This window comes from Variovorax sp. ISS6 (assembly GCF_056523145.1).
On record NZ_JAWRZC010000001.1, the window covers coordinates 940,970 to 995,412 of the forward strand.

Annotated in this window: 53 protein-coding genes and 2 pseudogenes (2 of these 55 running past the window's edge); 21 read left to right on the forward strand and 34 right to left on the reverse strand. The window is 70.8% G+C overall.

Going from position 1 to position 54,443, the window contains the following annotated elements:
• The 7 genes from AC1HIL_RS04345 to AC1HIL_RS04375 form a co-directional block, all read right to left on the reverse strand.
• Positions 1-166, reverse strand: partial view of a branched-chain amino acid ABC transporter permease gene (locus AC1HIL_RS04345; protein WP_057595311.1) — the start only. The gene continues 827 nt to the left of window position 1, outside the view; the window shows 166 of its 993 coding nt (coding positions 1-166); the start codon lies at positions 164-166; its stop codon lies off the left edge, out of view.
• Positions 167-192: 26 nt separating this feature from the next.
• Positions 193-1,065: a branched-chain amino acid ABC transporter permease gene (locus AC1HIL_RS04350; protein WP_057595310.1), complete on the reverse strand. Its 873-nt coding sequence runs from the start codon at positions 1,063-1,065 to the stop codon at positions 193-195.
• 148 nt (positions 1,066-1,213) lie between these two features.
• Entirely contained in the window at positions 1,214-2,389 is a 1,176-nt protein-coding gene (locus AC1HIL_RS04355; protein WP_057595309.1) for an ABC transporter substrate-binding protein, read from the reverse strand.
• A complete protein-coding gene (locus AC1HIL_RS04360; protein WP_479671230.1) occupies positions 2,386-3,192 on the reverse strand; it encodes an alpha/beta fold hydrolase in 807 nt (268 codons plus the stop codon). The genes AC1HIL_RS04355 and AC1HIL_RS04360 overlap by 4 nt, the downstream gene beginning before the upstream one ends.
• Positions 3,189-4,736 carry a benzoate-CoA ligase family protein gene (locus tag AC1HIL_RS04365; RefSeq protein WP_479671231.1) on the reverse strand — a complete coding sequence of 516 codons (1,548 nt, stop codon included), beginning with the start codon at positions 4,734-4,736 and terminating at the stop codon, positions 3,189-3,191. Before AC1HIL_RS04365 ends, AC1HIL_RS04360 begins: the two co-directional genes overlap by 4 nt.
• A gap of 62 nt (positions 4,737-4,798) precedes the next feature.
• Entirely contained in the window at positions 4,799-6,349 is a 1,551-nt protein-coding gene (locus AC1HIL_RS04370; RefSeq protein ID WP_479671232.1) for a 3,4-dehydroadipyl-CoA semialdehyde dehydrogenase, read from the reverse strand.
• A complete protein-coding gene (locus tag AC1HIL_RS04375) occupies positions 6,346-6,846 on the reverse strand; it encodes a DUF4863 family protein (protein WP_057595305.1) in 501 nt (166 codons plus the stop codon). The genes AC1HIL_RS04370 and AC1HIL_RS04375 overlap by 4 nt, the downstream gene beginning before the upstream one ends.
• A gap of 162 nt (positions 6,847-7,008) precedes the next feature.
• On the opposite strand from AC1HIL_RS04375, the gene AC1HIL_RS04380 reads away from it, so the two are divergent.
• From AC1HIL_RS04380 to AC1HIL_RS04400, 5 genes are all read left to right on the forward strand, one after another.
• Positions 7,009-7,944, forward strand: a complete 936-nt coding sequence (locus tag AC1HIL_RS04380; protein ID WP_057595304.1) for a helix-turn-helix transcriptional regulator — start codon at positions 7,009-7,011, stop codon at positions 7,942-7,944.
• 189 nt (positions 7,945-8,133) lie between these two features.
• Positions 8,134-9,810, forward strand: a complete 1,677-nt coding sequence (boxC, locus tag AC1HIL_RS04385) for a 2,3-epoxybenzoyl-CoA dihydrolase (protein ID WP_261212220.1) — start codon at positions 8,134-8,136, stop codon at positions 9,808-9,810.
• Between the two features lie 31 nt (positions 9,811-9,841).
• The gene (gene boxB / locus AC1HIL_RS04390) at positions 9,842-11,269 is read left to right on the forward strand and encodes a benzoyl-CoA 2,3-epoxidase subunit BoxB (protein ID WP_057595302.1); all 1,428 of its coding nucleotides are present in this window, start codon (positions 9,842-9,844) and stop codon (positions 11,267-11,269) included.
• A 50-nt stretch (positions 11,270-11,319) separates the two neighbouring features.
• On the forward strand, positions 11,320-12,603 hold the full coding sequence (gene boxA, locus AC1HIL_RS04395; RefSeq protein WP_261212222.1) for a benzoyl-CoA 2,3-epoxidase subunit BoxA: 1,284 nt from the start codon (positions 11,320-11,322) through the stop codon (positions 12,601-12,603).
• A gap of 31 nt (positions 12,604-12,634) precedes the next feature.
• The gene (locus AC1HIL_RS04400; RefSeq protein WP_057595301.1) at positions 12,635-13,084 is read left to right on the forward strand and encodes a MaoC family dehydratase; all 450 of its coding nucleotides are present in this window, start codon (positions 12,635-12,637) and stop codon (positions 13,082-13,084) included.
• Between the two features lie 65 nt (positions 13,085-13,149).
• On the opposite strand, the gene AC1HIL_RS04405 is transcribed toward AC1HIL_RS04400, so the two are convergent.
• The 3 genes and pseudogenes from AC1HIL_RS04405 to AC1HIL_RS04415 form a co-directional block, all read right to left on the reverse strand.
• A complete protein-coding gene (locus AC1HIL_RS04405; protein ID WP_261212225.1) occupies positions 13,150-13,800 on the reverse strand; it encodes an adhesin in 651 nt (216 codons plus the stop codon).
• A gap of 196 nt (positions 13,801-13,996) precedes the next feature.
• Positions 13,997-15,010 (reverse strand): annotated as a pseudogene (locus AC1HIL_RS04410) (alpha/beta hydrolase family protein).
• 136 nt (positions 15,011-15,146) lie between these two features.
• A complete protein-coding gene (locus tag AC1HIL_RS04415) occupies positions 15,147-16,328 on the reverse strand; it encodes an AraC family transcriptional regulator (protein WP_479671233.1) in 1,182 nt (393 codons plus the stop codon).
• Positions 16,329-16,392: 64 nt separating this feature from the next.
• Here AC1HIL_RS04415 and AC1HIL_RS04420 point away from each other — a divergent pair, with 64 nt between their 5' ends.
• From AC1HIL_RS04420 to AC1HIL_RS04430, 3 genes are all read left to right on the forward strand, one after another.
• Positions 16,393-17,067 carry a 4'-phosphopantetheinyl transferase family protein gene (locus tag AC1HIL_RS04420; RefSeq protein WP_479671234.1) on the forward strand — a complete coding sequence of 225 codons (675 nt, stop codon included), beginning with the start codon at positions 16,393-16,395 and terminating at the stop codon, positions 17,065-17,067.
• A gap of 91 nt (positions 17,068-17,158) precedes the next feature.
• Positions 17,159-17,617: an Rrf2 family transcriptional regulator gene (locus tag AC1HIL_RS04425; RefSeq protein ID WP_057592339.1), complete on the forward strand. Its 459-nt coding sequence runs from the start codon at positions 17,159-17,161 to the stop codon at positions 17,615-17,617.
• Positions 17,610-18,554: an NAD(P)/FAD-dependent oxidoreductase gene (locus tag AC1HIL_RS04430; RefSeq protein WP_296738569.1), complete on the forward strand. Its 945-nt coding sequence runs from the start codon at positions 17,610-17,612 to the stop codon at positions 18,552-18,554. The genes AC1HIL_RS04425 and AC1HIL_RS04430 overlap by 8 nt, the downstream gene beginning before the upstream one ends.
• A gap of 15 nt (positions 18,555-18,569) precedes the next feature.
• Here the strand turns inward: AC1HIL_RS04430 and fahA are convergent, their stop codons facing one another.
• The 7 genes from fahA to AC1HIL_RS04465 are packed head-to-tail and all read right to left on the reverse strand — an operon-like array spanning position 18,570 to position 24,875.
• Positions 18,570-19,904 (reverse strand): fumarylacetoacetase, encoded by a 1,335-nt coding sequence (gene fahA, locus AC1HIL_RS04435; RefSeq protein ID WP_479671235.1) that lies wholly within the window; start codon positions 19,902-19,904, stop codon positions 18,570-18,572.
• 13 nt (positions 19,905-19,917) lie between these two features.
• A complete protein-coding gene (locus AC1HIL_RS04440; protein ID WP_057592342.1) occupies positions 19,918-20,724 on the reverse strand; it encodes a cyclase family protein in 807 nt (268 codons plus the stop codon).
• 58 nt (positions 20,725-20,782) lie between these two features.
• On the reverse strand, positions 20,783-21,568 hold the full coding sequence (locus tag AC1HIL_RS04445) for an ABC transporter permease (RefSeq protein ID WP_479671236.1): 786 nt from the start codon (positions 21,566-21,568) through the stop codon (positions 20,783-20,785).
• Positions 21,565-22,335 carry an ABC transporter permease gene (locus tag AC1HIL_RS04450; protein WP_057592343.1) on the reverse strand — a complete coding sequence of 257 codons (771 nt, stop codon included), beginning with the start codon at positions 22,333-22,335 and terminating at the stop codon, positions 21,565-21,567. Before AC1HIL_RS04450 ends, AC1HIL_RS04445 begins: the two co-directional genes overlap by 4 nt.
• Complete coding sequence (locus AC1HIL_RS04455; RefSeq protein WP_261212241.1) at positions 22,328-23,185, reverse strand: ABC transporter ATP-binding protein; 858 nt, start codon at positions 23,183-23,185, stop codon at positions 22,328-22,330. Before AC1HIL_RS04455 ends, AC1HIL_RS04450 begins: the two co-directional genes overlap by 8 nt.
• Positions 23,182-24,126: an ABC transporter substrate-binding protein gene (locus AC1HIL_RS04460; RefSeq protein WP_057592345.1), complete on the reverse strand. Its 945-nt coding sequence runs from the start codon at positions 24,124-24,126 to the stop codon at positions 23,182-23,184. Before AC1HIL_RS04460 ends, AC1HIL_RS04455 begins: the two co-directional genes overlap by 4 nt.
• On the reverse strand, positions 24,123-24,875 hold the full coding sequence (locus AC1HIL_RS04465) for a TetR/AcrR family transcriptional regulator (RefSeq protein ID WP_057592346.1): 753 nt from the start codon (positions 24,873-24,875) through the stop codon (positions 24,123-24,125). Before AC1HIL_RS04465 ends, AC1HIL_RS04460 begins: the two co-directional genes overlap by 4 nt.
• Before the next feature lie 100 nt (positions 24,876-24,975).
• On the opposite strand from AC1HIL_RS04465, the gene AC1HIL_RS04470 reads away from it, so the two are divergent.
• Positions 24,976-26,970: an acetoacetate--CoA ligase gene (locus tag AC1HIL_RS04470; protein WP_479671237.1), complete on the forward strand. Its 1,995-nt coding sequence runs from the start codon at positions 24,976-24,978 to the stop codon at positions 26,968-26,970.
• 7 nt (positions 26,971-26,977) lie between these two features.
• Positions 26,978-27,433, forward strand: coding sequence for a YbaY family lipoprotein (locus AC1HIL_RS04475; RefSeq protein ID WP_479671238.1), 456 nt, complete (start codon positions 26,978-26,980; stop codon positions 27,431-27,433).
• A 3-nt stretch (positions 27,434-27,436) separates the two neighbouring features.
• Here AC1HIL_RS04475 and AC1HIL_RS04480 read toward each other — a convergent pair whose 3' ends face one another.
• The 3 genes from AC1HIL_RS04480 to AC1HIL_RS04490 form a co-directional block, all read right to left on the reverse strand.
• Complete coding sequence (locus AC1HIL_RS04480; protein WP_479671239.1) at positions 27,437-29,404, reverse strand: adenylate/guanylate cyclase domain-containing protein; 1,968 nt, start codon at positions 29,402-29,404, stop codon at positions 27,437-27,439.
• 188 nt (positions 29,405-29,592) lie between these two features.
• Positions 29,593-30,303 carry a 2OG-Fe(II) oxygenase gene (locus AC1HIL_RS04485; RefSeq protein WP_261212249.1) on the reverse strand — a complete coding sequence of 237 codons (711 nt, stop codon included), beginning with the start codon at positions 30,301-30,303 and terminating at the stop codon, positions 29,593-29,595.
• Positions 30,304-30,421: 118 nt separating this feature from the next.
• Positions 30,422-31,324, reverse strand: coding sequence for a LysR substrate-binding domain-containing protein (locus tag AC1HIL_RS04490; RefSeq protein ID WP_261212251.1), 903 nt, complete (start codon positions 31,322-31,324; stop codon positions 30,422-30,424).
• A 176-nt stretch (positions 31,325-31,500) separates the two neighbouring features.
• Between AC1HIL_RS04490 and AC1HIL_RS04495 the strand changes: the two genes are divergently transcribed.
• The 3 genes from AC1HIL_RS04495 to AC1HIL_RS04505 all read left to right on the forward strand — a co-directional run bounded on the left by AC1HIL_RS04495 (position 31,501) and on the right by AC1HIL_RS04505 (position 34,538).
• On the forward strand, positions 31,501-32,700 hold the full coding sequence (locus AC1HIL_RS04495; RefSeq protein WP_296732768.1) for an acyl-CoA dehydrogenase: 1,200 nt from the start codon (positions 31,501-31,503) through the stop codon (positions 32,698-32,700).
• A 151-nt stretch (positions 32,701-32,851) separates the two neighbouring features.
• Positions 32,852-34,084 (forward strand): CaiB/BaiF CoA transferase family protein, encoded by a 1,233-nt coding sequence (locus AC1HIL_RS04500; RefSeq protein ID WP_479671240.1) that lies wholly within the window; start codon positions 32,852-32,854, stop codon positions 34,082-34,084.
• Between the two features lie 13 nt (positions 34,085-34,097).
• Positions 34,098-34,538, forward strand: a complete 441-nt coding sequence (locus tag AC1HIL_RS04505) for a VOC family protein (protein WP_057592356.1) — start codon at positions 34,098-34,100, stop codon at positions 34,536-34,538.
• Here AC1HIL_RS04505 and AC1HIL_RS04510 read toward each other — a convergent pair.
• Positions 34,535-34,990: a CopD family protein gene (locus AC1HIL_RS04510; RefSeq protein ID WP_093343774.1), complete on the reverse strand. Its 456-nt coding sequence runs from the start codon at positions 34,988-34,990 to the stop codon at positions 34,535-34,537. The two genes, AC1HIL_RS04505 and AC1HIL_RS04510, sit on opposite strands and share 4 nt — an antisense overlap.
• Positions 34,991-35,045: 55 nt before the next feature.
• A complete protein-coding gene (locus tag AC1HIL_RS04515) occupies positions 35,046-36,014 on the reverse strand; it encodes a LysR family transcriptional regulator (RefSeq protein WP_479671241.1) in 969 nt (322 codons plus the stop codon).
• 137 nt (positions 36,015-36,151) lie between these two features.
• Between AC1HIL_RS04515 and AC1HIL_RS04520 the strand changes: the two genes are divergently transcribed.
• From AC1HIL_RS04520 to AC1HIL_RS04530, 3 genes are read left to right on the forward strand one after another with little or no spacing between them, the layout of a single operon-like run.
• Positions 36,152-37,489, forward strand: a complete 1,338-nt coding sequence (locus AC1HIL_RS04520) for a DUF3100 domain-containing protein (protein ID WP_479671242.1) — start codon at positions 36,152-36,154, stop codon at positions 37,487-37,489.
• Positions 37,490-37,509: 20 nt separating this feature from the next.
• Positions 37,510-38,679: a M20 aminoacylase family protein gene (locus tag AC1HIL_RS04525; protein ID WP_261212255.1), complete on the forward strand. Its 1,170-nt coding sequence runs from the start codon at positions 37,510-37,512 to the stop codon at positions 38,677-38,679.
• Between the two features lie 4 nt (positions 38,680-38,683).
• Positions 38,684-40,063, forward strand: a complete 1,380-nt coding sequence (locus AC1HIL_RS04530) for an L-serine ammonia-lyase (RefSeq protein ID WP_479672469.1) — start codon at positions 38,684-38,686, stop codon at positions 40,061-40,063.
• A 7-nt stretch (positions 40,064-40,070) separates the two neighbouring features.
• Here the strand turns inward: AC1HIL_RS04530 and AC1HIL_RS04535 are convergent, their stop codons facing one another.
• The 3 genes and pseudogenes from AC1HIL_RS04535 to AC1HIL_RS04545 all read right to left on the reverse strand — a co-directional run bounded on the left by AC1HIL_RS04535 (position 40,071) and on the right by AC1HIL_RS04545 (position 41,805).
• Entirely contained in the window at positions 40,071-40,670 is a 600-nt protein-coding gene (locus tag AC1HIL_RS04535) for a VOC family protein (RefSeq protein WP_479671243.1), read from the reverse strand.
• Positions 40,667-40,828, reverse strand: a pseudogene (locus AC1HIL_RS04540) (fumarylacetoacetate hydrolase family protein); the annotation flags it as partial. The gene AC1HIL_RS04535 and the pseudogene AC1HIL_RS04540, both read right to left, overlap by 4 nt.
• Entirely contained in the window at positions 40,810-41,805 is a 996-nt protein-coding gene (locus AC1HIL_RS04545; RefSeq protein ID WP_479671244.1) for a fumarylacetoacetate hydrolase family protein, read from the reverse strand. The gene AC1HIL_RS04545 and the pseudogene AC1HIL_RS04540, both read right to left, overlap by 19 nt.
• Before the next feature lie 105 nt (positions 41,806-41,910).
• Here AC1HIL_RS04545 and AC1HIL_RS04550 point away from each other — a divergent pair, with 105 nt between their 5' ends.
• The 4 genes from AC1HIL_RS04550 to AC1HIL_RS04565 all read left to right on the forward strand — a co-directional run bounded on the left by AC1HIL_RS04550 (position 41,911) and on the right by AC1HIL_RS04565 (position 44,807).
• A complete protein-coding gene (locus AC1HIL_RS04550; RefSeq protein ID WP_422099553.1) occupies positions 41,911-42,828 on the forward strand; it encodes a LysR substrate-binding domain-containing protein in 918 nt (305 codons plus the stop codon).
• A gap of 60 nt (positions 42,829-42,888) precedes the next feature.
• Positions 42,889-43,728: an isocitrate lyase/PEP mutase family protein gene (locus tag AC1HIL_RS04555; protein WP_479671245.1), complete on the forward strand. Its 840-nt coding sequence runs from the start codon at positions 42,889-42,891 to the stop codon at positions 43,726-43,728.
• A 5-nt stretch (positions 43,729-43,733) separates the two neighbouring features.
• A complete protein-coding gene (locus tag AC1HIL_RS04560) occupies positions 43,734-44,321 on the forward strand; it encodes a uracil-DNA glycosylase family protein (RefSeq protein WP_479671246.1) in 588 nt (195 codons plus the stop codon).
• 84 nt (positions 44,322-44,405) lie between these two features.
• On the forward strand, positions 44,406-44,807 hold the full coding sequence (locus tag AC1HIL_RS04565; RefSeq protein ID WP_479671247.1) for a RidA family protein: 402 nt from the start codon (positions 44,406-44,408) through the stop codon (positions 44,805-44,807).
• Positions 44,808-44,814: 7 nt separating this feature from the next.
• Here the strand turns inward: AC1HIL_RS04565 and AC1HIL_RS04570 are convergent, their stop codons facing one another.
• Together AC1HIL_RS04570 and AC1HIL_RS04575 are read right to left on the reverse strand one after the other, a co-directional pair.
• Positions 44,815-46,524 (reverse strand): hypothetical protein, encoded by a 1,710-nt coding sequence (locus tag AC1HIL_RS04570; RefSeq protein WP_479671248.1) that lies wholly within the window; start codon positions 46,522-46,524, stop codon positions 44,815-44,817.
• A 54-nt stretch (positions 46,525-46,578) separates the two neighbouring features.
• The gene (locus AC1HIL_RS04575; protein ID WP_057598545.1) at positions 46,579-46,800 is read right to left on the reverse strand and encodes a DUF1127 domain-containing protein; all 222 of its coding nucleotides are present in this window, start codon (positions 46,798-46,800) and stop codon (positions 46,579-46,581) included.
• A 110-nt stretch (positions 46,801-46,910) separates the two neighbouring features.
• Here AC1HIL_RS04575 and AC1HIL_RS04580 point away from each other — a divergent pair, with 110 nt between their 5' ends.
• Complete coding sequence (locus AC1HIL_RS04580) at positions 46,911-47,801, forward strand: LysR family transcriptional regulator (RefSeq protein ID WP_479671249.1); 891 nt, start codon at positions 46,911-46,913, stop codon at positions 47,799-47,801.
• A gap of 6 nt (positions 47,802-47,807) precedes the next feature.
• Here AC1HIL_RS04580 and AC1HIL_RS04585 read toward each other — a convergent pair whose 3' ends face one another.
• The 7 genes from AC1HIL_RS04585 to urtD form a co-directional block, all read right to left on the reverse strand.
• Positions 47,808-48,452, reverse strand: coding sequence for an ANTAR domain-containing response regulator (locus tag AC1HIL_RS04585; RefSeq protein WP_082321639.1), 645 nt, complete (start codon positions 48,450-48,452; stop codon positions 47,808-47,810).
• 309 nt (positions 48,453-48,761) lie between these two features.
• On the reverse strand, positions 48,762-49,916 hold the full coding sequence (locus AC1HIL_RS04590) for an ABC transporter substrate-binding protein (RefSeq protein ID WP_057592369.1): 1,155 nt from the start codon (positions 49,914-49,916) through the stop codon (positions 48,762-48,764).
• A 96-nt stretch (positions 49,917-50,012) separates the two neighbouring features.
• Positions 50,013-51,665 carry a nitric oxide reductase activation protein NorD gene (locus tag AC1HIL_RS04595; RefSeq protein WP_479671250.1) on the reverse strand — a complete coding sequence of 551 codons (1,653 nt, stop codon included), beginning with the start codon at positions 51,663-51,665 and terminating at the stop codon, positions 50,013-50,015.
• A complete protein-coding gene (locus tag AC1HIL_RS04600; protein ID WP_057592371.1) occupies positions 51,662-52,480 on the reverse strand; it encodes a CbbQ/NirQ/NorQ/GpvN family protein in 819 nt (272 codons plus the stop codon). The genes AC1HIL_RS04595 and AC1HIL_RS04600 overlap by 4 nt, the downstream gene beginning before the upstream one ends.
• A gap of 19 nt (positions 52,481-52,499) precedes the next feature.
• Complete coding sequence (locus AC1HIL_RS04605) at positions 52,500-53,537, reverse strand: aliphatic amidase (RefSeq protein WP_209540343.1); 1,038 nt, start codon at positions 53,535-53,537, stop codon at positions 52,500-52,502.
• 39 nt (positions 53,538-53,576) lie between these two features.
• Positions 53,577-54,266, reverse strand: coding sequence for an urea ABC transporter ATP-binding subunit UrtE (gene urtE, locus AC1HIL_RS04610; RefSeq protein ID WP_209540344.1), 690 nt, complete (start codon positions 54,264-54,266; stop codon positions 53,577-53,579).
• 13 nt (positions 54,267-54,279) lie between these two features.
• Positions 54,280-54,443: the end of an urea ABC transporter ATP-binding protein UrtD gene (gene urtD / locus AC1HIL_RS04615; protein WP_261212072.1), read on the reverse strand. The gene runs 619 nt beyond the window's last position; 164 of the gene's 783 nt are visible here — the last part of the coding sequence; its start codon lies beyond the right edge, outside the window; it ends in the stop codon at positions 54,280-54,282.

The following is a 54,443-nucleotide window of genomic DNA, read 5'->3' on the forward strand; positions in this document are numbered from 1 at the left end:
GCGCGAAGATCGACAGGATCATCACCTTGACGATGAAGTCCGAGGCGTAGTTGCCCAGCAGCGGGCCGGCGATGCCGATGGCCAGCGCGCAGGCCAGCGGCAGTGCCGCGCCGCCGAACGAGCCGGCGTTCCGGGCGAGTGAAGAAGAGGGCGTGGAGGCAATCATGCGCGTGGAGGTCCTGGGGATCGAACTCATGGACGCCGTCCCATCAGCCCCTCGGGCTTCCAGATCAGCACGATCGCCATCAGCAGGTAGATGCCGATGCCGCTCAAGTCGGCGAAGAACACCTTGCCGAAGGTGTCGACGAAGCCCACCAGCAGCGAGGCGACGAGCGCGCCGGTGATCGAGCCGATGCCGCCGATCACGACCAGCACGAAGCAGATGATCAGCACGCTCGCGCCCATGTTGGGATAGACCGAGGACATCGGCGCGGCGATCATGCCGGCCAGCGCCGCGAGCGCCACGCCGGCCGCGAAGACGATGCGGTAGAGCCGCTTCACGTCGATGCCCAGGCCGCGCACCATGTCGCGGTTGCTCGCGCCGGCGCGGATCATCATGCCCAGGCGCGTGCGGTTGACCACCCAGTACAGCGCCAGCGCCAGCACGATGCAGGCGGCCGAGGCGAACAGGCGATACCAGGGATAGCTCATCACGCTGCCCAGCGCGAAGCTGCCGTCGAGCCAGGCCGGCACCTTCACGCCGTGCACGTCGTTGCCCACCAGGATCGAGCGCAGTTCCTCGAACACCAGGATCAGGCCGTAGGTCATGAGCACCTGCTGGAGGTGGTCGCGCTGGTAGAGGTAGCTGAAGAAGGCCCACTCGAGCAGGTAGCCGAAGATGGCGGCGAGCACCACGCCGGCCGCCAGCATCAGGAGGAACTGGTCGCCGAACAGCGGCGCCAGCGAGAACGCCATGTAGGCGCCGATCATGTAGAAGCTGCCGTGCGCGAGGTTGATCACGCCCATGATCCCGAAGATCAGCGTCAGGCCCGAGGCCACGAGAAAGAGCAGCAGTCCGTACTGAACCGAGTTCAGGCACTGGACGAGGAAGGTGCCGAAGTCCACGTTAGGTCATCCGGGTTGGGCTGGAGAAGCAGGCGCGAAGCGCCGCGATGTTCGGGAGACACCGCGGATCCGGCTTGGCCGGTCCGCAGGTGTCGCCCCCTCGAGGGGGGAGTCGAGCTGCACGAAGTGAGCGAGGGACGGGGGTGGGTTACATCCTGCAGCCGCGCGCGGGGTCGGCCAGCCCCTTGATCGCCGTGCTCACCAGCTTGTTCTCCTTGCCGTCCACCTTGCGCAGATAGATGTCCTGCACCGGGTTGTGCGACTTGCTGACCGTGAACGCGCCGCGCGGGCTGTCGATCTTCGCCTTCTCGACCGCGGCCGCGAAGTCGGCCTTCTTCGTGATGTCGCCCTTGGTGGCCGCGAGGCCCACGCCCAGCATCTGCGCGGCGTCGTAGCCCTGCACCGCGTACACGTCGGGCTGCAGCTTGAAGGTCTTGGCGTAGGCGGTGCGGAAGGCGTTGTCGCGCGGCGTGTTCAGGCCGTCGGCATAGTGCAGCGTGGTGAGCATGCCCTGCGCCGATTCGCCCTGCGCCTCGAGCGTGCCGTCGGTGAGGAAGCCCGGGCCGTACAGCGGGATGGTCTTGTTCAGGCCCGCGGCCTGGTAGTCCTTGACGAACTTCACCGCACCGCCGCCCGCGAAGAAGGCATACACGGCATCGGGCTTGGCCGCCGCGATCTCGGTCAGCAGCGCCTGGAACTCCACGTTCGGGAACGGCAGCGTGAGCTGCTTGTCGACCTTGCCGCCGGCCTTCTCGAAGCCTTCCTTGAAGCCGTTGACCGACTCCTCGCCGGCCGCGTACTTCCAGGTGATGGTCATGACCTTCTTCTTGCCCTGCTGCTTGGCCGCCACCTCGCCCATGGCGTAGGCCGGCTGCCAGTTGCTGAACGAGCTGCGGAAGATGTTGGGCGCGCACATCGGGCCGGTGACGGCGTCGGCGCCGGCATTGGGCACGATCAGCACGGTGCCGCTCTCCTTGGCGGCCTTGGCCATGGCCATCGCCACGCCCGAGTGCACGGTGCCCACGATCACGTCGACGTTGTCGCGCTTGATCAGCTTGTTGACGTTGTCGGTGGCCTTGGCGGGATCGGACTCGTCGTCGACCTTGAAGTACTCGATCTCGCGGCCCGCGAGCTTGCCGCCCTGCTCGTCGACGTAGAGCTTGAAGCCGTTCTCGATCGCCACGCCGAGCGCGGTGTAGGTGCCGCTGTAGGGCAGCATCAGGCCGACCTTGAGCTTGCCCGTGCCCTGGGCCGAGGCGGCCGTGCACAGCGCGGCGAAGGACAGCGCGGTCAGCGCGAGGCGGGTGGTGTGGCGAATGGTCATGAGGTTTGTCTCCTGTTTTTGGTGATGAACGAAGTGGCCGCGACGATGACACGATCCGGCTGATCGCGATGCGGGGAATGCCCGCATTCGGGGATCTCGAGCAGCTCGCAGCCGGGCACGCGCGCGGCGATGCCGCGGATCTGCGCGAGGCTGCCGTACTCGTCGCCGAGCCCCTGCACGGCGAGCACGGGGCAGCGGATCGTGTCGAGCTCGGCCTCGATGTTCCAGTCGCGGAACGGCGGATGCAGCCAGATGCGGTTCCAGCCCCAGAAGGCCGAGTCGGCGCTGTCGTGGTAGCGGCCGAGCTTCCGGGGCAGGTCGGTGCCGAGGTAGGCGGTGCGCGCGAGCTCGATGTTCGCCACCGTCACGTCTTCCACGAAGATGTGCGGCGCGAGCACGACCAGCCCCGCGACCCGATCGGGGAAGCGCGCGGCGTACAGCAGCGAGATCGAGCCGCCGTCGCTGTGGCCGAACAGCCAGGGCTTTTCGCCGTCGAGCGCGAGCGCGCTGAACAGCGCGGGGAGCACCTCGTGCGCCTGGCGGTGCATGAAGTCCACGTCCCAGATCTCGTCCTCGGCGCGCGGCGTGGAGCGGCCGTAGCCGGGGCGCGAGAACACCAGGCCGCGCACGCCGGCGGCTTCGCACAGGCGCGCGGGGAAGTCCTTCCACATCGCGACCGAGCCGAGGCCTTCGTGCAGGAACACGAGCAGCGGCGCGTCGGCGCGCTCGGGCGCGATCCACTGGCACTCGATGCGCACCGCGCGGCCGCGCCAGTCGATGGTGGCGAAGTCGGGAAAGCTCATGCCTGCTTCTCGCGCTCGCGCAGCCGGAAGCGCTGGATCTTGCCGGTGGCGGTCTTCGGCAGCTCTGCCACGAACTCGAGGAAGCGCGGGTACTTGTAGGGCGCGAGGCGTTCCTTCACGAAGGCCTTGAGCTCGTCCTCGGTGGTGGCACCGCCGTCCTTGAGCACCACGAAGGCCTTGGTCTTCGTGAGGCCCTCGCCGTCCTCCTTGCCGATCACCGCGGCCTCGAGCACGGCCGGGTGCTGCATCAGCGTGGCCTCGACCTCGAAGGGCGAGACGTAGATGCCGCTGACCTTGAGCATGTCGTCGCTGCGGCCCGCATAGGTGAAGTAGCCGTCGGCGTCGCGCGTGTACTTGTCGCCGCTCTTGGTCCAGCCGCCCTGGAAGGTCTCGCGCGACTTCTCGCGGTTGGTCCAGTACATCAGCGCCGAGCTCGGGCCGCGGATGTAGAGGTCGCCGACCTCGCCGTCGGGCACCGCGCGGCCGTCCTCGCCGCGCAGCTCGACCTCGTAGCCCTCGACCGGCTTGCCCGTGGTGCCGTAACGCACGTCGTCGGGCCGGTTCGAGATGAAGATGTGCAGCATCTCGGTGGAGCCGATGCCGTCGATGATGTCGCAACCGAAGTGCGTCTTGAAGCGCTGCGCGATCTCGCCGGGCAGCGCTTCGCCGGCCGACGAGCACATGCGCAGCGCCACCGCCTCGCGCGCCGGCAGCTTGGGCGAGGCGAGCATGCCCGCGAAGCCGGTGGGCGCGCCGAAGAAGACGGTGGGCTTGTGCTCCACCCAGCGGCGGAAGGTGGCGTCGGGGGTAGGCCGTTCGGCCATCAGCACCACGGTGGCACCGACCGACAGCGGGAAGGTCAGCGCATTGCCCAGGCCGTAGGCGAAATACATCTTGGCGGCCGAGAAGCAGACGTCGTTCTCGCTCAGGCCCAGCACCGGCTTGCCGTAGAGCTCCGCGGTCCACCAGAGGTTGGCCTGCGTGTGAACCGTGCCCTTGGGCTTGCCGGTGGAGCCCGAGGAGTAGAGCCAGAAGCCCGGATCGTCGGAGGCCGTGAGCGCGGGCGCGGCCAGCGGCTCGGCGGCGGCGAGCGCGGCCTCGAAGTCCCGCGCGCCCTCGGGCAGCGCGCCCGCCGGTTGCGACACCAGCAGCGTGTGCAGCTCGTGGCCGCCGCGCGCCATCGCTTCCTGCAGCACCGGCAGCAGTGCGCCCGACACCAGCGCGGCCTGCGCGCGGCTGTGGTCGAGCATGTAGGCGTAGTCCTCGGGCGTGAGCAGCGTGTTGACGGCCACCGGCACGATGCCGGCGTAGAGGCAGCCGAGGAAGCTCACGGGCCAGTCGTTGCCGTCGAGCATCAAGAGCAGCACGCGTTCCTCGCGGCGCACGCCCGCGGCCTTGAGCGCCGCGGCCAGGCGGCGCGCGCGGTCCTCGAGCTGGCCGTAGCTCAGCGTGCCGCGGTCGTCGATGTAGGCGGTGCGCGCGGCGCGTTTGCGGTTGAGCGCGAACAGGTGCTCGGCGAAGTTGAAGCGGGGTGGCAGGCTCATCGTGTGTCTCCTTGGGGCCTCAGTGGGGGGCGCTGCGGCTCTGTATCTATATGAAGGGGCGGCTACAGCCCCAGGGCGGCGAGCACGCCGTTGCCCGCCTGCACCGCGCTGCGGCGGTGGTAGAAGTCCAGCGCGCGCAGGCCGCCGAGTTCGGCGCCGCCGCCCGCGCGGCCCGGGCCGCCGTGCAGCGACATCGGCATCACGTTGCCGTGGCCGGTCTGGGCCTGCGCCACCTCGGGCGTGATCACGTGCACGCGGCCATGGCTGGCCGCGAGTTCGACCGCCGCCTGAGCGAGCGCGGTTTCGTCGGCGCCGTAGAGCGAGGTCACGAGCGAGCCCTGGCCGCGGTGGGCGAGGGCGAAGGCATGGGCCGTGTCGCGGTAGGGCAGCAGCGTGGCGACCGGGCCGAAGACCTCGATGTCGTGCACCTGCCGCGCCGCGTCGGCGTCGCGCGCGCCCAGCAGCACTGGGCCGATGCAGGCAGCCACGGCGGGGTCGGCGTCGACCAGCGGGCGATCGCGGCCGTCGTGCAGCACCTGGGTCTGCGCGGCGAGCGCATCGAGGCCCTCGCGCACCGCGGCGAGCTGCGCGCGGCTCACCAGCGAGCCCATGCGCACGCCCTCGTTGCGCGGGTTGCCCACGCTCACGCCCGCGAGCTTGGCGGCTATCGCCTCGGCGGCGGCGTCGTAGAGCTCGGCCGGCACGAGGATGCGGCGGATCGCGGTGCACTTCTGGCCCGCCTTCACCGTCATCTCGCGCACCACCTCTCGCACCAGCAGGTTGAAGGCCTCGCTGCCGGGCGCGGCGCCGGGCAGCAGCAGCGCGCTGTTGAGGCTGTCGGCCTCGATGTTCACGCGCACCGAGCGCCGCGCCACGGCGTCGTGCGAGCGGATCAGCGCGGCGGTATCGGCCGAGCCGGTGAACGAGACCACGTCGAAGGGCTGGAGCTGGTCCATCAGGCCGGCCGAGCTGCCGCAGATCACCGACAGCGCGCCCGCGGGCAGCACGCCCGCGTCGACCACGTCCTTGACCATGCGCTGCGTGAGCCAGGCGGTGGCGGTGGCCGGCTTCACGATCACCGGCACGCCCGAGAGCAGCGCGGGCGCGGCCTTCTCCCACAGGCCCCATGAGGGGAAGTTGAAGGCGTTGATGAACAGCGCCACGCCATGCGTGGGCACCTGCAGGTGCTGCGACTGGAACAGCGGTTCCTTGCCGAGCCTGGCGGCCTCGCCGTCGCGTAAAGCGCGCACGTCGCCGAGCGCGTCGCCCCATTTCGCGTACTGGCCCAGCGTGAAGATCGCGCCGTCGATGTCGACGGCCGAGTCGTTCTTCACCGTGCCCGAGTTCGCGGTCGCGATCTCGTAATAGGCATCGCGGTTCGCCTGCAGCACCTTGACGATGGCGGCCAGCAGGCCGGCGCGCTGGCGGTAGCCAAGGGCGCGCAGCGCCTGGCCGCCCTGTTCGCGGGCGAACGAAAAGGCCCCGGGCAGGTCCAGCCCGGTGGCGTCGACGCGCACGAGCTCGGTGCCGAGCACCGGGTCGAAGAGGGGCGTGCCGGCGCCCGAGCCGCTTTGCCAGCGGCCGGCGACGTGATTGGCGAGGAGTTCGGTCATACGGTGAACTTGATCTGCCCTTCGGGCAAGAGGTAGAGAACGAGCGCGCGGCCTTGCGCGACGGTCGGGCGATGCGCGCTGCCGGGGCCGTAGACGCACCAGCCCGCGGGGCGGCCGTCGAAGGTGGCGCCGGGGCTGTCGTCCAGCGGCATGATCAGGTCGATCTCGCCCTGGGGATGGGTGTGGTGCGGGCCGGCGATGTCCTGCATGTCGACCACGTCGACCGAGAAGCGGTGCAGCGCGTCCTCGGCCTTGAAGACGCGGCCGTACTTGATGCCGCCGCCTTCGCGCTCGCACAGCCAGCCTTCGGCCACGCCCTGGCGGCAGGCGGCGCCGAGCCGCGCGAAGCTGGGGCTGCCGGCGCCATGGTTCGCGTTGAGCCAGCGGTCGAGCTCGGCGTCGAGCGGTCGGCCGGCGATCTCGGCGGTCAGGCCGGCGATCAGTTGGTGGAAGGCTTCCTTGCCGCTGGGGCTGGCAGGGTGGCTGCTGTCGGACATCGTGGGCCTCGAACTTTGGTATTGCCTTGCAGGAATGCTGCACGTGCAGTATCTTGCGTGTGGCCGAACAATAAGCATCGAGACAATCAGTGTCAAGCAATATAGTGCATCTATGGTGTTTACCCTGAGCGCGCACAATGCCGGCGAAACAAGAGGAATGGCATGAATGAGCATGTAGACGCGGTGCTGGCCACCGCGCCGGAAGGCGCCGCCCCCGCCGCGCCCGGGGAGGTGAAGAACCCGCTGCTGGTCGCGCTCGGCGAGCGCGTGCGCAACCTGCGCGCGCAGCGCGGGCTCACGCGCAAGGCGGTGGCGATCGCGGCCGAGGTGTCGGAGCGCCATCTCGCCAACCTCGAGTACGGCATCGGCAACGCCTCGATCCTGGTGCTGCAGCAGGTGGCGGGCGCGCTGCACTGCTCGCTGGCCGAGCTGGTCGGCGACGTGACCACCAGCTCGCCCGAGTGGCTGTTGATCCGCGAGCTGCTCGAGCACCGCAGCGAGGCCGACCTGCGCCGCGTGCGCGTGGCGCTCGGCGAACTGCTGGGCACGGCCTCGGTCGACCCGGCGCGGCACCGGCGCATCGCGCTCGTGGGCCTGCGCGGCGCGGGCAAGTCCACCCTGGGCCAGATGCTGGCCGACGACCTCGAGGTGCCGTTCGTCGAGCTGAGCCGCGAGATCGAGAAGCTCGCCGGCTGCAGCGTGCGCGAGATCCACGACCTCTACGGCACCAATGCCTACCGCCGCTACGAGCGCCGCGCGCTCGAGGAGGCGATCCAGATCTACAGCGAGGTGGTGATCGCCACGCCGGGCGGCATCGTCTCCGACCCCGCCACCTTCAACGAGCTGCTCGCGCACTGCACCACCGTCTGGCTGCAGGCCGCGCCCGAGGAGCACATGGGCCGCGTGGCCGCCCAGGGCGACACCCGCCCGATGGCCGCCAGCCGCGAGGCCATGGACGACCTGCGCCGCATCCTCAACGGCCGCGCCGCCTTCTATTCGAAGGCCGACCTCACGGTCGACACCAGCCGCCAGACCCTGCCGCAGAGCTTCCAGAGCCTGCGCGCCGCGGCCCGCCAGGCGATGGGCCTGAAGGCCTGACCCGGCCGGCGCCACCGCGCGCCGGAACGGGCTTCGGTCACATCCTCGAAAAAAAACGCATCAGGCATTGACGTGCCCGTAAACATGCAGCATGATGCATGTCATCGCCGCAGGAAAGTGCATTATTATTCGTGCATCGACCTTGTCCCGCGGCCTTTCAAGCCCACGGAAGACCCAGGAGACCCCGCCATGACCGAAACCACCGCATCCACCGCCGCCCCGCGCGTCGACTACCGCATCGAGCCTTCCCAGTACCGCCACTGGTCGATCGGCTTCGACGGCGAGATCGCGCGCCTCACGCTCGACATCGCAGAGGACGGCGGCATCCGCCCCGGCTACAAGCTCAAGCTCAACAGCTACGACCTCGGTGTCGACATCGAGCTCAACGACGCGCTCAACCGCATCCGCTTCGAGCACCCCGAGGTGCGCAGCGTGATCGTGACCAGCGGCAAGGACCGCATCTTCTGCTCGGGCGCCAACATCTTCATGCTCGGCGTCTCCAGCCACGCCTGGAAGGTGAACTTCTGCAAGTTCACCAACGAGACCCGCAACGGCATGGAAGACACCTCGAAGCACTCGGGCCTGAAGTTCCTCGCGGCCGTGAACGGCGCCTGCGCCGGCGGCGGCTACGAACTGGCGCTGGCCTGCGACGAGATCCTGCTGGTCGACGACCGCTCCTCCTCCGTCTCGCTGCCCGAGGTGCCGCTGCTCGGCGTGCTGCCCGGCACCGGCGGCCTGACCCGCGTGACCGACAAGCGCCACGTGCGCCACGACCTGGCCGACATCTTCTGCACCAGCGTCGAAGGCGTGCGCGGCCAGCGTGCCGTCGAATGGCGCCTGGTCGACGCGGTCGCCAAGCCCGCGCAGTTCGCCGCCGCCGTGCAGGAACGCGCCTCGCAGCTCGCGGCCGGCAGCGACCGTCCCGCCGGCGCCAAGGGCGTGGCCCTCACGCGCCTCGAGCGCACCGACAGCGCCGACGGCATCGCCTACTCGCACGTGAACGTGCAGATCGACCGCAGCAAGCGCACCGCCTCCATCACGGTGAAGGCGCCGAGCGGCGCGCAGCCGGCCGACATCGCCGCCATCGAGGCCGCGGGCGCCGCCTGGTGGCCGCTGGCCGTGTGCCGCGAGCTCGACGACGCGATCCTCAACCTGCGCACCAACGAACTCGACATCGGCACCTGGCTGCTGAAGACCGAGGGCGACGCCCAGGCCGTGCTGGCCTCGGACGCCGTGATGCTCGCGAACAAGGATCACTGGCTGGTGCGCGAGACCCTCGGCGCGCTGCGCCGCACGCTGGCGCGCCTCGACGTGTCCTCGCGCAGCCTGTTCGCGCTGGTCGAGGCCGGTTCCTGCTTCGCCGGCACGCTGGCCGAGCTGGCTTTCGCGGCCGACCGCACCTACATGCTCGCGCTGCCCGACGACGCCGAGCGCGCGCCCAGGCTGGTGCTCGACGAATTCAACTTCGGCTTCTTCCCGATGGTCAACGACCAGAGCCGCCTGCAGCGCCGCTTCTACGAAGAGGCCGCGCCGCTCGAGGCCGCGCGCGCGGCCGCCGGCAAGCCGCTCGATGCCGACGAGGCGCTCAAGCTCGGCCTGGTCACGGCCGCGCCCGACGACATCGACTGGGACGACGAGATCCGCATCGCGATCGAGGAACGCGCCGCCATGTCGCCCGACTCGCTGACCGGCCTCGAGGCCAACCTGCGCTTCGCGAGCAAGGAGAACATGATCACCCGCGTCTTCGGCCGCCTCTCGGCCTGGCAGAACTGGATCTTCAACCGCCCCAACGCCGTCGGCGAGAAGGGCGCGCTCAAGGTCTACGGCACCGGCGAGAAGGCCGGCTTCGATCTCAACCGCGTCTGAACCTGCAGCCCGTACAACCCAAGGAACAACGATGAGCACGATCAACTACAGCGAGAAGATCCCCAACAACGTCAACCTCGGCGAAGACCGCACGCTGCAGCGCGCGCTCGAAGGCTGGCAGCCCAACTTCATCAACTGGTGGGACGACGTCGGCCCCGAGGGCTCGATCAACCACGAGGTCTACCTGCGCACGGCCGTGAGCGTCGACCCGCAGGGCTGGGCCCAGTTCGGCCACGTGAAGATGCGCGACTACCGCTGGGGCATCTTCCTGAATCCGGGCGACGCCAACCGCGAGATCCACTTCGGCGACCACAAGGGCGAGAAGGCCTGGCAGGACGTGCCCGGCGAGCACCGCGCCAACCTGCGCCGCATCATCGTGACGCAGGGCGACACCGAGCCCGCCTCGGTCGAGCAGCAGCGCCACCTGGGCCTGACCGCGCCCTCGATGTACGACCTGCGCAACCTGTTCCAGATCAACGTGGAAGAAGGCCGCCACCTGTGGGCGATGGTCTACCTGCTGCACAAGCATTTCGGCCGCGACGGCCGCGAGGAAGCCGAGGCGCTGCTGCAGCGCACCTCGGGCGACGAGAACAACCCGCGCATCCTCGGTGCCTTCAACGAACGCACGCCCGACTGGCTCGCGTTCTTCATGTTCACCTACTTCACCGACCGCGACGGCAAGTTCCAGCTCTCCGCGCTGGCCGAGAGCGCCTTCGACCCGCTGGCGCGCACCACCAAGTTCATGCTGACCGAGGAAGCGCACCACATGTTCGTGGGCGAGAGCGGCGTGTCGCGCGTGATCGCGCGCACCGCGCAGGTCATGAACGAGCTGAAGACCGACGACCCGCAGAAAGTGCGCGCGGCCGGTGCCATCGACCTCGGCACCATCCAGCGCTACCTGAACTTCCACTACAGCGTGACCATCGACCTGTTCGGTGCCGATCAGTCGAGCAACGCCGCCATCTTCTACAGCTCGGGCCTCAAGGGCCGCTACGAGGAAGGCAAGCGCACCGACGACCACGTGCTCAAGGGCCAGACCTACAAGGTGCTCGAGGTCAAGGACGGCCAGCTCGTCGAGAAGGACGTGCCGATGCTCAACGCGCTCAACGAGGTGCTGCGCGACGACTTCATCAAGGACTCGGTGGCCGGCGTCGGCCGCTGGAACAAGGTGCTCGAGAAGGCCGGCATTCCCACCCGCCTGGTCGTGCCGCACAAGGCCTTCAACCGCCAGATCGGCGCGCTCGCCGGCATCAAGATGTCGCCCGAGGGCCGCGTGGTGAACGACATGGAATGGGCCGCCAAGCGCGACGAATGGCTGCCGAGCGCCGAAGACTTCGCTTTCGTGGCATCGTTGATGGGCCGCGTCGTCGAGCCGGGCAAGTTCGCGGGCTGGATCGCGCCGCCGGTGATGGGCATCAACCGCCAGCCGGTGGACTTCGAGTACGTCCGCTTCGGCTGAAAGCCTGGATATGAATCCCTCGTCCCCACGGCGAGGGGATGGAGAACAACATGGACATGGCCGTTGAAGCCGGGGTCATCAAGCAGCACTTGATCGACCCCGAGATCTGCATCCGCTGCAACACCTGCGAGGCCACCTGCCCCGTCAACGCGATCACGCACGACGACAACAACTACGTCGTGCGCGCCGACGTCTGCAACGGCTGCATGGCCTGCATCTCGCCGTGCCCCACGGGCTCGATCGACAACTGGCGCACCATGCCCGTGGTGCGCGCCTATTCGATCGAGGAGCAGCTCGGCTGGGAATCGCTGCCGGCCGAACTCACGCCCGAGGAGCTCGAGGCCGCGGGCGTGACGGCCGACGCGGCCGATGCCGCGGAGGTGGCCGAAGCGGCACCGGCGCAGGCCGCGACCGCCGAAGCGGCCGAACCGGTCTTCCACTCGGCCCAGTACGGCGCCACCGTGCCGCCCTGGTCGGCCGCGCACGCCTACACCAACCTGTTCCCGCCGAAGACACCGACCACCGCCACCGTGGTGGGCAACTTCAACTGCACCGAGGCCGGCTTCGACAGCGAGACCCACCACATCGTGCTGGACTTCGGTGCCATCCCGTTCCCGGTGCTCGAGGGCCAGTCGATCGGCATCGTGCCGCCCGGCGTCGACGCCATCGGCAAGCGCCACCATGCGCGCCAGTACTCGGTGGCCAGCCCGCGCAACGGCGAGCGGCCCGGCTACAACAACGTCTCGCTCACCGTGAAGCGTGTGACCGAGGACCACCAGGGCAACCCGGTGCGCGGCATCGCCTCGAACTATGTCTGCGACCTCAAGGTCGGCGACACCGTGCAGGTGGTCGGCCCGTTCGGCGCCTCGTTCCTGATGCCGAACCATCCGAAGTCGCACATCGTGATGATCTGCACCGGCACCGGCAGCGCGCCGATGCGCGCCATGACCGAGTGGCGTCGCCGGCTGCGCAAGAGCGGCAAGTTCGAGGGCGGCAAGCTCATGCTGTTCTTCGGCGCGCGCACGCAGCAGGAGCTGCCGTACTTCGGTCCGCTGCAGTCGCTGCCCAAGGATTTCATCGACATCAACCTCGCGTTCTCGCGCACGCCGGGAAGCCCCAAGCGCTACGTGCAGGACCTGATGCGCGAGCGCGCGGCCGACCTCGCCGCGCTGCTCAAGGACGGCGCCAGCCACTTCTACGTCTGCGGCCTCAAGAGCATGGAGGAGGGCGTGGTGCTCGCGCTGCGCGACGTGGCGAAGGAGGCGGGCCTGGACTGGGACACCGTGGGCGCCGCGCTCAAGCGCGAAGGCCGGCTGCATCTCGAGACCTACTGACCCTCGCTCGGGTGCCGGGTAGGCTGCGCCGATGAAGTTCGCCGATTTCCATGCCGGCCAGGTCATCGAGGCCGGCCCCTACCTGCTCAGCGAGGAGGAGCTGGTCGGCTTCGCCCGCAGCTACGACCCGCAGTGGTTCCACACCGACGCCGAGGCCTCGCGTGAGAGCCCCTTCGGCGGCCTGATCGCGAGCGGCTGGCACACCTGCGCGATCGCGATGCGGCTGGTGGTCGAGGCCGCGCTCGCGGGTTCCGAATCCTTCGCCTCGCCGGGCCTCGAGCACGTGCGCTGGCCGAACCCCGTGCGCCCCGGCGACGCGCTGCGGCTGGTGGCCGACGTGATCGAGGTGCGCCGTTCCGAGAGCAAGCCCACGCTGGGCATCCTGCGCTGGCGCTGGCGGCTGTTCAACCAGCGCGAGCTGATGGTGCTCGATGTGGAAGTGACGAGCCTGTTCAGGCTGCGCGAAGACGCTTCGAACTGAGCGCTTGCGAAAAAGGCCCGTGGCCTCGAAGGGCCACGGGCCTTGTCGCGCCGGGAGGGGCGTGCTTACTTGCCCAGCTTCACGCCACCGCTGCCACCGGCCTGGCCGGCCGCGCCGGCTCCGGTGCCGATCGGCTTCAGCGCGCCGCCTGCCGAGCCGGCCGCGCCGGTGACGCCATTCACCGCGCCGCCCACGGTGCTGGTCGCACCGCCGAGCGCTCCGGTCGCGCCATTGGCCGTGCCCGCCACGCCGCCGACCGCATTGGTGGCACCGGTCACGGCCCCCGTGGCGCCGCCGACCGTGTTGCCGACATTGCCCACCGCGCCGGTCGCGCCGCCGAGCACGCCGCCCACGGCATTGCCGAGGCCGCCGCCATTCGCGTTGCCCGAGGCATTGCCGCCCGCGCCGGCGTTGCCGGCCGCACCCGCGCCATGGCCGTTCGCATGGCCCGCCGCGGCCGCGCTACCGCCGGCGTTCGTGCCGGCATTCACGCCGGTGCCGCCGGCATTGGCGCGGGTCTGCGCCGCAGCATCGCCGCGCGCGCCGGCCTGTGCGCCGCCCGCGCTGCCGCCGCCCGAGGCGCCCACTCCGGCGTTCACGCCCACGCCCACCCCGACGTTCGGGGTGGAGACCTGTGCGCCGGCCTGGATGCCCGCGGTGGCCAGCAGCCCCGCAAGCAGGGCGCCGAAGACGATGCGATGGTGTTGTTGTTTCATGGCTGGGATTCCTTCCTTTTCGAGTGATACGGGGATCGCTGAAAACACAGAGCCGGCAGGGTGCCGGCTCGGAATGAAACATAGGGAAGGGCGGGGTGGGGGCCGTGAGCGCCGGGGCCGCGCCTGGCTGTGGGAGCTGTCCGTCGGCGGAATCGGGGGCTCGTGCGTTAGCGCGTTCGAAGCGGAAATGGCGGCATCAAGGCAGGAGATGGCGGCTGAAGAAGGAGGTTGTCGCGGTTTCTGCCGCGCGCACCGCTGCCCGGTCGAAGCCCGGCGGGTCGTTCAACAGGTCGCCGATCAGCCCGTCGAGCGCCGGCGGCTGGGGCGACAGCAGCGAGCCGTGGCCGCCGAGCGCCAGGTCGGCCAGCAGTTCGCAGCGCGGCCGGCAGGCCGCCAGCACGGCGTCGCCGTGAAAGCGCGGGATCAGCCAGCGGTCCTGCCGGGCACCGATCAGCGCCAGCGGGATGCGCGGCGTCGCGAGCGAGGCCAGGTCGAAATCGGCCGCGCCCGGCACGCCGGCCACCGCGGCGGCGATGCGCGGGTCGTGGTCCTCGCGCACCCGCGTGTCGGCCGCGAAGCGGTGGCGGATCACCGTGCGCGCGCCCCAGCGCTTGAGGCCGTCGAGCGGGCCGCCCGTGAGCCGCGTGATCAGGCCGACGCAGAACTGGAAATCCTCGTCCAGGTGGGCGTCGCAATGGCGCGCGAACGCCGCCGGCGACCAGCGGCCGCCCGCGAGGCTCAGCGCCGTGTGCCCGCCGGCCGAGATGCCGTAGAGGCCGACCCGGTCGAGCCGCAGCAGCGGCGCGAAGCGCGGGTCGCGGCCCACGGCGTCGATCGCGCGCGAGACCTCGGCCGGCCGCTGCGTCCAGCTGTCGGGGCCGGGATCGCTGCCGTCGCGCGCGTTGTCGGCGCGGTGCTCGGGCATCGCGACCACGAAGCCGGCCGCGACCAGGCTGCGCGCCTAGTCCACGTGCACCCACGGTGCCCCGCCCGAGCCGTGCGACACCACGACCAGCCGGCCATTGCCGCGCACGGGCGCCGCGCCGGGGGCGGCGTCGAAGGCGAAGGGGCCGCGCTGCACGCGCTGCGACGGCGACTCGGCGGGATAGAACAGCGTGACCGGGCCGTCGGTGGGGGTGGCGGGAAGCTGGTCCAGGCCCAGCGTGGCGGCCTGGGCCAGGCCGGTGAGGAAGGCGAAGAGCGCCAGCATGCCGGCGATCCGGCCGAGCGATGAGCAACGGTGAAGCAAGAGAACTCCTGGTGATGGAACGAAGCCGGCACGATGCCGGCGCCGCCCGGGCCGCGTCTCGCCGAAAACCGCGAGGGCGGCTTCGGGCCCGGCGATTTCAGGAATCGGCCAGCTTCTGGCGCCGGAATTCGGTCGGCGTGAGCCCGGTGGCGGCCTTGAAGGCGCGGTTGAACGGGCCGATCGACTGGAAGCCGGCCTCGAGCGCGATGCTCAGCACCGGCCGCTCGCGCCTGGCCGGATCGGCCAGCGCCGCCAGTGCTTCTTGCAGGCGGAAGCCGTTGATGTAGGCGTTGAAGTTGCGGTGGCCGAGCCGCTGGTTGATGAGCCTGCGCAGCCGGTACTCGGGCACCGCGAGCCGCGCGGCGAGCTGGGCGATGCCCAGGTTCTCGTCGCGGTAGGCGCGTTCGGCCGTCATGAGGCGGTGCAGGGCGTCGGCGAGGCGGTCCTCGGCGGGATCGACGTCCGGCGCCGGCTCGGGCGGTGCCGGAGGGGCGGGCGCGGGTTCGGGGCGAGCGAGCGGAGGAGGCTCGACCGTCGGCGCCGGCGCGATGTCGGGCACCGGCGCCAGCACCGCCTCTGGCAGCGCCGGCCTCGGCGCCGCCGCCGGGAACAGGTCCGACCCCGCGAGCCGCAGCATCCGCCAGGCGACCACCGCCACGATCGCCAGCAGCAGCGCCACGTCCAGCGTTGCCATTGCCCCGCCGAGCTGCCAGCGCGGCGACTGCCAGCGCGCGCCGATCATGGCGATGCTGTAGAGCGCGCCGGCCCCCACGATGAAGGCGCGCAGCCGGCGCCGCCGCTCCACCAGGTCGACGCGCCAGCGCGCGGCCGCCGCGGCCATGGCCAGCAGCGCGAACACCAGCGGCGCCGCGCGCTGCAGGCCCAGCGCGAGGGGCGCGATCGCCAGGCCGCTTCCGATCAACACGGCGCAGTTGGCGCCCGCGAGCAGCGCCACCGCGGCCCAGGCCACGGCGTGCCGCGGTCGTGGCGCGAAGTCGTCGTCGAACAGGGCCCGCGCGAACACCCAGAACAGCACCGCATTGCCCGCCGCCACCGCCACCAGCGGCGCCTGCCACAGCCGTGGCGCCCAGGCCTCGAAGGAGGGCGTCGAGCCCGCCACCTGCAGCGCGAGGCCCAGCGCCAGGGCCACCCCGACGCGCGCCGCCGGCAGCCGCGGCCGGTCGCGGCCGAGCACCAGCGCCAGCACGAGCAGCAGGGCCATCAGCACGCCGCGCAGGGCGGCATCGAGCAGCAGGGGGGCGGGATCGGAAAGAGGCATGCGGGCGCGGCGAAGGTGGGGCGCCGCGGGCCGGACGATAGCAGCGCGTGCAAGACAATGCCGCATGCGCATCCTTCCCTGGGCCGATGACTCCCTGCCGGCCGGCATCGAGCTGTTCCGCCTCGAGCTGGACCTGGCCACCGAACCCACCGCGCTGCGCGCCGCGCTGTCGAGCGAGGAGGACGCGCGGCTGCAGCGTTTCGTACAGCGCGCCGATCGCGTGCGCTTCGCGGCCGCGCGCTCGGCGCTGCGCGGCCTGCTGGCCGAGCGCATGGGTCGCGATCCGCTCGGGCTGCGCTTCGAGGCGGGCCCGCAGGGCAAGCCGTTCGTGCGCGGGGCGCCGCGCTTCAACGTCGCGCATTCGGGCACGCAGGCGCTGATCGCGCTGGCCGATCGCGCCGTGGGGCTCGAGGTCGGCGTGGACATCGAGCACCGCAGCGAGGACATCGACATCGAGGCCCTGGGCGAGCTCGTGTTCACGCCCGCCGAGCGCGCCGCGCTGCGCGCGGCCGACGACCGGCTCGCGGCCTTCTACCTGCGCTGGACCGGCAAGGAGGCGGTGCTCAAGGCGATCGGCGTCGGCATCGCCGAGCACCTGCAGTCGCTCGACATCGCGGCCGGTGCCGGCGCGGCGATCGACATCGTCATGCGCGTGCCGGCCTGGCGGGCGGTGCGCGCGATCCGGCTCGACGCGCCCGCGGGCTACGCCGCGGCGCTCGCGTGGCATCCGGTGTCCTGAGCCGCGGGCCGACGCAACCCAACCGTTTCCCGCGAAGGGGCATTGGCCGGGCTCCGCCGCGCTTTTCATTTCAAGCAACTCATAATGTTGCATGAAACGAGACAGCAAGCTTTCCGCCATCCTGCACGTGCTGCTGCACATGGCCGAGATGGACGAGCCCGCGACCTCCGAGTCGCTCGCGCAGGCGATGCACACCAATCCGGTGGTGGTGCGCCGGCTCATGGCCGGGCTGCGGCAGGCCGGCTTCGTGAGCTCGGCCAAGGGCCATGGCGGCGGCTGGGTGCTGTCGTGCCCGTTGTCGACGGTGACGCTGGCCGACATCCACGCGGCCGTGGGCGCGCCCGCGCTGCTGGCCTTCGGCAACCGCACCGAGAGCCCGGGCTGCATCGTCGAGCAGGCGGTCAACACCGCCCTCGACGGCGCCTGCCGCGAGGCCGAGGCGCTGCTGCTCGCGCGCCTGGGCCGCATCACGCTGGCCGATCTCTCGAAGGATTTCCACCGCCGCATGCACGAAGGCGGCTTCACTGCCAAGGACATTGCCCATGCCTGATTCCACGAGTTCTCCTCTTCCCTACGACGCATTGATCGTCGGCGGCAGCTTCGCGGGCCTGTCGGCCGCGATGCAGCTCGCGCGCGCACGCCGGCGCATCTGCGTGGTCGACGCGGGCCAGCCGCGCAACCGCTTCGCCGAGGCCTCGCACGGCTTCTTCGGCCACGACGGCGCGGCGCCGCTGGCATTGCGCGACCAGGCGCGCTCGCAACTGCTGGCCTATCCCTCGGTCGATTTCGTCGCCGACGCGGCACAAACGGCGCGCGTGCTGCCGGCCGAAGAGGGCGACACCCGCTTCGCCGTCACGCTGGCTTCGGGCCAGACCCTGGTGACGCGCCGGCTGCTGCTGGCCACGGGCGTGCACGACCTGCTGCCCGAGGGCATCGAGGGCCTCGCGCCGCGCTGGGGTGCCAGCGTGCTGCACTGCCCCTACTGCCATGGCTACGAGTTCATCGACCGCCGCCTCGGCGTGCTCGGCAGCGGCGAGCTGTCGGTGCACCAGGCGATGCTGGTGGCAGACTGGGGGCCGCTGACGCTGTTCACGCACGGCATGCCGCCGCTCGATGCCAAAACGCGCGCGCAGCTCGATGCGCGCGGCATCGCGATCGACACGGGCCGCGTGGTCGCGCTCGAGGGACCGGCGAGCGCGCTCGAGGCGGTGCGCTTCGACGACGGGCGCCGCTTGCCGCTCGACGCACTGTTCGTGGCGCCGGCCCAGCGCCAGGGCAGCACGCTGGCCGCGCAACTCGGTTGCGCCTTCGACGAGGGACCGCTGGGCCTCGTGGTGCGCACCGATCCGATGATGAAGACGAGCTCGGTGCCCGGCGTGTTCGCGGCCGGCGACGCGGCGCTCGCGATGCAGAACGCCACGCTGGCCTCGGCCGATGGCGTGCGGGCCGGGGCCTCGCTGCACCGCTCGCTGATCTTCGTCGACTGAGAAAGGTCCGGGGTCTCAGCCGCGCGCCGGCAGCACCGTGCCGCGGCTCTCGCCGAAGCCGATGCGCGCGTGGCCGGGCTTCTCGCACCAGCCGCGCAGCAGCACGGCGTCGCCGTCCTCGATGAAGCTGCGCTGCTCGCCGCTGTCGCCCAGCGCCACGGGCGTCTGGCCGCCGCGCGCGAGTTCGATGATGGCGCCGGCCTCGCCCTCGCCGGGGCCCGAGATGGTGCCGCTGCCGAACAGGTCGCCGGGGTTGAGCTGGCAGCCACCCACCGTGTGGTGCGCCACCATCTGCGCCACGCTCCAGTACTGGTGGCGGAAGCTGGTGGACGACAGGCGCGACGGCCCGCGCTTCTCGGCGCGCGCCTTCTCGCTCTCGAGCCAGACCTCGAGCCGGATGTCGATCGCGCCGGCCTCGCGGTTGGCCGCGTCCTCGAGATAGGCCAGCGGCTGCGGATCGGTGGCCGTGCGCGTCCAGGGCTGGCGGTAGGGCGCGAGCGCTTCCATGGTCACGATCCACGGCGAGATCGTGGTCGCGAAGTTCTTCGCGAGGAAGGGGCCGAGCGGCGCCATCTCCCAGAACTGGATGTCGCGCGCCGACCAGTCGTTGAGCAGGCAGATGCCGAAGATGTGTTGCTCCGCGTGCTCGAGCGCAATGGCCTCGCCGTGCGTGTTGCCGGTGCCGATCCAGACGCCGAGCTCGAGCTCGTAGTCGAGCCGCGCGCAGGCCTGGTAGGTGGGCGCCTTCGCGCCCGGCGCCATCGCCTGGCCCATGGGCCGGCGGAACTGCTGGCCGCTCACGCCGATGGTCGACACGCGCCCGTGGTAGGCGATCGGGATCCAGCGGAAGTTCGAGGTCACGTCGCCGCCCGGGTTCAAGAGGCGCGTGATGTTGAGCGCATGGTCGATCGAGGTGTAGAAGTCGGTGTAGTCGCCGATGCGCGCGGGGATCGCGTACTCGGCCTCGGCCTGCCGCACCAGGCAGGCGCGCACGGCCTGCACCGCCGCGACCGGCGCATCGTTCTTCAGCAGCGCGAACAGCGCATGGCGCAGCGTCCGCCAGGCGGCGGGGCCGAGCGCGAAGAAGTCGTTGAGCGCGGGCTGCGCGGCCGCCGTGGCGGCCTCGAGCGCGAGGCCGTCGAGCTGCCGCGCATGCACCAGCGCGGCCAGGTCGAGCACCTGGTCGCCGATCGCGACGCCGCCGCGAAAGGCCTCGCTGCCGTCGGCGCGGCGAAACACCGCATGCGGCAGATTCTGGATCGGGAAGTCGCTGCCGGTCGTGGCCGTGGGGTTGGCCGATTCGACCCAGCTGCGGGCGTGGACGTCGTGCGTGTGGTTGAGCGCGTGCATGAAAGAGGACTCCTCAGACCGAGGCCATCAATGCGTCGTCGAAGATCGCGACCGCGCGCGTCCAGCCGGCCGAGGCGCCGCGGATCTTGTGCGGGAAGCAGCTGATGAAGAAGCCCGTGGGCGGCAGCGCCTCGAGGTTGTGCAGCTTCTCGATGTGGCAATAGCCGATGTCGCGGCCGGCCTTGTGGCCTTCCCAGATCAGCGAGGCGTCGTGCGTCTCGCCGTACTTCTTCGCGGTGTGGACGAAGGGCGCGTCCCAGCTCCAGGCATCGGTGCCCGTGAGGCGCACGCCGCGCTCGAGCAGGTACATCGTCGCTTCGTAGCCCATGCCGGCGCCGGCCGAGACGTAGTCGGGGTTGCCGTAGCGCGAGCCGGCGCGCGTATTGATCACCACGATCTCCAGCGGCTTGAGCGTGTGGCCGATGCGCTTGAGCTCGGCCTCGACGTCGGCGGCGCGCACCACGTAGCCGTCGGCGAAATGGCGGAAGTCGAGCTTCACGCCGGGCTGGAAGCACCAGTCGAGCGGCACGTCGTGGATCGCGATCGCGGGCTTCTTCTCGCCGAGCGCCTTGTCCATGGTCGAGTGGAAGTGGTAGGGCGCGTCGAGGTGGGTGCCGTTGTGCGTGGACAGCTGCACCATCTCCACCGCCCAGCCTTCGCCGTCGGGCAGGTCTTCCTTCTTGAGGCCGGGGAAGAAGGGCTCGATCTGCTCGTAGGTGTTGTCGTGCGTGAAGTATTGGATCTTCGGCGCGAAGGCCGGCGGGTCGGAGAGCACGTCGTTCTCCAGGAAGATCGAGAGGTCGACCAGTTTGCGTGGCATGGGTGGGCTCCTTGTGGGGTGTTCGTTCGAGCGGAGGGAAAAGAGAAGAAGGGAGGAATCAGGGCTGCTGCCAGCGCAGCAGGCGCCGTTCGGCCTGGGCCAGCAGCGCATTGCTCGCGAAGCCGACGAGCCCGAGCAGCACGATGCCGGCGAACAGCTCGCTGGCGCGGAAGGCGCGCGCGGCCAGCAGGATGGCCTGGCTCAGGCCGCTCTGCGAGGCGATCATCTCGCCCACCACCGCGACGATCAGCGCGATGGTCAGCGCGAGCCGCATGCCGGCCAGGATGTCGGGCATCGCGTTGGGCAGGCCCATCTTCCAGACATAGGCCGCGCGCGACATCTGCAGGCAGCGCGCCACCTCGGCCAGGCGCGGCTCCACGGCCGCGAAGCCGTGCACCGTGGCCAGCAGCACCGGCCACATCGCGCCGAAGGCGACCACGAACAGCACCATGCCGGGGTTGAGCCCGAAGATCGAGATCGCCAGCGGCAGCAGCGCCGAGGCCGGCAACGGGCGCACGAACTCCAGCGTGGGCTGGACCCAGGCACGCACCGCGGGCGAGACGCCGATGGCCGCGCCCAGCAGCACGCCGGCCAGCGAAGCCAGCAGCCAGCCCTGGACCATGCGGCCCACCGTCGCGCCGGTGAAGGCGAGCAGCTCGCCGCCGCCTTCGCCCGACAGGTTCAGTCCTTCGCGCAGGCTCGCGAAGGTGGCTTGCGGGGTCGGCAGGAACACGCGGCTGACCCAGCCCGCGTTGCTCGCGATCCACCACAGCGCGACCAGCGCCAGCAGCACGCCCAGCGCGCCGAGCCGCTCCAGGCCCTGGCGTTCGTCGTGGCCGTTCATGGCGCGGCTCCCATGCGGCGCGACACGCCGCGCTGCAGCCACAGCATGGCCGCGTTGATCGCGAAGCCCACCACGCCGATCCAGCCCAGCCAGGCCAGCATCAGCGCGGGGTCGAAGCTTTGCTGCGCGATCATCATCGCGTAGCCCATGCCGTTGGGATTGGCCGCGATCTCCACCGTCACGGCCACCACCAGCGCCACCGCCACGCCGAGCCGCAGCGCGACGAACAGGCGCGGCACGATGGCCGGCAGCACGATCTTGAAGGCCCGCTCGCGCGCCGACAGGCCCAGCACGCGGCTGACCTCGAGCAGCCGCGGCTCGACCTGCTGCACCGCCGCCTGCACCAGCACCAGCAGCGGCCAGAAGGTGGCGAAGGCGACGATCGCGAGCTCCATGCGCACGCCGAAGCCGAAGCCCAGCATCGCGAGCGGGATCAGCGCGACCGAGGGCACGGGGCGCAGCACCTCGATCGTGACCGAGCCGAGCCGGGCCGCGCGGCGCGACAGCCCGAGCACCAGCCCCAGCGCGATACCGAGCACCGCGCCCAGCAGCAGGCCCAGCGCGGCGGTGCCGAGCGTGAAGCCGGTGGCCTGCCACAGCGAGCCGTCGAGCGCGGCGCCGGCGAAGGCCCTGGCCGCGGCGCTCGGCGGCGCCAGCGCATCACTGCCCAGCGCCGCCGCGCGGCGCGCGTACCACTCGAAGGCACCGATCAGCAGCGCCGGAAACACCCAGGGCCGCAGCCCGCGCACGAGCCGGTTCTCAGTCATGGCCGTGCTCGATGAAGGCGAACAGCTCGCGCCGCAGCCGCAGGTAGTCGGGATGCTCCTTGGTCGTGAGCTGGTCGCGCGGGCGCGGGATCTTTACGTCGATCATGCGCGCGAGGCTGGGCCGCCCGGGACCGGGGTTGGCCTGCAGCGCGATCACGCGGTCGCCGAGGTAGATCGCCTCCTCGAGGTCGTGCGTGACGAACAGCACCGTGAGGCCGTCCTCGCGCACCAGCCGCGCGAGCTCGTCCTGCAGGCTCTGGCGCGTCAGCGCGTCGAGCGCGCCGAAGGGCTCGTCCATCATCATCAGCTCGGGCTTCTGCGCGAGGCAGCGCGCGATCTGCGCGCGCTGCTGCATGCCGCCCGAGAGCTGCACCGGAAACTTGTGGGCATGCTTCGCGAGCCCGACCTTGGCGAGCACGTCGGCGATGCGCGGCGCGCGCTCGGCCGCGGGCACGCCGCCGGCCTCGAGCGCGAGGCTCACGTTGCCCTCGACCGTGCGCCAGGGCAGCAGCGCGCGGCCGTAGTCCTGGAACACGAAGGCCACTTCGCGCGAGGGCTCGAGCATCTTCACGCCGTTGCGCCGCACCTCGCCCGCGCTGGCCGCGACCAGCCCGCTGGCCGCGCGCAGCAGCGTGGTCTTGCCGCAGCCGCTCGGGCCGACGATGCAGACGAACTCGCCGCGCGCCACGTCGAAGGAGGTGGGCGAGAGGATCTCGCGGCCACCGAGGCGGATGGTCACGCCGTCGAAGCGCAGGAAGGGCGCGGCGTGCCGCGCGGGGCCGCTGCCCGGCAGCGCGGCGCCCGACGGCAGCGCGCTGCGCGCCGGGTTTGGAAGGGGCGTCGCGATCATGGCGCCAACAGCTTCGCCACGTCGATGTCCGAGCGCAGCATGCCCTGGTCCTTCATCAGCCCGCTCCAGTAGGCGAGCTGCTTCTCGCTCACCACCGGGCCCGGCGGCGAGACCTGGATCTTCGCGAGCACGTCGGCCGGCAGTCGGGTGTACTTGCCGATCGAGGCGCGCACCTTCGCATCGTTCCTCGGCTGCTGCATGAAGGCCGCGGCTTCGACCAGCGCCTCGCGGAAGGCGCGTGCCGCGCCCGGGTTCTTCGCCACCCATTCGCGCTTGGCCGCGTGCACGATGGTCTGGTTGTTGTCGGGCAGGAAGGTCGAGTAGTACGAGGCGACGTAGCCCGCGCCGCTCTCGGTGATGCGGGTCATGAACGGATCGGTCGACACGACGGCATCGACCGAGCCGCCGCGCAGCAGGTCGGCATGCTGCGGGAAGGCGGCCTCGACGAAGTTGACCTTGCGGTGGTCGACGCCGCTGTCCTTGAGCCAGGCGCGGAAGGTCACGTGCAGGAACGCGCCCAGGCCCGGCACGCCGATCTTCTTGCCCACGCAGTCCTGCGCGCTCTTGATGCCGCTGCCCGCGCGCGCCACCAGGCCCGTGCTCGTGAGGGTCTTCGAGGTGAGGCCGCCGCCGGCCACCAGCACCAGGTCGAGGCCGCCGTCGACCGCCTGCAGGAACACCGAGGGCGTGGGGCCGCCGATCTGCAGCGAGTCGGACTGCAGCGCCGCGGGAATGGTGGAGTTGAGCGGGATGAACTTGAGCTCGACCTCGAGGTTGCGCTTCCTGAAGAAGCCCTCGTCGGCCGCCACGAACACCGAGCCGAAATCGGTCACGGCCGTGTAGCCGAACACGATCTTCGGCTGGGGCTGAGCGCGCGCGGGCAGTGCCGCGGCCGTCGATGCCGCGGCCAGGGCCGACAGCAGGGTGCGTCTCTTCATCATGGTTTTTCTCTCCTGAGGGGTGCTTTCTTCTGGGGTGACTTGGCGCTCTTCGGCCGTGGCAGCGCATGGCGCAGGCCGCCGACGATGAAGTTCACGAGCATCGGCGCCATGGCCGGATCGCCGGGCGTGTTCTCGCCGCGCGACAGGCGCGCGATGCGGCTGCTGTTCAGGTGGTTCATGAGCGCGCCGAGCGCGAACTGGTAGCCCCAGGCGACCTCGCCGCGCGTGGCATGCGGCAGCACGAGGTGCAGCGCATCGATGAAGGCCTCGGCCAGCGGATCGAAGTAGGCGCGCAGCACGCGGTCGGCCTCTTCGGTGGTGTTGGCGAGTTCGCGCGCCACCAGCAGCGCGTAGTACTCGCCCTCGGAGCTCGCGCGCAGCGCCAGCACCGGCGCGATGAAGGCCTCGATGATGCGCGGCAGCGTGCGCGCGTCGTCGGGGTCGAGGTTCACCGCCGCCAGCCCCGCGAGCCGCGCCTCGATCGAGTGGGCCCAGTGCTCGAAGATGGCGTGGAACAGCTCGTGCTTCTGGCCGTGGTAATAGCCCACCAGTGCCAGCGGCACGCCGGCCTCCTCGGCGATCTGGCGGATCGTCACCGCGTGGTAGCCGTGCTGCGCGAACAGCTTCTCGGCCGCCAGCAGGATCGCCTGCTTGCGATCGGGCCGCGCCGTCTCGATGGCGACAGCGGCGGCGGACGATGCGCTCGGACGCGCGGCGCGGCGCTTGGCGGTGGGTGTGCGGGTGCTCATGGAGGTGTATTGAACGCTTGTACAAAAATGTTGAACACACGTACAAACCCTGAGGTCAACCCCCCTTGAGCGCACTCCGTCACGGCGCTACGCTCGGTCCATGCCCGCTCCCAACATTCCCCAGATCCGCCTCTACCAAGACTGGCTGCGCGACACGCGCGGCCTCGCTTTCGACCACTACGACGCCCTGTGGCGCTGGTCCGTCACCGAGCTCGATGCCTTCTGGCAGAGCATCTGGGACTACGCCCGCATCGAATCGCCCACGCCGCACACGGCCGTGCTCGCCGAATCGCGCATGCCGCTCGCGCGCTGGTTTCCCGGCGCCCAGGTCAACTATGCGCGCGAGGTGTTGCGTCATGTCGACGCGGCCCACGCGGCCGGCATGCCCGCGATCGTCAGCGACAACGAGCGCGGCGAGGTGCGCGAGCTGTCGTGGCCCGAGATGCGGCGCCAGGTCGCTTCGGTCGCGCTCACGCTGAAATCGCTCGGCGTGAAGCGCGGCGACCGCGTCGCGGCCTACATGCCCAACGTGCCCGAGACCATGGTGGCCTTCCTGGCCTGCTCCAGCATCGGCGCGATCTGGAGCGTGTGCGCGCCCGACATGGGCACGGCCGCCGTGGTCGACCGCTTGCGCCAGATCGAGCCCACCTTGCTGATCGCGGTCGACGGCGTGCACTACGGCGGCAAGCCGCTCGACCGCAGCGCCGTGCTGCAGGAACTGCGCGGCCAGCTGCCGAGCGTGCGCCGGCTGCTGCTCGTGCCCTCGCCCTATGCCACGGGCCGCGTGGCGCACGACGTCGACTGGGCCCGGGCCATCGCGCGCGACGACGCCGAAGTCGCCGCCTTCGAACCCGAGTGGCTGCCCTTCGACCATCCGATCTGGATCGTCTACTCGAGCGGCACCACCGGCCTGCCCAAGCCCATCGTGCACGGCCAGGGCGGCATCATCCTCACCATGCATGCCTGCGGCCTGCACAACGACGTGGGCGCGAGCTACGGCGCCAACAACTTCGGCGAGCGCTACCACTGGTACAGCTCCACCGGCTGGGTGATGTGGAACTCGCAGCTCTCGGGCCTGGCCTTCGGCGCCACCATCTGCATCTACGACGGCAACCCGGCCGGCAGCAAGGAGAAGCCCGACTGGGGCGTGCTGTGGCGCTTCGTCGCGCGCCACCGTGTCACCTTCTTCGGCGCGGGCGCGGCCTACTTCAGCAACTGCATGAAGGCCGGACTGGTCGCGAAGGACTGCGGCGACCTCTCGCGCGTGCGCGCGCTCGGCAGCACCGGTTCTCCGCTGCCCGAGGAGGTGCAACGCTGGGGCACGCGGCAGTTGCGCGAGGCGGGCTCGAAGGACGTGTGGTGGTGCAACATCTCGGGCGGCACCGATTTCTGCGGCGCTTTCGTCGGCGGCCACCGCGAGCTGCCCGAGGTGCCGGGCCAGATGCAGTGCCGCGAGCTCGGCCATGCGGTCGAGGCCTGGAACGAGCAGGGCCAGCCGGTCATCGGCGAGGTCGGCGAGCTGGTCTGCACCCAGCCCATCCCGTCGATGCCGCTCTACTTCTGGGGCGACGAGGGCAATGCGCGCTACGTCTCGAGCTACTTCGACACCTACCCCGGCGTCTGGCGCCACGGCGACTGGATCCGGATCGGCAGCGACGGCGGCTGCATCATCTACGGCCGCAGCGACGCCACCATCAACCGCCAGGGCCTGCGCATGGGCACCAGCGAGATCTACAGCGCGGTCGAGGGCCTGCCCGAGGTGCTCGACTCGATGGTGGTCGACCTCGAGTACCTGGGCCGCGAGAGCTACATGCCGCTGTTCGTGGTGCTGCGCCCCGGCGTCGCGCTCGACGACGCGGTGCGCGCGCGGCTCAACCACGCGATCAAGACCTCGCTGTCGCCGCGCTTCGTGCCCAACGACATCTTCCAGGTGGCCGAGATCCCGCGCACGCTTTCGGGCAAGAAGCAGGAGCTGCCGATCAAGAAGCTGCTGCTGGGTCAGCCGATCGAGAAGGTGGTGAACCGCGAGGCGATGGCCAACCCCGGCAGCCTCGACTGGTACGTGGCCTTCGCGGCGCAGCGCGCGTCCGTATGATGGCGCGATGCTTTCCAGACGCAACATCCTCCTTCTCGCGATCGGCGGCGGCGTGGCCGGCGCCACGCTGCTGAGCGCCTGCGCCACCTCCTCCACTCCCGCACCCGCGGCCGCGCCGCTCGTGGTGAGCGGCACCGTGAGCTACCGCGAGCGCATCGCGCTCGATCCCGCCGCCGAGGTGCGCGTGCAGCTGCTCGACGTCTCGCGCATGGACGCGCCCTCGGTCGTGCTGGCCGAGCAGCGCATCCGCGCCGACGGCCGCCAGCCGCCGTTCGCCTACACGCTGCAGGTCGACGCGGCTCGCATCGATCCGCGCATGCGCTACGCCGTGGCGGCGCGCATCGTGCGCGGCGAGCAGCTGCTGTTCATCAACGACACGCACTACGGCGTGCTCACGCAGGGCCAGGGCACGCGCGCGGACCTGGTGCTGGTGCGTGTCACGCCCGCGCCGCCGCCGCGCTGAGCTTCAGGCCAGCAGTTCGTAGAGCACCATCTTCGTCTGCCGGCCACGCAGTTCCACCTGTTCCTCGACGCGGCGCGTCGCCAGCCGGCCCTTGAGCCCGGCATGGGTCACTTCCGACACCAGCAGCTGCGTGCCGAGCTGCTTGTTGATGCCCTCGATGCGGCTCGCCACGTTGATCACGTCGCCGAAGGCCGTGTACGACAGCCGGTCGTTCGAGCCCAGCACGCCCGCGATCACCATGCCCGTGTGGATGCCCACGCGGGTGCGGAACTCGGGCAGCGCCTGGCTGTGCCACTGGCGGTTGAGCGCGCGCATCTCGGCCTGCAGCTCGAGCGCCGCGAGGCAGGCCTTGTACTCGGCATCGGGCAGGTCGGCGGGCGCGCCCCACAGCACCATGATCCCGTCGCCGATGAACTTGTCGATCACGCCGCCATGGCGCGCGAACACGCGCGCCGCGAGGTTGAAGTAGTCGGTGAGCTGGCCCACCAGCACGGCCGGCGGCATCGACTCGGAGATGCTCGTGAAGCCCTCCACGTCGGTGAACATCACGGTCACGCGGCGCGGCGAGCCGTTGGGTGCGAGCGCATGGCCCTGCGCGATGAGCTGGTTGATCACGTCCACCGGCACGAACTTGCTGAAGGCCTTGAGGCTGCGCGCCGACTCGTCGAGCGCCTGGTCCAGGTGCTGGATCTCGAGCACCCGGCTCGGCTCGCGCGGCAGGCTGTCGAGCTCGAGCATGCCGATGCGGCGCGCGATGCGCGACAGGTTCTCGACCGGCGCCGTCACCAGCTTCGACAGCCGCAGCGAGATCGCGAGCGCCACCGCGAGGAAGCCCAGCACCAGCAGCATCGACCACAGCACCGCGCGGCGCAGGCTGCCGAGCAGCACGTCCTCGGGCACCCAGCTCACCAGCTCCCAGCCGGTGGCCTGGATGCGCGAGGTCTGCGCCAGGAAGCGCTGCCCCTGGTAGCTGAAAGAGAACGCGGTGTCGACCTGGCTGCCCGCCGTGCCGTCTTCCACCATGTGGCGATGCAGTTCGTCGAGCACGCCCGTGCTGGCTTCGAGCCGGTGCTGCACGCCGGGCATGTCGCTGCGCGCGAGCACGCGATAGTCGCGCGTGAGCAGCGCGCTGCCGCCGAAGCCGCTGCTGCTGAACTGCCGCACGAAATCCGAGAGCCGGCCCAGCGACACGTCGCCGGCCACCACCAGCGCCTGCGGCTTGCCGTCGGCGTAGCGGCGCTGGCTCGGCAACGCGTAGGTCACGCCCAGCTCCTGAGCGGCCGCGAACACGTAGGGCTGGGTCCACACCGGGCCCCTGGCCGTGCGCGCCTCGATGAACCAGCTGCGGGTGCGCGGGTCGTAGCCGCTCTGGAAGGCCTCGAGGCGGATCGTCTCGTAGCGCTGCTGGAAGTCGGCCTCGGCCGCCAGCGGCCGCTTGTACTGCCAGGTCTCGGTGGTGCCCTGCTGCCCGGCCTCGATGTAGCGGACCGCGGGCGCGGGATAGCGCAGCGCCATCAGCATCCGGCCCTCGTCGTTGGCGACATAGAGGCTGTCGAGCTCGGGCGACTGCTGCAGCATGGTCCACAGCATCTCGGCCGTCCATTCGCTGCGGTCGCCCGCGGGCCGCAGGCTCGGCGTGCCCGCGATGGCGCCGACCACCGACTCGGCTTTGGCGAGGAAGGCATTGACCTTGTCCTCGGTGCGGTCGTGGTTCGACTTGTGGGCCGATATCCCGATGCGCGAGACCAGCCGCTGCGAGCCCCAATAGCCGAGCGCGACCAGCAGCAGCGATTGCGTGAGCGCGACCACGCTCACGATGGTGCCCACGTCGACCCGGAAGTGACGGGTACGGCGCCGCGAGGGCGCCGGGTTCGAGGCGGGACCGAGATCCGATGGCCGTGTGACAGAAGCGGCCGCTTCGGAAGACGGCCGCGCGGCCGGGTCCGGCACGCCGGACGGATATCTGTTCATACTGCTCCCTGTCTGCCCACGCGCATCCGGGGCCGAAGGGCCGCGGATCGGCAGCCGGCGGTCTCGCTGTCCGATCAGTGCGTCGGAAATGCTGGCGAGTGCCGGATGCGGGGCGGATTCTCGCTCCACTCCCTCGAAGTGGGCGAAAGCTGTGCCGGGACAGTCGGAGATTCGGCCTTGGCGCGCGCCTATTGGGCGTCGTGGAAGATCAGCCCCAGCGTCTGGCGCCGGCCCGAGCGCACGCGGCTCACGCCATGGCGCATCGTCACGCGGTAGCTGCCGCGCGTGCCCGCCACGGGCCGCTGGTTGACCGCGAAGATCACCGCCTCGCCCTGCGCCAGCGGCACCACCTCGGCGCGCGACTGCATGCGCGGGCGCTGCTCGGTCAGCACGAACTCGCCGCCCGTGAAGTCCTCGCCGGGCCGGCTCAGGAGCACCGTGAGCTGCAGTGGGAACTGCAGTTCGCCGTACAGATCCTGGTGCAGGCAGTTGTAGTCGTCCTCGCCGTAGCGCAGCAGCAGGGGTGTAGGCCGCTGTTGCCCGGCCGCGTGGCAGCGCGCGAGATAGTCCGCGTGCGCGGCGGGATAGTCGGCCGGCAGGCCCATCGCCTGGGCCCAGGCATTGGCCAGCGGCGCGAGCCGTTCGTAAAGCGCGGCGCGCCATGCCGCGACCGGTTCGGGCAGCGGATAGGCGAGGTACTGGTACTCGCCCTGGCCGAAGCCATGGCGCTGCATCACGACGCGGCTGCGGAAATGTTGCGGTTCGTCGTACATCGCGGCCAGCGCCGCGCACTGGCGCGGACCGAGCAGGCGGCCGGTGGTGGCGCAGCCGCGCGCGGCGAGGTCGGCTTCGATGCGGGGCCAGTCGAGCGCATCGATCACGGAAGCGGGGGAGGGCATGGGGCGAGTGTGGCCCGGGCGGAGGCTTCGGGCTCGCCGTTTCCGGACGCGGCTTTCAGGCCGCGTTCACAGCGGCGTGCGCGAAGGCCGGCCGGAAGCTCGTCGCGCGGCATAGCCTTCAACCCTTGCGGGCCTGCGCGAGCAGCCAGTCGCTGAAGAACTTCAAGAGCGGCCGCTGGTCGGCGCGCTCGGGCGTCACGAGGTAGTAGGCGCGCTCGCCCGCGAGCGGCCGCGGGCAGGCCACCACCAGCTCGCCGCGCGCGAGTTCGTCGGCCACCAGCATGGTCGGCATCAACGCCACGCCCAGGCCCTGCGAGGCGGCCGCCGCCAGGATCGAGAACAGCTCGTAGCGCGGGCCGCCGCGCGCATTGGGGGCGTCGACCTGCTGCGCATCGAACCACTGGCGCCAGCCGTCGGGCCGCGTGCTCTGCTGCAGCAGCGGCATGTGCGCGATGGCCGTGGGCGAGACCGGCTTGCCGCGCGGCAGCAGCGCCGGGCTGCAGACCGGCACCACGTCCTCCTGCATCAGCGGCAGCGCGTGCGTGCCGGCCCAGTTCTGCACCTGCGCCACCGTGCCCGCGTAGAGCGCGGCGTCGAACTCCGCGTCGGCGAACAGGAAGGGCCGGGTGCGCGTCTCGATGTGCACCACCACGTCGGGCTGCAGCGCCGCGAAGCCCTTGAGCCGCGGCATTAGCCAGCGCGTGGCGAAGGTGGGCACGGCCGCCAGCGACAGCGAACCGCCCTCGCCCTGGTGCGCCATCGCGTCGAGCGTGTCGCGCTCCATCGCCTCGAGCCGCTTGGCGGTCTGCCGCGCATAGGCCGCGCCGCTCGCGGTCAGCGCCACGCCGTGGCGCGTGCGGCGGAACAGCGCCACGCCGAGGAAGGCCTCGAGCGTGCCGATCTGGCGCGACACCGCGCTCTGGGTGAGCGCGAGTTCCTGCGCGGCGCGCGTGTAGCTCTCGTGGCGCGCGGCCGCGTCGAAGCACACGAGGGTCTGCAGGGGCGGGATCTTGCGGCGCATGTATGCCGCGAGTGTATGACTGGCGAAGGGCTTTCATCAATGAAAGCACGGTTCCGGCAACGCCCAAGACATTCTGGATCCGCATATCTGGGTGAGGATTCATCGTTTGCGCCGCGCCCTCTGCCTCGCTAGGATCGGCCGATCCCCCTCTTTTCCCCTTTTCCGGAGACAGCCGCATGGCCGCCAAAGCTTCCTTCCACTGGGACGACCCCTTCCTGCTCGACCAGCAGCTCACCGACGACGAGCGCATGATCCGCGACGCGGCCAATGCCTACTGCCAGGAGCGCCTGGCACCGCGCGTGCTCGAGGGCTTCCGCACCGGCGAGACCGACCCGGCGATCTTCCGCGAGATGGGTTCGCTGGGCCTGCTGGGCCCGACGATCCCCGAGCAGTACGGCGGCCCCGGCCTCAACTACGTGGCCTATGGCCTGATCGCGCGCGAGGTCGAGCGCGTCGATTCGGGCTATCGCTCGATGGCCAGCGTGCAGAGCTCGCTCGTGATGGTGCCGATCTTCGAATTCGGCTCCGAGGGCCAGAAGCAGAAGTTCCTGCCCAAGCTCGCCACCGGCGAATGGATCGGCTGCTTCGGCCTGACCGAGCCCGACCATGGTTCCGACCCCGGCAGCATGGCCACGCGCGCCAAGAAGGTGCCGGGCGGCTACGCGCTCACCGGCAGCAAGATGTGGATCAGCAATTCGCCGATCGCCGACGTGTTCGTGGTCTGGGCCAAGGAAGTCAGCGAGAGCGGCGCCGTCGGCCCGATCCGCGGCTTCGTGCTCGAGAAGGGCATGAAGGGCCTGAGCGCCCCGGCGATCCACGGCAAGGTCGGCCTGCGCGCCAGCATCACCGGCGAGATCGTGATGGACAACGTGTTCTGCCCCGAGGAGAACGCCTTCCCCGAGGTGCAGGGCCTCAAGGGTCCGTTCACCTGCCTCAACAGCGCCCGCTACGGCATCTCGTGGGGCGCGCTCGGCGCCGCCGAGGACTGCTGGCACCGCGCGCGCCAGTACACGCTGGACCGCAAGCAGTTCGGCCGCCCGCTGGCCGCCAACCAGCTGATCCAGAAGAAGCTGGCCGACATGCAGACCGAGATCTCGCTGGGCCTGCTGGGCAGCCTGCGCCTGGGCCGCATGAAGGACGAAGGCACGGCCGCGGTCGAGATCACCTCGATCATGAAGCGCAACAACTGCGGCAAGGCCCTCGACATCGCCCGCCTGGCGCGCGACATGATGGGCGGCAACGGCATCAGCGACGAATTCGGCGTGGCGCGCCACCTCGTGAACCTCGAGGTCGTGAACACCTACGAAGGCACGCACGACATCCATGCGCTGATCCTCGGTCGCGCGATCACGGGCATCGCCGCGTTCGCGAACTGAAGCCAGACACGGACTTCCGGACGCAGAGGACGCGAAGGATTCGCGAAGGACGCGAAAGGAAGTCCATCTTCCTTGAAATGAATCTTTTGCGCCCTTCGCGGAACCTTCGCGTTCTTCGCGTCCGGGCAGCCCGAATTCCATCCGCATCGCCATGACCCAAGCAGCCCTCGACGGCATCAAGGTTCTCGATCTGTCCCGCGTGCTTGCGGGCCCGTGGTGCACGCAGATCCTCGCGGACCTGGGCGCCGATGTCGTCAAGATCGAGCGTCCCGGCGTCGGCGACGACACCCGCACCTGGGGCCCGCCCTTCGTGAAGGACGCGAACGGCAACGACAGCGACCAGGCCAGCTACTTCACCGCCTGCAACCGCAACAAGCGCTCGGTCACCATCGACATGGCCACGCCCGACGGCCAGGCGCTGCTCAGGCAGATGGCGGCGCAGGCCGACGTGGTGGTGGAGAACTTCAAGACCGGCGGCCTGAAGCAGTACGGCCTCGACCAGGAGACGCTGCGCCGTGCCAACCCGCGGCTCATCTACTGCAGCGTCACCGGCTTCGGCAACGACGGCCCCTATGCCGAGCGCGCGGGCTACGACCTGATGATCCAGGCCATGACCGGCATGATGAGCATCACCGGCCGCCCCGACGGCGAGCCCGGCGGCGGCCCGCTGCGCGTGGGCGTCGCGCTCACCGACATCTTCACCGGCGTCTACGCGAGCACCGCGATCCTCGCCGCGCTGCAGGTGCGGCACCGCACTGGCGAAGGCCAGCACATCGACATGGCGCTGCTCGACGTGGGCATGGCGATCCTCGCCAACCAGGCCAGCGCCTTCCTCAACACCGGCAAGGCGCCGGCGCGCCAGGGCAACACCCATCCGAGCCTCGCGCCCTATCAGGACTTCCCGACGCTGGATGGCGCGATGCTGCTGGCGATCGGCAACAACGGCCAGTTCGCGCGCTTCTGCGAGGCCGCGGGCCAGCCCGGCTGGGCCAGCGACGCGCGCTTCGCGACCAACACCCTGCGCGTGAAGCACCGCGGCGTGCTGATCCCGATGATGGAAGAACTCACGCGCACGCGCACCACGGCCGCCTGGGTCGCGCTGCTCGAGGACAAGGCCGTGCCCTGCGGCCCGATCAACGACATCGCGCAGGCCTTCGACGATGCGCAGGTCAAGGCGCGCGGCCTCGCGGTCACGCTGCCGCGCGATGCGGGCGACGGCATCACGGCCATCACCGGCGTGGCGAGCCCGCTGCGCCTGTCGGCCACGCCGCCGGTGCTGCGCCGTGCGCCGCCCGCGCTGGGCCAGCACACGCGCGAGGTGCTCGGCGAGCTGGGCATCGACGCGGCGCGTTTCGAGGCATTGCGCGCCTCGGGCGTGGTCTGACACACTGGCGGGCATGACCCGCCCGCACGATCCTTCCGATGCCGCGCCGTTCGCGCTGCGGCGCATCGATCACGTGGTGCTGCGCGTGCGCGATGCCGAGCGTTCCATCGCCTTCTATGTCGGCGTGCTCGGCTGCACGGTCGACAAGCGGCGCGACGACCTCGGTCTGGTGCACCTGCGCGCGGGCGCGAGCCTGATCGACCTCGTCGCGCACGACGGCAAGCTGGGCCGCGCGGGTGGCGCGCTGGCCGGCCGCGAAGGCCGCAACCTCGACCACCTGTGCCTGCGCATCGAGCCCTTCGACGAGGCCGCGATCCGCGAGCGCATGGCGCGCCATGGCGTCGAGGTCGATGGCGAGGTGCAGAACAACTACGGGGCCGAGGGCACGGGGCCCTCGATCTACCTGCGCGACCCCGACGGCAACGGCGTCGAGCTCAAGGGGCCAGCGGCCTAACCGCGCCCGAGCACCGCGACCGCGAACACCGCCACGCCCAGCACCAGGTTCAGGCTCACGAGCTTGCGCACCAGGTCGAGCCGGCCCGCGGCCACCGGCCAGGCGCCGTCGTCGACCGCGCGCCGCATCGCGCGGAACACCGAGGCGCGGATGTAGACGTAGATCGCGGCCATCACGATCGCGAGGCCCATCATCGCCTCGACGCGCCAGTGCACGCCGCGGAAGCCGCCCGTGGCCAGGATCATCGCCACGCCCGTCACGAACAGCAGCGTGACCGAGGCATCGACCCCGACGAAGAAGCGCCGCAGGGTCGCGGCCATCATGCGCAGGCGCAGCGGCGGCTCGAGCGTGGCGACGGCGGCCGGGCGCACCGCGAAGTGCATGAGGGCCATGCCGCCGACCCAGAAGGCGGCGCACAGCAGGTGGACGAAGAGCGGGAGCAGGTAGGACATGGCGGCGATCAGACCACCGAAGCCCGCCGCGCGCAACGATCCCCCCGCGCCTTCCTCAAGCGGCGGCCGCGCGAGTGCGCGGTGCCGGCCTGCGCGCCTTGGCCGGCCCGGCGTCCGCGTAGCGCTTCATGTCGCGCACCACGCAGCGCAGCAACTCGGCCGCGGCCGGCGACAGCAGGCGCCCGTGGCGCGACACGATGTGCGAGCGGCCCTGCGACAGCAGCGGGTTCTTCATCGGCAGTTCGATCAGCTCGGGATGGTCGGCATTCGGCGTCAGCGAGATCCGCGTGCCCAGCGTGTAGCCCAGCCCGGCCGAGACGAAATGGCCGAGCGCGCTGAAAGAGGTGGTGGTCAGCACCGAAGGCAGCCGCACGCCCTCGCTGATCTCGGCCGCCTCGATGTGCTGGCGCACGCCGAAGTTGCGGTGCAGCGTGGCGCCCGGGTAGGGCAGCAGGTCGGCGAGCTTGAGCGGCCGGCCCAGTTGCGCGAGCGGATGCGAGCGCAGCACCAGCGCCTGGATCGGCTGCGGATGCGACTGGTGCGAGGTCAGCCGCTCGTCTCGCGGCGGCTGGAACAGCATGCCGATGTGGGCGCGCTCCTCGACCACGCGGCGCACGATCTCGTCGGTGCTGGCCACGTCGAGGTCGATGGTGATCTTCGGATGCGTGGTCATGAACTCGCGCAGGCTGTGGCGCATCAGCCAGTCCACGTAGCCCTCGCCCGCCACGATGTCGATGTGGCCGCGCTCGATCTTGCGGATGCTGTCCATCTGCGCCATCAGGTGCTGCTTCTGGCTGTTCTGCCGGCGCACGTAGCCGGCCAGCATCTCGCCCGCGTCGGTGGGCACCACGCCGCGGCCATGGCGCTCGAGCAGCGGCACGCCACACTCCTGCTCGAGGATGCCGATCGCGCGGCTGACGGCCGAGGGGTCCATGTCGAGCACGTCGGCCGCGCCGCGCACCGAGCCGCTGTCGAGCACCTGCATGAAGTAGCGCACGCGGCGCGTGTCGAGCCTGTCGTCCATGCCCGGTCTCCTGAGTGTTGCATTCAATGCATCGAATATCCCGATTTGCGGTCATTGATGCAATAGGCCTACATGGAGAAACTCGCCGCCATCCGCCAGCAAAGGCTTCACCCACGGCTCCAGACCGACGCCCCACCATGACCTCCGCCGCCTCCGTTCCCGTCACGGCCGCGCCCTCCGGCGCTTCCGGAAAACTCAAGCTCGTGGCCGTCACGCTGGCCATCGTGGCCGTGGCCGAGCTGGTCGGCCCGGTGCAGTTCAGCGTCGGCCCGGGCAAGGTGGCGCTGCTGCCGATGCTGTGGGCGCTGCTGATCGCCGCGGTCTGGGGCATCGCGTACCGCCGCGTGCCGGGCGTGGCGCGCGTCGCCACCGCCGAGCAGTCCTTCGCGGGCGGCCTGCTCAACGCCGGCCTGCTGCTGTTCGTGGTGAAGCTGGGCCTCACGGTCGGCGCCGCGCTGCCGCAGGTCAAGCAGGCCGGCTGGGCGCTGCTGTTCCAGGAGTTCGGCCATGCACTCGGCACCCTGGCGCTGGGCCTGCCGCTGGCGCTGCTGCTGGGCATCAAGCGCGAGGCCGTGGGCGCCACCTTCTCGGTGGGGCGCGAGGGCAACCTCGTGATCATCGGCGAGAAGTACGGCATGGCCTCGCCCGAGGGCCGCGGCGTGCTGGCCGAATACATCACCGGCACCGTGCTGGGCGCGCTGTTCATCGCGGTGCTGGCGGGCTTCATCGCCAGCCTGCATGTCTTCGATCCGCGCTCGCTGGCCATGGGCGCCGGCGTGGGCTCGGGCAGCCTGATGGCGGCCGCGCTGGGCGCCATCGCCGCGCAGCAGCCGGCCGAGATGCTGCCGCAGCTCACGGCCATCGCCGCCGCCTCGAATCTGCTGACCACCGTCGCTGGCTTCTACTTCACGCTGTTCCTCTCGCTGCCGCTGTGCTCGTGGCTGTACGGCAAGCTCGAGCCGGTGCTGGGCCGCTTCTCGAAGCGCGGCGCGCCCGATGCGGGCACCGCCGCCGTGTCGCAGGTCAGCGTGGCGCATGGCGGCGCGCTGCCGCTGCGCGACACGCTGATCGCCTGGGCCGTAGTGGGCGGCGGCGTGCTGATCGGCAATTCGCTGACCTACAAGGTGCCGCCGCTGGTCTCGCTCGAGGGCATGCTGGCCGTGGTGGCGATCGCGCTGGCGGTCGAGGGCCTCAAGCGCCTGGTGCCGCGGCTGCCGATGGTGCTGGTGCTGTCGGTGGTGGCCACGGTGGTGGGCATCCCGGGCCTGCTGCCGTTCTCCGACGCGCTGATCGCGCTCACCGCCAAGCTCAACTTCCTGGCCTTCACCACGCCGGTGCTCGCGCTGGCCGGCTTCTCGGTCGCGAAGGACCTGCCGGTGTTCCGCCAGCTCGGCTGGCGCATCGTGGTGGTGTCGCTGACCGCCACCGCCGGTACCTTCCTCGGCGCTACCCTGATCGCCGAATTCTTCCACTGACCCCCCGAGAGAACCCCACCATGTACCGCGACCCCGAAATCGCCGAAGACACCCGCGCGCGCATGCAGGCCTGGCGCCGCGACATCCACGCCAATCCCGAGACCGCGTTCGAGGAGCACCGCACCGCCAACGTGGTCGCCAATGCGCTGATGCTGATGGGCCTGCCGGTGCACCGCGGCCTGGCCGGCACCGGCGTGGTCGGCACGCTTTCGAACGGCGACGGTCCGAGCATCGCGCTGCGCGCCGACCTCGACGCGCTCAACATGCAGGAGCTGGGCACGCAGGCCCATGCCTCGAAGTGCGTGGGCAAGATGCACGCCTGCGGCCACGACGGCCACACCGCGATGCTGCTGGGCGCGGCCGAGCACCTGTCGCGCCACAAGCCCTTCAAGGGCACGGTGCACTTCGTGTTCCAGCCGGCCGAGGAGAACGAGGGCGGCGGCCGCGTGATGGTCGAGGAAGGCCTGTTCGACCAGTTCCCCGCCGATGCCGTCTACGGCATGCACAACTTCCCGAGCCTGCCGCGCGGCCGCTTCGCGATCCGCAAGGGCACCATGACGGCCTACCTCGACACCTTCGAGATCGTGGTCACCGGCAAGGGCAGCCATGGCGCCATGCCCGAGACCGGCATCGACTCGGTGGTGGTCGCCGCGCAGCTCATCAATGCGCTGCAGACCATCGTGAGCCGCCGCACCGGCGCCACCGACTCGGCCGTGGTCAGCGTCACGCAGATCCATGGCGGCGACACCTGGAACGTGATCCCCGAGACCGTGGTGCTGCGCGGCACGGTGCGCACGCTCGACGCCGCGATCCAGGACCAGACCCAGGCTGCGATGCAGCAGATCTGCGAGGGCGTGGCCGCCACCCACGGCGCCAAGGTCGCGCTCGACTACCGCCGCGGCTATCCGGGCGTGGTCAACACGCCGGCCGAGACCGATGCCGCGATCGCCGCGGCCGCCAGCCTGGTCGAGCGCGAACAGGTGCTGACCGACATCCCGCCGGCCATGGGCTCGGAGGACTTTGCCTTCATGCTGCAGAAGCGTCCGGGCGCCTACATCGGCATCGGCGCGGGCGAGGGCCCGAACGATCCGAACGTGCACAACCCCTACTACGACTTCAACGACAACATCCTGCCGCTGGGCGCGGCCTACTGGGTGGCACTGGTCAAGCAGCAGCTTCCGGCCGCATGATGCGCTGATGCTGTCCGCCTTCGACATCTTCAAGATCGGCATCGGGCCCTCGAGCTCGCACACCGTGGGCCCGATGCGCGCGGCGCTGCTGTTCGCGCGCTCGCTCGAACGGCAGGGCCTGCTCGATCGCATCGCGCGATTGCGCGTCGACCTGTTCGGCTCGCTCGGCGCCACCGGCCATGGCCATGCGACCGACCAGGGCGTGATCCTCGGCCTGTTCGGCGACGCGCCCGACACGGTGCGGCCCGAGACCGTGCAGCCACGGCTCGAGGCGCTGCGCCGCGGCGGCACGCTGATGCTGCTCGGCACCACGCCGATCGCCTTCGACCGCGTGCGCGACATCGTGTTTCGCGGCGAGGAGTCGCTGCCCGAGCATCCCAACGCGATGCGCTTCACCGCCTTCGCCACCGACGATGCGGTGCTCGCCGAGGGCCGTTATTTCTCGGTCGGCGGCGGCTTCGTCGTCGAGGGCGGCCAGGCCGTGGCGCAGACCGCGGCGGTGGCGGTGCCGCATCCCTTCGCTACCGGCGACGAACTGATGGCGCAATGCGAGGCCAACGGCCTCTCGGTGGCCGCGCTGGTGCTGCGCAACGAATGCGCCTGGCGGCCCGAGGCCGAGGTGCGCGCGGGCCTGCTGCGCATCTGGGGCGTGATGCAGCAGTGCGTGCAGCGCGGCTTCGGCATCGACAACCCGCTGGCCGCCCAAGCGCTGCCCGGCCCGCTGCGCATGCGCCGGCGCGCGGGCGAGCTGCACCGCGAGCTGCTGGCGCAGGCCGGCGCGGCCGATCCGCTCGCGGCCATGGACTGGGTCAATGCCTTCGCGATGGCCGTGAACGAGGAGAACGCGGCCGGCGGCCGCGTGGTGACCGCGCCCACCAACGGCGCGGCCGGCGTGGTGCCGGCCGTGATGCACTACTACCAGCGCTTCGTGCCGAATGCGAGCGACGCGGGCATCGTCGATTTCCTGCTCACGGCCGCGGCGATCGGCATGCTCTACAAGACCAACGCCTCGATCTCGGGCGCCGAGGTCGGCTGCCAGGGCGAGGTCGGCGTGGCCTGCTCGATGGCGGCCGGCGCGCTGGCCGCGGTGCTCGGCGGCACGCCGGCGCAGGTCGAGAACGCGGCCGAGATCGGCATGGAGCACAACCTCGGCCTGACCTGCGACCCGGTCGGCGGCATGGTGCAGATCCCCTGCGTGGAACGCAATGCCATGGGCGCGGTGAAGGCCATCAACGCGGCGCGCATGGCGCTGCGCGGCGACGGCAGCCACTACGTTTCGCTCGACGCCGTGATCCGCACCATGAAGCAGACCGGCGAGGACATGAAGTCGACCTACAAGGAGACCTCGCTCGGCGGGCTCGCGGTCAACGTGGTGGAGTGCTGAGCCTGCTTCAAGGTACGAACATGTCCCACGGCCCCTTGCCCGCCGGCAGCTCGGGCCGCGCGGTCAGCGAGGCCAGCGGCTCGCCGGCCTCGAAGCGCGCGGCCAGGTCCGCGGGGTCGAACACCACGCCCATGAAGTTCTCGGCATAGGCACCGCCCGCGAAGAAGGCATCGACCTCGGCGGCGGTCTCGAACACGTCGTGCTGCAGCTCGAGCCGGTGGCCGTCGGGGTCGCGGTAGTACATCGAGATCGTCGGCCCGTGGTTGATGCACCAGTAGGGCACGATGCCGAGCGCGGCCAGTCGCCGGTGGTTGGCGAGCAGCGCGGCCAGCGAGCCGTAGGTGAAGGCGATGTGCTCGAGCCCGGTGTTCGCATCGGCCTCGCGGCCCAGGTCGGGGCGCGCGATCAGGCCGATGCGGTGGTGCTCGTCGTCGTAGCTCAGGAAGCACAGCATCTCGTTCTCGAAGGCCACGCGCGCCTGCAGCACCGCGAGGTACCAGGCGCGCGAACGCGCGAGCTCGGCCACGCGCAGCACCACGTGGGCGAGCTTCACGGGTCGCAGTGCGGAAGAGGCGAGGTCGGGCAGGGCACGCCTGGGGTCGTTCATCGGGCGGTCTCCAGGGGTTCTTGCACCACGCGGTTCTCGATGTGGCCGATGCCCTCGATCTCCACGCGCACCACGTCGCCCGCCACCAGGTAGCGCGGCGGGTCCATCAGGCCGCCGACGCCCGCGGGGCTGCCGGTGCTCAGCACGTCGCCGGGCCAGGGCCTGTTAACGCTATGCAAGGGGTCGCGCTGCTTCGCCAAGGGGCTGGATGCAAGGCGCCCGTGCGCAGCAAGGCGTCCGCCTTGCAAGCGCGGGCAACGCCGCAGACGGCCCCTTGGCGAAGCAGCCCGGAGGGAAGCTCACCAGAGCCCGCCCCTCGGCGTTGCGCTCCTTGCGTGTGCGGACGCACACGCGGCGTCGCGCGCCTTGATGGGCGGGCTCTGGTGAGCTTCGCGACCCCTTGCATAGCGTTAACAGGCCCTTGCGTGAAGGCGGTGCTCAGCTCGACCAGCATGGCCTCGATGCGATGGATCATCCGGGCGGTGTTGCCGTCCTGGCGCAGCTCGCCGTTGACCCAGGTGCGCAGCCGCAGCGCATGCGGGTCGGCAATCTCGTCGCGCGTCACCAGCCAGGGGCCGAAGGGGCCGTGGGTGTCGAAGGACTTGCCCAGGGTGTGCGTGGGCGCGCGCAGCTGCCAGTCGCGCACGCTCATGTCGTTGATCACGACGTAGCCCGCGACCATGGTCATCGCTTCCTCGGCGCGCACATGGCGGCAGCGCCGGCCGATGACCACGCCGAGCTCGCCCTCGTAGTCGAACTGCGCCGACACGCGCGGCCGGTGCACCTCGTCGAACGGGCCGGCCACGCACGACACCTGCTTGTTGAACCACACCTGTCCCGGCGGCCGCACGAGGCCCAGCTTCGCGGCCTCCTCGAGGTGCGAGGCGTAGTTGCCGCCGAGGCCGAGGAACTTGCGCGGCGCGGGCACCGGCGCCGCGAGCTTCACATCGGCCAGCGGCAGGCGCGGCGCCGTCTCGATGGCCGCGCGCAGCCAGGCCAGGCCCTCGTCGCCGCGCGCCAGCAGCTCGCGCACGCCGGCCGGCGCGCCGGGCAGGGCGCTGGCGTCGAGCACTTCGTCGTTTCGGACCACGCCGAAGCGAAGGGCACCGCGGTGATGGAAGCTGGCGATTTTCATGGGCGTGGACATTGACCGATACGAGGCGATCGATGATGCTGATGGAACGAAGCGACAACAATCCGCCAAAAAAGAACGGATCGTTCTGCCAGCGGAACAGGAGACATGGACGATTTCAACGACCTCGCGCTGTTCGCGCACGTGGTGCAGCAGCAGGGCTTCAGCGCCGCGAGCCGGCACCTGGGCATTCCCAAGTCGCGCCTGAGCCGCCGCGTCGCGCAGCTCGAGGAACGGCTGGGCGTGCGGCTGTTGCAGCGCAGCTCGCGCCGGCTGCTGCTGACCCATGTCGGCGAGCAGTTCTACGAGCGCTGCCAGGCCACAGTGGCCGCGGGCGAGGAGGCCTTCGACGTGGTGCGCCAGGCCGTCGCGCGGCCGCAGGGGCCGCTGCGCGTGAGCGCGCCCTTCACGCTCGCGCAGTTCTGGCTCACGCCGCTGATCCCCGATTTCATGCGCGCCTTTCCCGAGGTGCGGCTCTCGCTGGAAGTGAGCCACCGGCGCGTCGATCCGCTGCAGGAGAACGTCGACGTGGTGCTGCGCGTGCGGCGCCCGCCGTTCGAGGACTCGAGCCTGGTCGCGCGGCCGCTGGGCCGCACGGTCGACGTGCTGCTCGCGAGCCCGGCGCTGCTCGAGCGCCTGGGCACGCCCGCGAGCCTCGACGACCTGGCCGCCTGGCCGATGCTCTCGCTGCCCGACACCGGCGAGCGCCACCTGTGGCGGCTGGAGCGGGGCAGGCAGGTGCACGAGCTGGGCTTCGTGCCGCGCCTGGTCACCGACGACATGTTCGCGCTCCGGCACGTGGCGCTGCAGGGCCTGGGCGTGGCGCTGCTGCCCGAGATCCTGTGCCGCGACGAGTTGCGCGAGGGCCGCCTGGTGCGCCTGTTTCCCGACTGGGCCTGCACCGCGAGCGAGATCCAGGCGGCCTTCGCCTCGCGCCGCGGCATGCTGCCGGCGGTGCGCGCCTTCATCGACCACCTGCTGGCCCATCCGCCCGGCGCGCCGCAGCCGGGCGCTGGCTTATCCTGAACGGCTTCGCGCCCTTCGCCGCCCCGGCATCGAATTTCATCGAAAGAAGGAAGAGACCCCATGACCCCCACGAACCCCACCGTCGCCGAGAAACGCGCGGCCTTCCGCGCGCTGCATGCCCAGGGCTGCTTCGTCATCCCCAACCCCTGGGACACCGGCAGCGCGCGCTACCTCGAAGGCCTGGGCTACAAGGCACTCGCCACCACCAGCTCGGGCTTCGCCTGGTCGCACGGCCAGGCCGACGGCGCCATCGCGCGCGACGCGGTGCTCGCGCACCTGCGCGAACTGGTGGCGGCCACCGCGCTGCCGGTCAATGCCGACTTCGAGAACGGCTTCGGCGCCGATCCGCAGGCCGTGGCCCGGAGCGTGCGGCTCGCGGTCGAGACCGGCGTGGCCGGCCTGTCGATCGAGGACTCGACCGGCAACGCCGATGCGCCGCTGTTCCCCATCGAGGTCGCGGTCGAGCGCATGCGCGCCGCGCGCGGTGCCATCGATGCGGCGGGCGGCGACACGCTGCTGGTCGGCCGCGCCGAGAACTTCTTCGCCGGCCGGCCCGACCTCGACGACGCGATCGCGCGCCTCAGGGCCTATGCCGAGGCCGGCGCCGACTGCCTCTATGCGCCCGGCATCAAGACGCGCGAGCAGATCGCGGCCGTGGTCGCGGCGGTCGCGCCCAAGCCGGTGAACCTGCTGGTCGGCGCGATCAGCGAACTCACGATGAAGGACATCGAGGCGCTCGGCGTGCGCCGCGTCAGCGTGGGCGGCGCGATGGCGCGCGCGGCCTGGGGCGGCTTCATCCGCGCCGCGCGCACGCTGGCCGACGAGGGCCGCTTCGACGACTTCGCCGACGCCGCGCCCGGGGCCGAGCTCAACGCCTTCTTCAAGCCCTTCGGCCGCTGAAGCGCGTGGAGCCGCTGCTCGCCGAGATCCGCGCCTGCCGCGTCTGCGAGGTGCATCTGCCACTGGGCCCGCGCCCGGTGGTGCAGGCCGGCGCGCAGGCGCGGCTGCTGATCGTCGGCCAGGCCCCGAGCATGACGGTGCACCGCACGGGCGTGCCCTGGGACGACCGCAGCGGCGACCAGCTGCGGCGCTGGCTCGGCGTGGAGCGCGAGCTGTTCTACGACGCCTCGCGCATCGCGCTCGTGCCCATGGGCTTCTGCTACCCGGGCCGCGGCACCAGCGGCGACCTGCCGCCGCGCAAGGAGTGCGCGCCGCTGTGGCACGAGCGGCTGCTGGCGCAGATGCCGCGCGTCGAGCTCACGCTGCTGATCGGCCAGTACGCGCAGCGCCGCCACCTGGGCAACCGGGCGCGCGACGGCGTCACCGAGACCGTGCGCGCCTTCGCGGAATTCGCGCCGCGCGTCATCCCGCTGCCGCATCCCTCGCCGCGCAACACCGGCTGGCAGCAGCGCCATCCGTGGTTCGAGAGCGAGGTGCTGCCGATGCTGCGCGAGCGCGTGCGGCTGGCACTGGGCATGGGCACGGGCGGCTGAACGCTTCGTCGCGGGACGAAGCGTGCGGGGGACGAAGGCCGCACCATCGCGGTCATCGTCATCCACCGCAACAGAAGGATTCCCATGCCCGCGCGCGAAGTCATCCGTGTCGAACCCCTCTCCACCTGGCTCGATCGCTGGAAGGCACCGGCCTCCATCGTCACGCGCCATGGCGACACCGTCTATGTCTCGGGCCTGCCGCCCTTCGATCCCGAGACCGGGCAGGTGGCGGTCGGCGCCTCGGTCGAGCGGCAGGCCGAGCTGGTGCTCGAACAGCTGAAGCTGTGCCTGGAGACGGCGGGCTCGTCGCTCGCGAATGCGCTCAAGTGCAACGTGTATTGCACCTCGGCGGAGAAGTTCGCCGCGGTCAACGCGGTCTATGCGCGCTACTTTCCCGAGTCGCCGCCCGCGCGCATCTTCGTCTGCGTGCCGGCCTGGTTCGGGCCCTTCGACATCGAGATCGACTGCGTCGCGGCGCGCGGCTGAGGCCGCTTCAGCGCGCGGCCTTCCTCGGCCGCGCCGCCGGCCGTCGCGGGGGCTTCGCCTCGAGCACCAGCTCGGCCGGCAGGCCATCGTTCCACGACTCGGCGAAGTAGGCGCGGTCGCTGGGCACCAGCTGCGGCAGCGTTTCGCGCAAGGTGGCCAGCGAGCGCTCGGCCGCCTTCAGGTCGCCCGCATGGGCCGCGTACCACGCATGCTCGAACAGCAGGCTGCAATGCTGCAGGCCCGGGTAGCGGCGCCGGCCGGCCTGGTGGTCGGCCAGCCGCGCCTGCGCCACCTCGACCCAGCGCGCGGGCCAGTGCGTGGCGTCGAAGGCATCGGCGAGCGGACCGGCCAGCGCCGAGATCGCGGCCGGGTCGAGCGGCGCCTGGGCGCGGAACTGCGCGAGCGTGGGCCGGGGCTCGGCGCCGCAATGGCCGCGCGCGATGCGCATCAGGTAGATCGCGTTCCAGGCCGAGCGGCCCTGGCCGTCGGCCTGGCCGCACAGCCATTCGCTGAAGGCGATCCACTGCACGGCATGGCGCGTGGTGTCGGACGCTGCCGAGGCATCGCCGCGCCGCTTCGGGCCGGCCGCCGGCGCCGAGGGGAGCGCGGGCAGCGCGAGGCCCACGCGGTCGAACAGCCACACCGCCATGCCGAGGTTGGCCGCCACGTGCTGGGCGGCATCGAAGGAGTGCGACTCGAAGGCCGCGGTCAGCGCGTCGCCGAAGCGGCGCAGCGATTCCTCGGCGAGCAGGCGGGCGGCCGGCGCGTCCTCGGCCGCGAGCGCCAGCGCGCGCGAGCGGCAACCGAGTGCCCACAGGTTGCACCATTCGAAGCGCACGTCGGGATGGTGGCGCAGCACCACGCTGCGCGCCGGGTCGTCGGCCATGCCGCCGAGCAGCGACTGCGCCAGCGGCAGGTCGCGCGCGGTGTAGGCGCACCAGGCCGAGACGATGCATTCCATCGCGCCGAGGTAGTCGTTGCCCGCCACGTGGTGCGCCAGGCGCTGCTTCTTGAGCACCTCGAGCTGGCGACGCGCCTGTTCGTTGTCGCCGAGGCGGCGCCACAGCATGGCCTCGTTGAGGGTGACCAGCGCGCGCTGGAAGCCGCTGGCCGCGAGCGTCCCCGCGAGCCGTATCGATTCGAGCGCGCTCGGCTGGCCGGCGCCATCGCCGGCACCGGCGGCCACCGGCGTCATCAGCCGGCCCTGGCGCGCGGCCCGCTGCGCGGCCACGAGCTGTTTCCAGAAGGCCGCGTCCTGCAGGTGCACCGCCTCGGGCGGCGCCGAGGCGCCGCCCGAAGCGCCCGTGCGTGCGCGCAGGCCGAGGAACGAGGCGATCTCGGCCGCGCTCGCGGCGCGCCCCTCGACCTCGCAGCGCACGCGCCGCGCCTCGGCCGGCGGCAGCCAGAACGGGCCCTGGCTGCGCCGCTCGGCGTTGAGGAAGCGCGGCTCGCGCGTGCTGTCCTCGCCCCAGCCGACCTCGATGCCCCAGGCCTTGAAGTCGCGGAAGGCACGGCTCACGACCATGCGCAGGGTGCTCGCGTCCGACACTTCGCCGCGCAGGTCGGCCAGCCGCACCATCGGGGTCTGGCTGTCGTGCGCATGGCGCATGCGCACCAGCAGCCACAGCGACTGGAAGGCCGCGCGCCGGCCGTCGACCGACTGCGGGGAAGTGAGCTCGACGACGAGCGGGGATGAAGCGGAAGCGGGACTTGGCACGCCCCGCATTGGACCTCAAATCGAGGCCGCGGCAAGGGCCGGGGCGCGCTTCCTTCAGCTTGCGCGGTGGCCGTGCTCGCAGTGCGAGGGCGCGGGCTGCATCAGCCCCGGCAGCTCGCTGCGGCCGACGCCGAGGTCGCGCAGGTCGTGCTCGCTCATGCCGGCGAGCTGGCACGCATCGGCACGGGCCCGACGGCGATTCGCCGCGTGCCGGCGCCAGCCGCGCAGGGCATGCAGAAGGCGTTGGCGAAAGCTCGGGGACGATGCGGTCTTCACGATGGGCTCCTGGGGATTGCGGTGTCGGTGCGCTCATCTTCGGCGTCGCCGTGCTATTGTGGAAGTTGAGATTTCTGAGCCTTCTCATCAGCTTTCCTGATTCGACGCCCATGCGCCACCTCAACCTCGACCAGCTGCGCACCCTGATCGCGATCGCCGACCTCGGCAGCTTCTCGGCCGCGGCGCAGGCGCTGCATCTGGCGCAGCCCACGGTCAGCCTGCATGTCTCCGAACTCGAGTCGCGGCTCGATGCCAAGCTGGTGGTGCGCGGCGCGCGCGGCATCACGCCCACGGCGGCCGGCGCGGCGCTGGTGGAGCGCGGGCGCAAGCTGCTGCGCGACACCGACGATGCGCTCGACGCGGTCAAGCGGCAGGCCGAGGGCCGCAGCGGCCGCGTGCGGCTGGGCACGTCGACCGGCGTGGTGGTCGACCTGCTGCCGCAGGTGCTCGAGGCGCTGGGCGCGCAGGACGCGGGCATCGACGTCGAGGTGGCGATCCTCGGCTCGGGCGAGGCGCTGGCGAGGCTGGCCGCGGGCACGCTCGACATCGGCCTGGTGGCGCTGCCGCAGCCGCCGCTGCGCGACCTGGTGTTCACGCCCTGGCGCACGCAGCCGATGATGGCCTTCGTGCCGCAGCGCACGAAGGCGCCCAGGCGCGTCACGCCGGCCTGGCTGGCCGAGCAGCCGTTGATCTTCAACGACGCGACCACCCACATGTACCGGCTCACGATGGAGTGGTTCGCGGCCGGGGGCTTCGCGCCGCGCGCGCGCATCGAGCTCAACTACGACGCGGCCATCCGCAGCCTGGTGGCGGCGGGCTATGGCGCCGCGCTGCTGCCGCTGCAGCCGACGACCGACGCGGCGCTCGGCGAGCGCCTGCAGATCCTGCCGATCGTGCCGAAGCTCACGCGCCGCCTGGGCATCGCGCACCGGCCGCGCGCGCTGCTCGACGGCGCCACGCTGCGGGTGCTCGAGGTGCTGGCGGGGTTCCGCCAGACCTGAGAGGCTTTACGACGCCTCGGGCTTGCGCGCGCCGAGCGAGAGGATCTCGTTGGCGTTGACGATGGCGGCCGCGATCTCTTCCATGGTGGTGCGCTTGCTCATCGCCTGCTCGCGGATCAGGTCGTAGGCCTGACCCTCCGACACGCCATGCGTCTTCATGAGAATCGCCTTGGCCTCCGCGAGCTGGCGCACGCCCAGCAGCTTGGCCTCGGTCTTGCGCAGGCGCCGCGCGAGCGAGCGGTTCTGCTTGTGCGCCTCGCGCGCCACCACCAGCGCCGATAACAGGCCGAAGGAGCGCACCGGCGAGGGCAGCACGGCCTTGGCGCCGATCTCGAGCACGGCCTCGACGATGGTCGGATTCTCGTAGGTCACGACGGCGATGATGGCGGGCGCGTCCTCGCTCTTGGTCCACTCGAAGCGCAGGTTGATGAAGTCGGGCTGCACCGCCATGAAAGCCACGTCGATGCCCTCGGGCAGCGCCTGCACCGGCGGCCAGAAGGCCTGCACCTGGCAGCCGATGCGCTGCAGCTGCTGGGTCAGCTGGCGGCCGTCGCTGTCGTCGGGGTGGATGACCGCGATCTTCAGCAGGCGCAGTTCTTTGAGCTGCGGTGGGGTCACGCGCAGGGTGTGTCTCTTGGGGGGGCTTTCCACTTTCAGGCCTCTTGTTGTTGGTCTTGAGGCTTTTGTTCGGGGCGCGTGCACAGGACAGCGGGTACTTCCCTCCGCGAATGTCCCCCGCCTTCGGCTCCTCCTTTATTTCGCTGCGGGAAGTACCCACTGCCCTGTGCACGGGAGGCGCAGCGGTGGTGCCGGCCGATCAACTGCTGCGCGTCTGGCGCACGCCGGCGGGGTACTCCCCGCAGCGAAATCAAGGAGGAGGCCGCAGGCCGGGGGACATTCGCGGAGGGGAGTACCCCGTCGGCGTGAGCCCCCTCACAACGGTAGAAAGCACGTTCCACCCTAAACCTCCAGCGTATCGAGCCGCGCAGTCCAGTCCCCGAGCGAATGCGTCACCAGATACGGATCGGGATACACGGCACGCGTCGCCTGCCGAACGATGGTGAACTGCCCCTGCGCATCCACACGCCCGATGCGCGGATAGAGACAGGTGTGGTGGTTCGACGGGTCGATCTTCACCCGCCCCTGCGGCGCATCGAACTCGGCCCCGAGGATGTGCGGCAGGATCTCCGCGATCCCGTCGCTGCCCGCCTGCGCGAAGGCATTGGCGTAGATGTGCATCTGGAAGTAGGCCGCTTCCCAGCACAGGTTGGGTACGCAGCCGTCGCCGAAGCGCGCGCGCAGTTGCGCCAGGCAGCGCTGGTTGGCCGGCGAGTCGATCGACTGGAAGTAGGGTGCCGCCGTGAAGTGCCCTGTCGCCACCCCGCGCCCCATCTGCGAGATCTCGGCCTCGGAGGTCGTGAGGCTCGCGATCGGCATGCGCTTCGGGTCGAAGCCGGCCTCGGCATAGGCGCGGTACAGGCTCGCGGTGGAGTCGCCCACCACCGTCGAGAAGATGAAGTCGGGCTGCTTGTCGCGGATGTCGGCCATGATGGCCCGGTAATCCTTCTCGGTCGCGTCGAGCGCCGCGTAGTGCTCGCCGAGTTTTTCGCTGCCGGGGCGCTGCATCACCAGCTCGCCCATGATCCGGTTCGACTCGTAGGGGTAGATGTAGTCGGAGCCGATCAGGTAGACCCGCGCGCCGAAGTTCGTCGTCATGAACTCGGCCAGCTGCACGCTGTTCTGGTTCGGCGCCGCGCCCGTGTAGATCACGTTGCCCGAATACTCGAAGCCCTCGTAGAGCGTCGGGTAGAACAGCAGCTTGTTCCACTTCTCGATCACCGGGATCACCGCCTTGCGGCTGCTCGACATGTAGCAGCCGAAGATCACGTTGACCCGGTCCTGCACGATCAGCTTCTCGGCCAGCTGCGCATAGCGCGCCGGGTTCGACTGCGGGTCGTGGCGCACGGCGACCAGCTCGCGGCCGTCGATGCCGCCGGCCGCGTTGATCTCCTCGATGCCGAGCAGCGCGCCCTGCAGCTGCGACAGGCCGATGGTCGAGGTGACGCCGGTTTCCGAATAGAGGATGCCGACGCGGATGGGATCCTTGTCAGCCATGGGCGGTCGTCCGTGAGGGGTGAGGGGCCGTCATGTCTTTTCTGTCTCGTGTGGGATTCGTTCGGGGCTCCACCCTATCGCAGTTCGATGCTTTCGTCAGTGGGCCGCGGCCAGCCGCGCGCTCATGCGCGCGAGCCGCGCCGGCAGGCTGCGCGCATCGTCGGCGATGCAATAGTTGCGCCAGCCGAAGATGCGCCGCACATAGGCGTCGGCCGCGGCATCGACCGCGATGCAGGCGGTGCGCACGCCCGCGCCGCGTGCCTCGGCCACCGCTTCGCGCGCATCCTCGACGAGGTACTTCGGATCGTGCACGTCGATGTCGGCCGGCGCGCCGTCGGTCACCAAAAGGATCGCGCGCTGGCCCGCGGGCTCGTCCTCGAGCAGCGCCGCCGCATGCCGCAGCGCCGCGCCCATGCGCGTCGAGTAGCGCCCGCGCACCGCGCCGATGGTCGCGCGCGCGGGCGGCGAGAGCGGCTGGCCGAACTCGAGCAGCCGGTAGTAGTAGACCTCGGCGCGCGTGTTCGACGAGAAGCCGTGCACCGCGAGCCGGTCCGCGCCGCGCAGCCGCGCGGCGGCGAGCATCAGCGCGGCCTGCTTCTCGATCTCGAGCAGCGACAGTCCGTGCGGGCCCGCATCGTTGGCCGAGGCCGACAGGTCGAGCAGCACCAGCACGCTCGATGGCCGCGGCGCCTTGCCGGGGCGCATGAACAAGCGTGCGTCGGGACGCAGCCGCTGGCGCCGCTCGACCAGCACCTCGATCGCCGCATTGAGGTCGATGTCGTCGCCCTCCCACTGGCGCCGCAGTCGGTGCCGGCGGTCCAGATGGCGCGCGCGCGGCAGCGCCAGCGGCGGCAGGCTGTCGGCGCGCAGGGCGGCCTGTGCCTGCGCCGGCAGCAGGCCCTGCCACCCGGGAAGCTTCTCGATCACCGTGCACCAGTCGAGGCGCAGGCGTTCGAGGCGGCGGTCCCATTCGGGATAGGTGTAGCGGCCCAGCTCCATGTCGCCGAATTCGGGTGGCGCGCCGGCAGCGGCATCGCCCGTTTCGGAGGGTGGCGGCATGCGCGCGCCCGACTGTTGCAGCGCGATCGCCTCGTCGGGCGGTGGCGGCGTTGCGTCGGCACCGAAGTCCCAGAGCCAGCTGTTGTCGTCGCGCCAGGGCGCGGGCACCGCGTAACCCTGGGGCTCGAAGCGCACGCGCATCTGGCCCAGGTCGTTGGCCAGGATCGAGGCGATCGCGCGGAAGGCTTCGTAGTCCGCGAGACCCGCGCGCGCCGCGGTGTCCTCGAACAGCCGGCGCGCCTTCTCGACCCAGTGGCTGCCGTCGTGCAACTCGGGCCGCAGCAGCAGCCGGTCCATGCGCAGCAGCAGCGCCTCGAAGCGCAGGTCGAGCGGATCGGGTGCGGGCGGCAGCGCGTCGGCGAACCAGCCGTGCAGGCCGGGGAAGTCGCGCACCAGCAGCCGCTCGACGCGCGCGTCCTCGATCGCCGACACCAGCGCGATGCCCATCGGCCGCAGCGTGTTCGCGCGGCGCGCGGGCGTCGAATGCCGCAGGTGCGCCACCGCATGCGCGACCATCGCGCGGCGCAGTGCCGGCGGGCTGTCCTCGGGAACCAGCAGCCGCCCGGCCGCGAGCACCGCGCGCGTGCCCGGCTTCGCGCCGGCCACCAGCGGCTGCACCTCGAGCGCCATGCCGGCGAGCCCGCGCGCGAGCAGCCCCAGCGCGGCGAAGCTGCCGGTGTCGCGCGTCATCCGAACTGGGCCTCGACGAAGCCCTGCAGCGCGCTCGCCATGTCGGGGTCGTCGGTCAGCGCGCGCGTCATCGTCATCTCGCAGCTCTCGCGCGGCGTCACGCCGTCGCGGATCAGCACGCCCGCGTAGATCAGCATGCGCGTCGACACGCCCTCGTCGAGCCCGCGGTGCTTGAGTTCGCGCGAGCAGTGCGCGACCGCCACCAGCTTCGCGGCCAGCGCGGTGTCGATGCCGGCCTCGTGCGCCACGATCTCGGCCTCGAGCACGGCGTCGGGGTAGTCGAACTCCAGCGCCGCGAAGCGCTGGCGCGTCGAGGGCTTGAGGTCCTTGGCGCTGCTCTGGTAGCCGGGGTTGTACGACACCACGAGCTGGAAGTCGGGATGCGCGCGCACCAGCTCGCCCTTCTTGTCGAGCGGCAGGATGCGGCGCGCGTCGGTCAGCGGATGGATCACCACCGTCGTGTCCTGCCGCGCCTCCACCACCTCGTCGAGGTAGCAGATGCCGCCATGGCGCACCGCCAGCGTCAGCGGCCCGTCGTGCCAGGCCGTGCCGTCGGCGTCGAGCAGGTAGCGCCCGACCAGGTCCGAGGCCGTCATGTCCTCGTTGCAGGCCAGCGTCACCAGCGGCCGGCCCAGCGACCACGCCATGTGCTCGACGAAGCGCGTCTTGCCGCAGCCGGTCGGCCCCTTGAGGATCAGCGGCATGCGGTGGCGCCAGGCCTGCCGGTACAGCGCCACCTCGTTGCCCGCGGGCCGGTAGAAGGGCTCGGACTCGATGCGCCAGGCCGCGAGCGGATCGTGCACGGGTGCGTTCATGGCGTGTCGCGGCTCCCGCTCAACGGTGCTTCGCCGGCTCGTTCGGAATCCCCTCGATCGGGCATTCGGGCGTGCCCACCGTGCTGCGCGTGAACGACTCCACCATTTCGCGCGTGCCCTCGGGGTCGTTGATCCACTGGGTGTAGAAGTTGTAGGGGCAGGCCGCCACGCCCTTGTCGCCGTCGCCCGAGTTGATGGTGCCGGTGTAGCCGCGGTGCACCAGCTTGAACAGGTGGTTCTGCGACTGGCCGTTGCGCCGCGCGTCGCGGATCAGGCCCATCGAGAGCTCGGCGTAGTTGATGCCCATCTCCTCCTCGCCGCATTCGCCGAGCGTGCGGCCGTCGAAGCCGATCAGCGCCGAGTGGCCGAAGTACGAGTACACGCCGTCGAAGCCGGCGGCGTTGGCCACCGCCACGTAGGTGTTGTTCATGAAAGCCATCGCCTTCGACACCAGGATCTGCTGCTCCTTGGCCGGGTACATGTAGCCCTGGCAGCGGATGATGAGCTCGGCGCCGCGCATCGCGCAGTCGCGCCAGATCTCGGGGTAGTTGCCGTCGTCGCAGATGATCAGGCTCATCTTCATGCCCTTGGGGCCTTCGCTGACGTAGGTGCAGTCGCCCGGGTACCAGCCCTCGATCGGCACCCACGGCATGATCTTCCTGTACTTCTGGACGATCTCGCCCTGGTTGTTCATGAGGATCAGCGTGTTGTAGGGCGCCTTGTTCGGATGCTCCTCGTGGCGCTCGCCGGTCAGCGAGAACACGCCCCAGACGTTGGCGCGCCGGCAGGCGTCGGCGAAGATCGCGGTCTCCTCGCCGGGCACCGAGGCCGCGGTGTCGTACATCTCCTTGGCGTCGTACATGATCCCGTGCGTGGAGTACTCGGGAAAGATCACCAGGTCCATGCCGGGCAAACCTTTCTTCATGCCGACCAGCATCTCGCCGATCTTGCGCGCGTTGTCGAGCACCTCGGCCTTGGTGTGAAGGCGGGGCATCTTGTAGTTGACGACCGCGACGCCGACGCAATCGTTGCTGCTCGAAATATCACCATGTCTCATGACGCTGCTCCTGAAGGGGTGGTTGGGAAGGGAAGGGGTTCAGACAGTGAGGAAAGAGCGGACCTTGTCCTGGTCGAGCGTGGCGCGCGCCTCGTCGTGCACCAGGCGGCCGCGGTCGATCACGAGGAAGCGGTCGGCCAGCGCGAGCGCGAAGCTCAGCACCTGCTCCGACACCACGATCGCGAAGCCGCGCTCGGCGCGCAGCACGTTCAGCGTCTGAGCGATCTCCTTGATGATCGAAGGCTGGATGCCCTCGGTGGGCTCGTCGAGGATCAGCACCTTGGGCTCGGAGATCAGCGCGCGTGCGATCGCCAGCATCTGCTGCTGGCCGCCCGAGAGGTTGCCGGCCTTGCGCTGCTTCATGTCCTGCAGCACCGGGAAGAAGCGGTAGAGGTAGTCGGGCACCGTGCGGTGGCCCGAGCGCGCGGCGCCCGAGAGGATGTTCTGCTCCACCGTGAGGTGCGGGAACACCATGCGCCCCTGCGGCACGAAGGCCAGGCCATGCGCCACGCGCTGGTGGCTCGGCAGCCGGGTGAGCTCGGTGCCGTTGAGGCGGATGCTGCCGCCGCGCGCGGGCAAGAGGCCGATCAGCGACTTCAGCAGCGTGGTCTTGCCCATGCCGTTGCGGCCCATGACGGCGACCGCCTCGTCGGGCGCGACGCGCAGCGAGACATCGTGGATCACGTGCGACTCGCCGTAGGCGACATCGAGTGCGGAGACTTCGAGCATGCGTTGGGCTCCTTCAATGGCCGAGGTAGACGTCGATCACGCGCGGGTCGGCCTGCACCTCGGCGGCCGTGCCCTCGCTGAGCAGCCGGCCCTGGTGCAGCACGGTCACGCGGTGCGCGATGCGCTTGACGAAATCCATGTCGTGCTCGATCACCACCACCGACTTGCCCACCGAGA

Excerpts from the sequence above, each read along its gene's own strand:
- AC1HIL_RS04355 (WP_057595309.1), bottom strand. The coding sequence starts at position 2,389 with ATGACCATTCGCCACACCACCCGCCTCGCGCTGACCGCGCTGTCCTTC.
- AC1HIL_RS04360 (WP_479671230.1), bottom strand. The coding sequence starts at position 3,192 with ATGAGCTTTCCCGACTTCGCCACCATCGACTGGCGCGGCCGCGCGGTG.
- AC1HIL_RS04365 (WP_479671231.1), bottom strand. The coding sequence starts at position 4,736 with ATGAGCCTGCCACCCCGCTTCAACTTCGCCGAGCACCTGTTCGCGCTC.
- AC1HIL_RS04370 (WP_479671232.1), bottom strand. The coding sequence starts at position 6,349 with ATGACCGAACTCCTCGCCAATCACGTCGCCGGCCGCTGGCAAAGCGGC.
- AC1HIL_RS04375 (WP_057595305.1), bottom strand. The coding sequence starts at position 6,846 with ATGTCCGACAGCAGCCACCCTGCCAGCCCCAGCGGCAAGGAAGCCTTC.
- AC1HIL_RS04380 (WP_057595304.1), top strand. The coding sequence starts at position 7,009 with ATGAATGAGCATGTAGACGCGGTGCTGGCCACCGCGCCGGAAGGCGCC.
- boxC (WP_261212220.1), top strand. The coding sequence starts at position 8,134 with ATGACCGAAACCACCGCATCCACCGCCGCCCCGCGCGTCGACTACCGC.
- boxB (WP_057595302.1), top strand. The coding sequence starts at position 9,842 with ATGAGCACGATCAACTACAGCGAGAAGATCCCCAACAACGTCAACCTC.
- boxA (WP_261212222.1), top strand. The coding sequence starts at position 11,320 with ATGGACATGGCCGTTGAAGCCGGGGTCATCAAGCAGCACTTGATCGAC.
- AC1HIL_RS04400 (WP_057595301.1), top strand. The coding sequence starts at position 12,635 with ATGAAGTTCGCCGATTTCCATGCCGGCCAGGTCATCGAGGCCGGCCCC.
- AC1HIL_RS04405 (WP_261212225.1), bottom strand. The coding sequence starts at position 13,800 with ATGAAACAACAACACCATCGCATCGTCTTCGGCGCCCTGCTTGCGGGG.
- AC1HIL_RS04415 (WP_479671233.1), bottom strand. The coding sequence starts at position 16,328 with ATGCCTCTTTCCGATCCCGCCCCCCTGCTGCTCGATGCCGCCCTGCGC.
- AC1HIL_RS04420 (WP_479671234.1), top strand. The coding sequence starts at position 16,393 with ATGCGCATCCTTCCCTGGGCCGATGACTCCCTGCCGGCCGGCATCGAG.
- AC1HIL_RS04425 (WP_057592339.1), top strand. The coding sequence starts at position 17,159 with ATGAAACGAGACAGCAAGCTTTCCGCCATCCTGCACGTGCTGCTGCAC.
- AC1HIL_RS04430 (WP_296738569.1), top strand. The coding sequence starts at position 17,610 with ATGCCTGATTCCACGAGTTCTCCTCTTCCCTACGACGCATTGATCGTC.
- fahA (WP_479671235.1), bottom strand. The coding sequence starts at position 19,904 with ATGCACGCGCTCAACCACACGCACGACGTCCACGCCCGCAGCTGGGTC.
- AC1HIL_RS04440 (WP_057592342.1), bottom strand. The coding sequence starts at position 20,724 with ATGCCACGCAAACTGGTCGACCTCTCGATCTTCCTGGAGAACGACGTG.
- AC1HIL_RS04445 (WP_479671236.1), bottom strand. The coding sequence starts at position 21,568 with ATGAACGGCCACGACGAACGCCAGGGCCTGGAGCGGCTCGGCGCGCTG.
- AC1HIL_RS04450 (WP_057592343.1), bottom strand. The coding sequence starts at position 22,335 with ATGACTGAGAACCGGCTCGTGCGCGGGCTGCGGCCCTGGGTGTTTCCG.
- AC1HIL_RS04455 (WP_261212241.1), bottom strand. The coding sequence starts at position 23,185 with ATGATCGCGACGCCCCTTCCAAACCCGGCGCGCAGCGCGCTGCCGTCG.
- AC1HIL_RS04460 (WP_057592345.1), bottom strand. The coding sequence starts at position 24,126 with ATGATGAAGAGACGCACCCTGCTGTCGGCCCTGGCCGCGGCATCGACG.
- AC1HIL_RS04465 (WP_057592346.1), bottom strand. The coding sequence starts at position 24,875 with ATGAGCACCCGCACACCCACCGCCAAGCGCCGCGCCGCGCGTCCGAGC.
- AC1HIL_RS04470 (WP_479671237.1), top strand. The coding sequence starts at position 24,976 with ATGCCCGCTCCCAACATTCCCCAGATCCGCCTCTACCAAGACTGGCTG.
- AC1HIL_RS04475 (WP_479671238.1), top strand. The coding sequence starts at position 26,978 with ATGCTTTCCAGACGCAACATCCTCCTTCTCGCGATCGGCGGCGGCGTG.
- AC1HIL_RS04480 (WP_479671239.1), bottom strand. The coding sequence starts at position 29,404 with ATGAACAGATATCCGTCCGGCGTGCCGGACCCGGCCGCGCGGCCGTCT.
- AC1HIL_RS04485 (WP_261212249.1), bottom strand. The coding sequence starts at position 30,303 with ATGCCCTCCCCCGCTTCCGTGATCGATGCGCTCGACTGGCCCCGCATC.
- AC1HIL_RS04490 (WP_261212251.1), bottom strand. The coding sequence starts at position 31,324 with ATGCGCCGCAAGATCCCGCCCCTGCAGACCCTCGTGTGCTTCGACGCG.
- AC1HIL_RS04495 (WP_296732768.1), top strand. The coding sequence starts at position 31,501 with ATGGCCGCCAAAGCTTCCTTCCACTGGGACGACCCCTTCCTGCTCGAC.
- AC1HIL_RS04500 (WP_479671240.1), top strand. The coding sequence starts at position 32,852 with ATGACCCAAGCAGCCCTCGACGGCATCAAGGTTCTCGATCTGTCCCGC.
- AC1HIL_RS04505 (WP_057592356.1), top strand. The coding sequence starts at position 34,098 with ATGACCCGCCCGCACGATCCTTCCGATGCCGCGCCGTTCGCGCTGCGG.
- AC1HIL_RS04510 (WP_093343774.1), bottom strand. The coding sequence starts at position 34,990 with ATGTCCTACCTGCTCCCGCTCTTCGTCCACCTGCTGTGCGCCGCCTTC.
- AC1HIL_RS04515 (WP_479671241.1), bottom strand. The coding sequence starts at position 36,014 with ATGGACGACAGGCTCGACACGCGCCGCGTGCGCTACTTCATGCAGGTG.
- AC1HIL_RS04520 (WP_479671242.1), top strand. The coding sequence starts at position 36,152 with ATGACCTCCGCCGCCTCCGTTCCCGTCACGGCCGCGCCCTCCGGCGCT.
- AC1HIL_RS04525 (WP_261212255.1), top strand. The coding sequence starts at position 37,510 with ATGTACCGCGACCCCGAAATCGCCGAAGACACCCGCGCGCGCATGCAG.
- AC1HIL_RS04535 (WP_479671243.1), bottom strand. The coding sequence starts at position 40,670 with ATGAACGACCCCAGGCGTGCCCTGCCCGACCTCGCCTCTTCCGCACTG.
- AC1HIL_RS04545 (WP_479671244.1), bottom strand. The coding sequence starts at position 41,805 with ATGAAAATCGCCAGCTTCCATCACCGCGGTGCCCTTCGCTTCGGCGTG.
- AC1HIL_RS04550 (WP_422099553.1), top strand. The coding sequence starts at position 41,911 with ATGGACGATTTCAACGACCTCGCGCTGTTCGCGCACGTGGTGCAGCAG.
- AC1HIL_RS04555 (WP_479671245.1), top strand. The coding sequence starts at position 42,889 with ATGACCCCCACGAACCCCACCGTCGCCGAGAAACGCGCGGCCTTCCGC.
- AC1HIL_RS04565 (WP_479671247.1), top strand. The coding sequence starts at position 44,406 with ATGCCCGCGCGCGAAGTCATCCGTGTCGAACCCCTCTCCACCTGGCTC.
- AC1HIL_RS04580 (WP_479671249.1), top strand. The coding sequence starts at position 46,911 with ATGCGCCACCTCAACCTCGACCAGCTGCGCACCCTGATCGCGATCGCC.
- AC1HIL_RS04590 (WP_057592369.1), bottom strand. The coding sequence starts at position 49,916 with ATGGCTGACAAGGATCCCATCCGCGTCGGCATCCTCTATTCGGAAACC.
- AC1HIL_RS04595 (WP_479671250.1), bottom strand. The coding sequence starts at position 51,665 with ATGACGCGCGACACCGGCAGCTTCGCCGCGCTGGGGCTGCTCGCGCGC.
- AC1HIL_RS04600 (WP_057592371.1), bottom strand. The coding sequence starts at position 52,480 with ATGAACGCACCCGTGCACGATCCGCTCGCGGCCTGGCGCATCGAGTCC.
- AC1HIL_RS04605 (WP_209540343.1), bottom strand. The coding sequence starts at position 53,537 with ATGAGACATGGTGATATTTCGAGCAGCAACGATTGCGTCGGCGTCGCG.
- urtE (WP_209540344.1), bottom strand. The coding sequence starts at position 54,266 with ATGCTCGAAGTCTCCGCACTCGATGTCGCCTACGGCGAGTCGCACGTG.